The following is a 57,671-nucleotide window of genomic DNA, read 5'->3' as shown; positions in this document are numbered from 1 at the left end:
CTTAGATGACCTCCTCTACGATGTTCTAGAAAAAATGAACCCCCTGATTGCTGAAAATGCATTCGACATCAGTTTAAACATAGGCCCACTCTCAAAAGCTGAAGTCAATGGTGACAAGTCCAAAATGGAAAGTATACTTGTCAATTTGATTCAAAATGCCGCTATGTACGGCAGCAACTCAAAACCCATTGGAATTAGTCAAAATGTCCTTAACGAATCAATAGAGCTTACTATTATAAATCAAGTAGACTTCAAGAAGCAAAGAAATAGCGGCAATAAACTAGGTCTTTGGATTTGTGGAAAACTGGCAGAAAAGCAAGGGTTCAATTTTAAGAGTACAGATGAAGATGGCATCTTCACCGCAACTGTCACTATACCCATCTAGTGCACATAGCTCCCTGCGTTAATATCAATAGTAGTACCGGTGGCATGGTCTGCCAAGCCGCTAGCCAATAACACAACCATAGGTGCTAGGTTCTTAGGTTCTGTCAATTCAGTAAGAGCTATATCATCTAATGCAAAAGACTCACCATATTGATCCATAAAATCTTGGGCCATATCCGTTCGCACAAAACCTGGCGCAATATTGAATGCCTTTATATTCTGTTTTCCACAATGACGTGCTATAGATCTGGTCAATGATGGTATCGCTCCCTTTGAGGCCCCATAGGCCAGATAGTCCATAGTATCTCCCCTAAAGGCAGCACGCGAGGAAATATTTATTATTCTGCCTCCTCCATTGGGGCCGAAGTGTTCTATGGCCTTTTTACACAATAAGCCTGTGGCACGTGTATTCACGGCAAAAGTTTTCTCCCAATCAGCCAACCAATCTGTATCGTCCACTCCAATATCAGATGATATAGCTATTCCCGCATTATTTATCAGCACGTCTATTCTTCCGTAATGATTAATTACTTGTTCAAACAATGATATAGTTGATGAGGCTTGTTCCAAGCTTGCTTGAAACGGCTTAGCTCCATTCCCAAGGCTCTGGCATAAGGCTTCGGCAATTTCTTGACTTGAGTTATAATGAACTGCAACGGTGGCATTGGCTCCTGCCAGGCCCTCACAGATCGCTTTCCCAATTCCTCGAGAGCCTCCAGTAACCAAGACTACTTTTCCTTTTAAAGAAATCTCCATGTTTAAATGCTTTTGGTCGAATAAATTACATCCTTAATCCCGCTTAAAAAACATTGTGGAATCAAATACGATTAATTCCTCAAACGCTACTGATTATGAAAAGACACCATCTATTAATTATCGGCTGTTTCTTGATTGCCCAGCAATCACTGATGGCTCAAATCACTTTTGAAGAATATGATCCGCCATCAACACTAGTAGTTCCTGAAAACCCGATTTCAAACGCCAAATTCCCATTTATAGATGTCCATAGTCATCAGTGGCGTATGGGAGAGCGAGACCTTAATAAACTTGCTTCTGAAATGGATGGCCTCAATATGGGGCTTATGGTCAACCTATCTGGTGGTAGCGGAAAAGCTGTGGTAGATGCCATCAAAAACATTAAAGACAACCAACCTCAACGATTCATCATTTTCGCAAATGCCAATTTCAATAATATTGACGATGACTGGGGGCCGAGAGCTGCCGCTCAGTTAGAAAGAGACTACAATCAGGGCGCTAGAGGACTAAAGATCTTCAAGAGCCTCGGTTTTTCTGTTAAAGATAAAGATGGCAACCGTGTGGCCGTAGATGACGCTCGATTAGATCCATTATGGGCTAAATGTGGGGAACTTGGAATACCCGTTTTAATTCATACAGCCGATCCCAAGCAGTTTTGGGAGCCTTTTGATGCCAACAATGAACGCTGGCTTGAATTAAAGACTCGCCCAAGGCGCAAAAGAGAAAATGACGACCCTGCTCCCTGGACTACCATGATAGAGGAGCAGCATAATGTATTTAAAAAGCACTCCAATACTACCTTTATCGCTGCTCACATGGGCTGGTATGCCAATGATCTTAACCATTTGGCTGAGTTACTAGACGAGATGCCAAATATGATGGTAGAGATCGGTGCAGTAATTGCTGAGCTGGGTAGGCAGCCAAGGTTTGCGAAGGCGTTTTTAGAAAAGTATCAAACACGCGTACTCTTTGGCAAGGACGCATACAACCCTGATGAATACCCGACTTACTTTAGAGTGTTGGAGTCAGAAGACGAGTACTTTCCGTATTACAAGCGATATCATGCTTTCTGGAGAATGTATGGCTTGGGCCTATCGGATGAGGTACTGAAAAGCATATACTATAAGAATGCTTTGCGCATTATCCCTGGAATTGACGCAAGTGCCTTTCCTGATTAACTAAAAACTCAGTCGTTAATTTTCCCGATTCAGAAATATGAAAGCCCTAGTCTGGCCTGATCCGCTTCAAATTAGACAACTCTGCTGCTACGTTTGTAGTATGCAAAAACAGAATCAAATAAGTCAAACCATGATAAGACGGATATTGCTGTTTGTAGGAATAGGCATAGGCTTGTTAATCATTGCCAATGAATCCAAGGCCCAAAAAAATGTAGCCATATATGGTAAAGTAACAACCGTAAGTGGGGATAAATATACCGGAGCAATAAGATGGGGCGGGAGTAATTCGCAAAAGGCGGAGTTATTCTGGGTAGAACTTTTTAACGGTACAAAGACATCTAATGACTTCATGAGCTTCCTCTCGAAGTCAGAAATCAAAGAACTTAGTGGCAGGGAAGAGAGTGATTCATGGTTATCTCTTGATTTAGGTGTGCTCAGTATATGGGAAGACAAATTCTCTAGAACACAACACGAATTCAAAGCCCGGTTCGGAGATATCAAATCTATTGAACCGCTAAGAAGAGACCGGGCCAAGGTTACCTTAAAGAACAATGTGGCTCTCGAAATCACAGGTAGTAATAGTGAAGACTTTGGAGCAACCATCGTAGTAATGGATTTTGAGCTTGGAGAGATTAAGTTGTCTTGGAGCAGGATTGATAAAGTGGAATTTATGGCTGCGCCTGATGGTTTTGACGAAATTTTCGGCAAGCCTATTTATGGCGTTGTCGATGCAGGAAGAAAAGGAACCTTCAAGGGTCTCATCGCTTGGGATAATGATGAGAGGCTTATGACGGATATTCTTGACGGCAAAGATCGCGATGGCGATAAAAAGATACCGTTTCGAAGTATTCAGAAAATTGCAAAAAACAGAAATGGCGTTGACCTAACGCTCCGTTCTGGTAGAACACTTTTCCTAACTGGCAGTAATGACGTGAATCAAGAAAACAGAGGCGTGGTTGTCTACGACCCAGATTATGGCCTAGTAAAAGTGGGCTGGCGTGATTTTGTCGATTTAGAGATAGATGATGACGAAAGCACAAGCATGGACTATAATGATTTTCCTGTTTCAAAAGGAATTAATGCCACCGTGGTCACCATTGACGGAGATGAGTTTAAGGGCCTTGTAGCTTTCGACTTAGACGAAGCCTGGGAGTTCGAAATCCTAGATGCCAATGATGACAGAGTAGAATACCAAATACCGTTCAGAAACATCAAAAGCATCATTCCAAAAAACTCTAACTACTCTATGGTAGAGATGAAAAACGGTGAAAGACTATTACTAGGAGATCATCGTGATGTGAGTAGCGATAATGCCGGGGTGCTTGTCTTTGTTTCCAAATCTGGAGACCCAGAATATATCAGATGGTCAAAGATCGATGAGATCATTTTTGATTAAATTGTAGCAGTGGCACTTTCCAAGAAGTTTAAGATACAACTTACCATAAGCCTCGTATTGGTCGGGGCTGTTTTTTTGACGCTTTATCTGACGAATGCGGACAAAGAGCTTTACCTAACTGCAGGTTGGTTAGTCATCACACTTGCCCTTGTTTGGGTTTCTAATCACTTTTTGACAAGGAGGCTTGATAAGAAATTACCCTGGCTGGAATACGGTAATAGGCGGTTTTATTGGCAATTGGGTATTGGTATATTCCTGTCTCTGCTGATAATCAATATTAGTTACTTGATTCTAAAATTCGGCCTAACTACCGACCCACCTGACGTGACTCAGATTCTTTCCATGAACGTATTGGGTATACTGATTCTATTGCCCACTATTTCGCTCAACTTTGGTATTCAGTTTTTGAGCAACTGGAAAACAGCACAGGTAAATTCTGAAACCTTCCAAAAAGAAACCATTCGAGCGGAGCTCACAACACTCAAAAATCATTTGGACCCGCATTTTCTCTTCAACAACCTGAACATTCTTTCTTCGCTTATTAGTGTGGACACAGAGTTGTCCCAAACCTACCTAGAGAAGTTTGCAGATGTTTATAGAAACATATTGAAAAGCAGTAAGGAAGAGTTAGTCACTTTGAATGAAGAGCTTAGGTTTATTGCATCATACCTATACCTATTGGAAATCCGGTTTGAGGATACGATTCAGACCTTCATTGATATTGAGAGCAAATCGCATACTTTATATCTACCTCCGCTTACCTTACAGATGCTAATAGAAAACGCCATCAAGCATAATATCATTTCGGAAATCAGGCCATTGAAAATCCATATCTCCTGTCAGAATGGATATCTATCGGTCAAAAATGAGCTTCAGGAAAAACGAGTGGAAAAACGCAACAGTGGTAAAACCGGACTTGACAATATTCAAAAAAGATATTCTTATTTTACAGACAGAGAAGTTCAAGTATTTAAAAACCCTGACAACTTTATCGTCAAAATTCCTCTAATCGACTTAGAGAGCGAGTAATATGAAAGTAGTTGTTTTCGAAGATGAAAAATTGGCCTCAGATCGATTGATCCAATTGGTCAAAAGCATCAAACCTGAGGCAGATGTGCTTACTTCTATGAAGTCTGTAGAAGCGGCAGTGCTTTGGCTTCAAAACAATGAACACCCAGACCTCATCATAAGCGATATTCAGCTATTGGATGGATCAAGCTTTGAAATATTTGATCAGGTGGAAATCAAAACACCTGTCATTTTCACCACTGCTTACGATGAATATGCCATTAAGGCATTTGAAGTAAATAGTATTGACTATCTCTTGAAACCCATCCAAAAGGAAAAGCTATCCAATGCACTGGATAAGTTTGAGCAAAAGGCCCAGCAACAAGGCGCTAGTACCCCGATTGACATGGATGAAATCAGAGCGGTGATCAGCGGGGCGACTAAAGAGTATAAATCGAGGTTCTTGGTGAAGCTCGGCCAGCGCATAAGAGCGATTCCTGTTGAAAAGATTGCCTACTTCTACTCACAGGACAAACTATCTTATCTCATGACTTTTGAGGGCCAAAAACTACCTATTGACCCTACTCTAGAGGAGTTAGAATCACTACTAGACCCGAAGCAATTCTATCGGGTAAACCGAAAGTTCTTCGTGCACTTTGATTCTGTCACAGATATCCACCCTTATTTCAAAGGCAGGGTTAAGCTTGGCCTTAACCCTCATATCGATGAGGACATAGTGGTTAGTAGTGAAAAAACGCCTGCTTTTAAAAAGTGGCTAGACCAATAGGCTGAATCAGACAGTCGGATTCGGTATTAGGCCTTCCCGTTTCAGTTCGAAAATCCCCCAGTATAACCCAGACTCATTTCAGGAGTCAGTAGGTCATCACATATTTGTATCATCGAAAAGAAACAACAACTAAAACATAAAAAGGTCATGAACTCAAAATTGAAAACCACTTTGATCGCCACTTTAGCCTTAATCAGCTCTTTCACAGTAAATGCACAAGAAGAAGCTTTGATTTATGGTAAGCTTACTACCATTGATGGCGATTCTTATACGGGCCAAATTCGCTGGGGCAAAGAAGAAGCCATTTGGACGGATATATTCAATGGCAACAAAGAAGACAATGAAAACTATCGCTACCTAAGCCGTGACGAACGTAACGACCTTAGGGATGACAGAAGAAGAGGTAACCGTTGGAACGGATGGAACATCAGTTGGAACAGTGATTACGAAACAACGCATGAGTTTCAAGCACGCTTTGGTGATATCGCCAAGCTGGAGATTCAAAGAAGGTCTGAAGTTAAGCTGACGCTTAGAAACGGTGAGACAGTCTATATAGAAGATGGCTCTAACGATTTTAACACAGAAATCCACATCATGGATGACGAACTAGGAAAAACCTCTTTCAGGTGGAGTAGAGTCGAAATGATCGAATTCATGGAAACTCCTGGCAACCTAAGAGAAAAAATGGGTGATCCACTTTACGGAACTGTTGAATTCTATGGCGGTGAGTACACTGGCTTTATTCAGTGGGACCACGATGAAAGACTTTCTGAAGACATTCTTGATGGTGACACTAGAGATGGTGATGTGAAAATCGAGTTCGGGAAACTTGCTTCAATAGAAAGAGATAGAGGCGGTAGCAACATTGTTACACAGTCTGGAAGAGAAATGTACTTGAGAGGTTCAAATGATGTAAATGGTGAAAATCGCGGCATTATTGTAACCACTGATTTTGGTAGAGTTGATATTCCTTGGAGAGAGTTTAAAAAAGTGACTTTCAAAGACGCGCCTAAAAATGCTATCTCATACGGCAGCTTTTCTAACATGAAAAAATTGTCTGGCACTGTTGAAACTAACGATGGGGAAACTTTAAGTGGAGATATTATCTACGACTTAGACGAAGCGTATACTTTCGAAATGCTTCAGGGTAAAGATGACGATGTAGAATACATTATCGCCATGGGCAATATCAAGTCTATCTCTCCTAAAAATTATGATTACTCTACAGTTGAGCTTAAGAACGGTACAGAACTATTGTTAGGTGATGCTAGAGATGTAAACGAAGATAATGATGGTGTACTAGTGTTCGCTGGTAACGGTGATCCGAAATACATCAGATGGGATGACATAAAGAAAATTACGTTTAACTAATCCAACAAAGGGCCAAGCCCAAAAGTCAAAAACAATTCTTCATAAGTCTATTGCTTGAAGGTCGCGTTTGGTCACGCGGCCTTTTTTTATGCTAAAAGCTAAATAGAAAGTAAAAGAACAGCACGATCCACGCTGCATCAGTAAAATGCCAGAAGTCTGTAAGGATTTTAAACTTGATTTTCTGGTATGGGCTGGTCGCGTAAAGAAGGTGTTTCACGACATCCTTAGATGTTTTATGGCACTCCATCAGCAAGGATACCAAGTAAATCATTACGCCCAGCACGTGAATCACATGCAGGCCGGATATAACGTATAAATACGCACCGGTTCGTTGACCACTAAAAAAAATGCTGTTAGACTGCAGCTCACGCCAACCCGTAATCTGTGCAGCTGAAAACACAAGGCCTAAAAGTAGGGTAACGCCCAACCACTTTTTAACCTCATCTAGATCGTCCTTCTCAAAAGCAGGCAATACCTTAGAAACGCTAAAACTTGAGCACAGCATAACCAATGAGCTTACAATAAAGGACTTCGGAAAGTCAATTTTTAAAAACTCACCGCTCTCCGGTCGAGAAACAGTAAAGGCAACAACCGTAAACAAAAAGATAATTCCACTCCCAATCATGCTTACATAAAGCAAAACCATATGGGGGTGCATCTCTTCAATGCGCTTGAAGGCCTCTTTCTTAAGGTCTAATTTGTTCTTTGCACTTTTCATTAGTCCATCGTAACAACTCTTTAAACGAAAGGGTTATGTGAAGCAACAAAAAAAACTCATAATCGCAAGATTCACTTTGATAAGTGGGTCTTCGAAAAATATTACATTTGCAAGCCATTCCAGACAGATTAATTGAAGGTTAAGGATTTCATAAAGGTTTATAAAGAGGACACGGTCATTCAGGCGATAGCCGAAAGAATAAAACCGAATGAGACCACCTACCTGAGGTTAAAAGGTCTGGTTGGAAGTCTAGATGCCGTAGTCGCAGCAGCTACCTATCAAGTCAATAGGCAGACTAACATTTTCGTCCTCCACGACAAGGAAGAAGCCGCATACTTCCACAATGATCTCCAAAACCTATTGGGAGACAAAGAGGTACTTCTCTTCCCAACATCATATAAGAGGCCTTATCAGTTCGATGAGACGGAAAATGCCAACATCTTAATGCGAGCCGAAATCCTGAACCGTATTAACCATAAAGCCTCTACAGGTGAACTCATTGTGACCTATCCTGAGGCCCTAACGGAAAAGGTTATTAACAAGAAGTCTCTTTCTACAAACACTTTTTCTGCCAAAGTAGGTGAGTCATTAGATGTTGCTTTTCTAACGGAACTACTACAGACTTATGACTTTGAGCAAACTGATTTTGTCTATGAAGCGGGCCAGTTCTCGGTTCGTGGTGGTATACTGGATGTCTTTTCCTATGCTCACGATTTACCCTATAGAATAGAGCTCTTTGGTAACGAAATAGATAGTATCAGAACCTTCGACCCGGTTTCACAGCTAAGCCAGGAAAGTATCAAGGAGATTAACATCATTCCTAATGTTCAAACGAAACTTTTGGAAGAGACAAGGCAGTCATTTTTGAGCTTTATTCCCAATAATTCTAAAATCTGGTTCAAAGATTATCAACAGACCTTAGACACGATTGAAAAGTATTTTCTAAAAGCGACTGAAAACTTTGATGAAATACTCGCTGTCACAGATACCCAAGTCGTTTTAAGTCCTGAACAACTATTCGAAAAACAAGAAACTTTCAAAGCCGATTTAGCCGGTTATACACAACTTGAATTCGGAAGCCGATCATACCTCAAATCAGACTATACTTTTGAATTTGATGTAGAACCACAACAGTCTTTCAACAAAGATTTTGACGTCATCGTTGAAAATTTGGGTCAATGGCAACTAAAGAACACCAGCCTCTGTATTGCAGCTGATTCGCTTAACCAAATCAGTCGGTTGGAAACCATCTTTTTAGAGCTTGACCCCACGCTGAAGGTTCTGCCCATCAACATAAGCCTGAGGCAGGGTTTTATAGATAAAAATCGCGAAATCCTCTGCTACACTGACCATCAGCTGTTTGACCGCTTTCATAAGTACAAAAGCAAGGCGAAGCATTCCAAGTCAAAAGCGCTGACGCTCAAAGAGCTTCGTTCTTTGCACCCTGGAGACTACGTTGCACACATCGATCATGGCATCGGCAGGTTTGCAGGCATGGAAAAGAAAGAGGTAAATGGTAAGCTTCAAGAATCCATCCGGTTAGTTTACCGCGATGATGACTTGCTCTATGTCAGTGTACATTCACTGCACAAGATTTCAAAATACACAGGCAAAGAAGGCGTGGCACCTGCAATGAGCAAATTGGGTAGCCAAGAATGGGAGAATAAGAAAAAACGAGTAAAGGGTAAAGTTAAAGACATTGCTAAAGACCTAATCAGCCTGTATGCCAAGCGAAAGAATGCGCCTGGTTTCGCCTTTGCACAAGATGGCTTTATGCAAGCCGAACTTGAGTCCTCATTTTTATATGAAGACACACCCGATCAGGCAACTGCGACCGAGCATGTAAAAAATGATATGGAGTTGTCACACCCTATGGATCGACTGGTCTGTGGAGATGTGGGTTTTGGTAAGACGGAAGTAGCCATTCGAGCGGCTTTCAAAGCAGCAGTAAACGGAAAACAAGTGGCAGTACTTGTGCCAACAACCATTTTGGCCATGCAGCACTTTAGAACCTTCTCTGAAAGACTCGCAAAATTTCCGCTAAGGGTAGAATACATCAATCGATTCAGGACTACCAAACAGATTAAAGAGACACTCGCGCGTGTCAAAGAAGGAAAAACAGAAATACTGATTGGTACTCACAGAATAGTCAATAAGGATGTAGAGTTTAAAGACCTCGGTCTTCTGGTCATAGACGAAGAGCAAAAGTTTGGGGTTAAGGTTAAGGATAAACTCAAGGAGTTTAGAGTTGATGTTGATGTCTTGACCTTAACAGCCACACCAATTCCACGGACGCTTCACTTTTCATTAATGGGAGCTCGTGACCTGAGCATAATCGCTACGCCTCCTCCTAACCGACAACCTGTAACTACCGAAATTCATACGTTCAATGAAGTGATCATGCGTGATGCCATCAGCTTTGAGCTTCGCAGAGGCGGTCAGGTTTTCGTGGTGCACAACAGAATTAATGATATTGAGCAGATCGGTAATATCATACTAAAGCTAGTCCCGGACGCTCGAATTGGTATTGCCCATGGGCAAATGGAGGGTAGCCTTTTAGAAAAGCGAATGGTCAAGTTTATTGAAGGTGAATATGACGTATTGGTTTCTACCAACATTATTGAGTCTGGTCTCGATATTCCGAATGCCAATACGATCATCATCAATCATGCTCATATGTTTGGGCTTTCAGACCTTCACCAAATGCGTGGCCGTGTTGGGCGTTCGAATAGAAAAGCCTTTTGTTATCTGTTGACTCCCCCAACCATAGGGCTTACATCGGAGGCAAGAAAACGACTCAGTGCATTGGAAGAGTTTTCAGATTTGGGTGATGGCTTCAAAGTGGCCATGCGCGATTTGGACATAAGAGGTGCTGGAAACTTACTGGGTGGTGAGCAGAGTGGTTTCATAACAGACCTTGGCTTTGATATGTATCACAAGATCTTGGACGAAGCGGTACAAGAGCTCAAGGAGAACGACTTCAAAGACCTTTTCGCTAAAGACTTAACAAAAGAAGCTGCTCAAGTGGTCGCACAAGACTGCACCATCGAAACAGACATGGAAATCCTTATTCCAGATAAATATGTTACAAATATCTCCGAGCGACTTGGCCTATATTCTAAGCTGGATAGTATCAAAGATGAGGAGAGGCTTCAGGAGTTTATCATCAATGTGAGTGATCGGTTCGGACCAATGCCAGACGCTGTTAAAGACTTGGTGGAGACTGTCAGGCTAAGGTGGTCTGCAGAACAGCTTGGCTTTGAAAAGGTCGTAATGAAAAATGAAGTCATGAAGTGTTACTTCATGCCATCAGACAATGAAGCATATTTTCAGTCGCCAACATTTGGCAAAATATTAGCTTTTGTACAGCAGCACCCTAGAAAGAGCAAAATGAAGGAGTATAAAACGAGGTTAATACTCACCTTCAGCGAAGTAATGTCAGTAGACGAAGGCAAGGCCTTGCTTAATCAGATGCTGGCATAAGGGCTTCATTTTGCAAAAAGTCCTCGGACTCCACTAGATAAGCTTTTACCGTATTAAATACCACTCCCAAGTGAAAACGAAATCTCAGTACATAAGGCAATAAATCTTCAGGTTTTGAGCTTATAACGCTGCTAGACATATCTCCCATTATTTCAAATGTCTTGGCGCCATGCTCCTGGTAAAAGGCTTGCGTGTCATAGATCTGAGAAATGGCCATATTTCTTTCATTCGAAATAAAGTTCAATGACTGGTTGTTTTGTGCAACATCCATAGCCGCTTTATTAAGAAACGAAAGCGAAAAACCTGCCGAGAAATCTTCTGGCTTCCTTTTCTCCTTCACATCCTCAATCCATTTCTTGATGAAATCTAGGTCTTTGGCTATTCGCGCTGAATCTCTGATAAGCCCCTCTCTATTTTCTCTTATTTCATCTACAATATTTGAAAAAGACTTTTCCGCCAGCTGTCTATTCAGATAATTCTGCCGCATTTCCGTCAAGGACATGGCCAAAATTACGGCTATGACAATTGACAAAAACTCGAAGACAGCTCTCTTGACATTGAACTTCATAAGTCACAGTTTTAGAAACTCATTAACTCTTTGAATTTAAGCGTTTGACGTCTTGAAACATCAATTTCTTCACCCCCTTTAAGGTAAATTCGCAAGCTTCCACTAAACCATGGTTCTATACGCTCGATCCACTTTAGGTTAATGATCTGTTGCCTATTTGCCCTAAAAAAAGTCTTGTCATCAAGTCTAGACTCGAGGTAATTGAGTGTTCTAGTAATCATAGGCTTCGAAGTATCGAAGTAAACGGTAGTATAATTCCCACTTACCTCAAAGAGCCTGATATCCGATAATTGAACAAACCAACAGCGCTCACCATCCTTTACAAACACTTGATCGTTAATTGTCAAAATGCCTTCCTCAGAATTGTTTTGCTCGTTTTCCTTCTTCCTTACCTTATCATAAACTTTGGAAACTGACCCAGCCAGACGCTGTTTCTGTACGGGTTTAACCAGATAGTCCAAGGCGTTATACTCAAAGGCCTTGAGTGCGTGTTCATCATATGCGGTGGAAAAGATTACCTCTGGCAATACTTCCAACTCTTCTAGCAACTCAAACCCATTTTTACCTGGCATTTGAATATCCAAGAAGATTAAATCTGGCTTCAGCTCATTGATCTTTTCTTTTGCCTCATCAGCGCTTGCAGCCTCTCCCACAATTTGAACATTGTCAAACTCTTTTAGCAATCTCTTGAGCTCGTTTCTTGCAAGCCTCGAATCATCAATTATAAGTGTTTTCATAAGGCAAATCTTTCTTTGTCATTCAAAGGTATTTTAACCGTAGCACATACCATATGCTCGTTGAGGTTTTGAACAGTAAGCCCAGAGTTCTCGCCATAGAGAAGTCTTAGGCGCTCACGAGCATTGCTGATGCCAATCCCTCTCCTTTTTTCTCCTGAGACAGGCTTTTCCCCTCTTTTCAGTTGACCAGTATTAGTAATATTAAGAAAAAGAAAATCATTGTTAATGGCCGACTTTATTATGATCTCTCCTCCATTGGGCAGGTTATTGATGCTGTGCTTAATGGCATTTTCGACCAGGGTCTGAACAATCATGGGAGGAATGAGCATCTCTTTCGTTTTCTTATCTATGTCAAAAGTATACTGCAAACGCTCTTCAAGCTGGATAGCCTCTAGTTTCAGGTAATCAAGTACAACTTCAAGCTCTTTCTCTAATGAAACCTTTTCATATTGATCAAACTGAACGGAAAACCTTAGTAAATCAGATAAATGCGTGATAGCATCTCTAGCACGTTCTGAATCCTCAACCACCAACGAACGGATGTTGTTGAGGCTATTGAACATAAAATGAGGATTGATTTGAGCTTTTAGAGTGCTTAATTCAGCATCCTTAATGGATGCAGATAGTTTCCACCCTTCTATTTCCATTTCACGAGCCTTCTGCAAATACTGATAAGCAAAGTACAAGGCTGACCAACAGATAAAATAGATAGCGTAACTGGCTACAAAGCTTAAAAGAAATACCAGCAGTTTACTTCCAGAAAAGTTGGCTATACTGGCTTGCCTAATCTTCTCCATGGTCTCTTCGTCTACCCCTTCCATTTCGGGGATACCCATCACGCCATTTAACGCCTCGGGGTCAGCAGAAGAAACAAGTACGAAAACACCAACCAGGGTTATCAAGGTTAAAATCGACAATAATGCACCTTGCAGTACACTTGCCAAAAACACTTTCGGCCAGAGTTTCGCAATTCTAAGATCTTTCCAGTTCTTACGTTTTACATAACCACGGTATAAATGACTTACAAAGACACCCAAAAATATGGCCATAAGGTTTGTGCCCAATGCGGGCAAAAACGGCATGAACATAACCATTGCTAAAAAGCTCGTTAGCATCAATCCACCCCAGCCGCCAAACTGAAGCATCCAATAGAGCTTATTTTTATTCATGTTTCAAATAAAAGAGATTTCCATAAAGACGATGATTGCCTTTGACTGAAAGGTAATATAGGCTGATCAAGTGACTTATAGTCTGTTCAAGTAATATTGGTGGTTTTTAACCTTTGAATTCTGACCTTGATGCTAAATAGGGCCAATGCATGCACTAACATTTATTCTATTTTCTGAAATATCCCTTCAATAATCTCGTTTTGGACATTGAATCAGAAGGCTGATTTTGTGATAGATTGAGTATAAATGTATATTAGCGAGTTCAATTTTCACCTGAATAAGCTTAAATAGTTAAAAATGAAAAACACAGCGGGTTATTTGAAAGTAGGCGCTCTTAGTGTTATACTTTTGTTCTCCATTAGTGCTTGCTCCAAAAAAACTAGCCAAAGTAGTACCACTGGTGCCACATATGCTACTCAAAAGAGCAACCTAGGCTTTAAGCCATATGACGATCAGGCTCTGCCTAACCCTCCTGGGATGGTATTCGTTCAGGGCGGTAGAACTATTTTGGGCTCTTATGAACAAGATCTTTACGGTGCTCGCGATAATGTTGAGAGAACCGTTACAGTCAACTCTTTCTGGATGGACGAGACAGAGGTTACCAACAAAGACTGGAGAGAGTATGTACACTATCAATACAACCCTCAAAACTTAAGCCTTCCAAAAAATATTGAGATAGAAGATCCTAATGCGAAAGGCAATGAAGATTTGGCTGATCCTATCTTACCATTTATTCCTGATCTACAGGGGCCAACCCATAGCAAGAGTAATCCGAAAATGATGGCCGACATTATTCCAAATGATGCAGTTTGGACCAGTAACTTCTCTTTTAACGATGTTTACGCTGAAAACTATTATAGCAATCCTGGATTCAACAATTACCCTGTGGTTGGAGTCACTTGGAGACAAGTTGTTGATTACTCAAAATGGAGAACCGACTTTGTAAACCTTAGACAAATCTTTGAAATGGATTTTGACGAATTACCGTTAACATTTCAAGAAGAGTTCATAGTGATTAACGAGACTACTGGAGATTATGAGTTGGGAATTGGTGGTCAGATAATAGGTGATAATAACGGTGATAAACAGGTTATCTCAGTTGAAGACTTTGATGATTTTCAGCAAGAAATCATTGAGTTCATGAATGAAGAGGTAAACAAAAGGCAGTTTATTGAAAGAGGTATCTACCTTCCTCAATTTAGACTTCCTAACGAGGCAGAATGGGAATATGCTGCAAAAGCAACCATCGGTACTGTTTACTTAGATGAAAATGAAGAGTATGGCCGGATCTATCCTTGGGATGGAAGAAGTACACGAAACCCATTTGGTAAAAAGAGAGGTGAGCACTTGGCCAACTTCAAAAGAGGTCGTGGTGACTATGCAGGTATTGCCGGTAATGTAAACAATGATGCTTCAGTAATACCTGAAGCAGTTGGAGGAAGAGAACCAAACGATTTTAACCTCTTTAACATGGCAGGAAATGTAAGCGAATGGGTGTTTGATACTTACAGGCCACTGTCATATGGAGATTTTGATGATCTAAACCCTGTTAGAAAAGATGGTACCGGTGATTCTGAGAAAGATTACGGTTGGGAATCTAGTCAAGTAAGAGACAGTGTTTCTTTCAACCCACAACTCGAATATCGTTCTTTAGTGAATGATCGATCAAAAGTATATAAAGGTGGGTCATGGAAGGATGTAGCCTACTGGATGGCTCCTGGTACGAGAAGGTATCTTGATATGGACAGAGCTACTTCTACAATTGGTTTCCGTTGTGCCATGATATCTATAGGCTCTAAGCAGCTAGACCAGTCGAATGGAATCATAAGTAGGGTTTTCGGCCGAAAGTAAACCGAATCCAAATGATATTTAAAGGCTCCAAGTTTTGGAGCCTTTTTTATTTTGCCCCACCAATTGTAGCAATGCCCATAAACTCTGGCTTACATTCTCTTAAAACTTCCAAGCAAGCAACTAATGTGGAACCTGTTGTCATGAGGTCATCGACTAATAAGACACGCTTTTCATAGAAGCTATTGTCCAATACTTTAAACACACCATCAACATTTACAATTCTGCTCAATTTGCTTCTTTTGGTTTGAGAACCTACGTGTTTCACTTTCACTAGTGAGTCAACATTCATCGGTATGCCCAAGGCCTTCGACAAGCCAAGTCCAAAGTGCTCGCTTTGATTGTAGCCTCTTTCTTTAAATCTCTTTTCGTGCAAAGGTACTGGTACAATGAGGTCATAAGCATCGGCATAGCCACTTTCTAATAGTTCTTTTCCATACCTCCTGCCTATCATTTCTCCTATTCCTGGTTGGTTACCATACTTAAGTTGGTGCAAAACCTTCTGAATCAACCCTTTCTTAAAGAAATGGGCATAAACCAATACATCTCTCACGGCAACCACCCCTTCAAATTTTTCTTTGAACTGAGGAACTTCAAGCCTATGAGTATGGGTTTTTGGTAAATTGTAGTGACATTTCGGACACAAGTACTCACTTCCTTTTGGGAGCAATTCATCACAACCTAGACATAGGTTCGGATAGAATAGAGACACGAAGTCTGAGAGGTACGTAGAAAAGGAGCCTTTCATCATTTTATTAAAGAATAAAGTAAGATAAACATGAGTATAGTACAAGAGTTTAATGACTACCGAGCCAAAATGAACGAGAAGATTCTCGAAGAGGATAATAAAGTGCTCAAGAGACTCTTTAATCTTGACACGAATGCCTTCGCTGAAGGTGAGCTTGATATTAAGACAAAGGAAGTTGTTGGCTTAGCCTGTTCAATGGTTCTTCGCTGTGATGACTGCGTCAAGTACCACCTTGGCAAGTGTTATGAAGTAGGCATTAGCACCAAACAGGTATTTGAGGTATTTTCTATTGCCAACCTTATCGGTGGTACCATAGTAATCCCTCATTTAAGAAGAGCTGTCGAATACTGGGAAAGCCTGCAAGAAGAGGCCAAAAATGTATAAAAAAGACCTTGAGTTACAAAGAAAGTGGGTGAAGCTACTCACTCAACTTGCAGAAACAATTGGCAAAAGACCCAAGGACCTAAACAGTACTTTATTTCTCATTGGTGTTCAAGAGTTAGGAAAAGGCAAGCAAAACTTCTCTAAAGAAGAAAAACAAGACCTTATGCACATAGCGATATGCAAAGTTCTAAGTTATTCGGGCTACTATGAACTTGAAGGTCTTGACAAAGATGGTTGGCCACACTGGGTGGCAATGAAGAAACTACCAAGGTTTGATCTATTGGACCAGGAAAAACTGCTCAAAATGCATGTTTTAGAGTACTTTGAAAAAGAATACAACTTGACAATCACACTATGAAAATCATTTCGTACAACGTTAATGGCATTAGGGCCGCACTTAAAAAGGGTTTTGAGACATGGCTGGCTGAAGAAAATCCAGACATTGTCTGTATACAAGAGCTCAAAGCAATGGCCGATCAGATTGAGCCATTTTACAAAGAGTTGGGTTATGAGCTCTATACTGAAACAGCGGAGAAGAAAGGCTATAGCGGTGTAGCTATATTGACCAAACATAAGCCTAAGCATGTCGAATATGGTTGTGGTAATTCGTTATATGATAGTGAAGGCCGGGTGATTAGAGCGGATTTTGAGGACTTTTCTGTCATGTCGGTTTATATGCCGAGTGGTACTAGCGGAGATGTGAGGCAGGACTTCAAATATGAATGGCTCGACTTTTTCTACGACTACGCCCATCGACTGATTAACGACATTCCTAACCTTGTCATTAGCGGTGATTATAATATAGCCCATACACCAATTGACATCCACAACCCTGTTTCAAATAAGAACTCCTCTGGATTTCTTCCTGAAGAACGAGAATGGATGACCAAATTTATCGGTTCCGGCTTTATCGATACTTTCAGGGCTTTCAACGTTGACCCTCACCATTATTCATGGTGGAGTTATAGGGCAAATTCAAGGGCGAATAATAAAGGTTGGCGCATAGATTACCATATGGCCTCCAAGCCTATGGAAGATCGGTTGACCTCAGCATCCATCCTTCCTGGAGCTCATCACTCAGATCACTGCCCAATCGTATTAGAAATTGACTGAATAAGTAGTATATTCTGCTCTTTATCAATCGTTTTACAATCCTTTACGCATGTTTTGCGTAATTAAAGTGTGAAACAAAATTTCATAGAGCATGGGATCTAATGAAGCACTTAAGAATCAACTAAAGGCCTATAAAGCAAAGTACTATAGGAATAAAGCGATTAAAGGTGCTATCATATCTGCCGCCCTGCTCCTCGCTTCATTTCTGTTTATTAACACTGTGGAGTTTTCAGGCCGCCTAGGCTCGATTGGACGGGCCGCCATGTTATATGGGTTCATTGCCATTAATATCACCTTAATCTACTGGTTTGTTGTTCGGCACTTGTTGGTTTTGAAGAATTCAAGCAAGCAGATCAGCAATGAAGAAGCAGCCCTTCAAATCGGAAAGTTTTTTCCAGAAATTTCAGATAAACTTCTGAATATCATTCAGTTAGAAAAGCTGTCCAGTCATGAAAATGAACTGCTACTCGCAAGCATTAGGCAAAAAAGCAGTACTATTCAACAGGTTCCATTCGTAAACGCCATTGACCTCAAAGCCAATAGAAAATATCTCCGGTATGTCTATACTCCGGTAGCCATTATCATAGCACTCTTGATATTTTTGCCTCAGTTCATTACCGAAAGCTCAACCAGAATAATAAACTATAATTCGGAATTTAAGGCAGAGGCGCCATTCAGTTTTTCAATAGATAGAACTCAACTCGAAGGTTTCATTGACGAACCTTTTACGCTGTCCATAGAAACCTCAGGTCAATTAAGCCCAGTTGACGTCTATATCTGGATCAATGAGCGTAAAATCAAAGTATCCAAAATAGACAATGATAAATTCGAATACAGGATTGACCGCTTGCGCGGAGATGTGAGTTTCAGCTTGGAATCTGAAGGAGTGCTTTCAGACCGATATAACATTGAAGCCTTCAATAGACCTGCCGTTGACTTGTTTAGCATGGATATAGAGTACCCTGAGTACACACTAAGAGAAAACGAGAATATCCGCAATTCTGGTAATTTGACGGTACCTGAGGGGACTGAGGTAAGTTGGAAGTTCAACACAAAACACACTGAATCACTTTCTATTCACTTTGAAAATCCGGCAGAAGCATTAGCTGCAGAATTAGTAAATGAAGAAGAGTTTCTTTTAGAAAGAACGATTAGTAAGTCGGGGCCGTATTCTATTCAGCTTAAGAATGAATTCAGCAGTAATAAAGATTCTCTAAAGTTTCAAATTGAAGTGATTAAGGATCGATATCCTGAAATCGTATTAGACCAGTTTCAGGACACCGTTCTTTATAAAAACATAGTTCTGGGTGGAAACATCAAAGATGACTATGGGTTCTCATCCCTCTCTTTCCACTATTCTTATGATGATGAACAAACATTCGAGTCTTTTACAATTCCATTCAATCAGGAACTTTCCGATCAGAGCTATTATCAAGTTTATACACTGGATTCAGCCAAAATTCAAGCTGGGGCAGAATTAAAGTATTACATGCAAGTGGCCGACAACGATGCGGTTAATGGTTCAAAAGCTGTCAAATCAGCTACTTATAGTTTCAAAATTCCTTCATTGGAAGAAATTGAAGCTGAAATTGAGGCTAACGACCGACAGATTCAAAGCGAAATAGACAAGACACTCGAGGATGCTAAAGAGCTGAACAAAATGATCGAAGAAGCCGATGAAAGGCTCAAGACTAAGAAAAAGATAGAGTGGCAGGACGAGAAGCTGATGCAAGAAATTTTGGATCAAAAAGACAAGCTTGCCGAAAAGGTTGACGAGCTCAAAAAGCAAAACAACCAAAACAACCAAAAACTCGAGCAGTTCAAACCTCAAAATGAATCCATTAAGCAAAAGATGGAACAGCTTCAGGAAATCATGGACAATGTATTGGATGATGAGATGAAGAAGCTCTACGATGAGCTAAGAGAGTTGTTAGAGGAACAGTCTGATATAGAGGAGTTTAGAGAAAAAATGGACGATCTCCGGGAAAATAGCGGTAACCTGGAAGAAGACCTCGAAAGAACTTTAGAACTCTTCAAAAAGCTTCAGTTTGATAAAATGCTTGAAGATAATATTGAGAAACTACAGGAGGAGATAGATGATCAAGAGGCTCTGAATGAAGAAACTGAAAAGGGTGAAAAAAGCAACGAAGAGCTTGCCGAAGAGCAGAAAAAAGAGCAGGAAGACTTAGAAAAACTTCAAGAAGAGCTAGACAAGCTTAATGAATTAAATCAAGATCGCAAAAACCCTGATAGCCTGCCAGAAGACTTGGACGAAAGCCTTGAAGAAGCAAAAGATGAACAGCAAAAAGCACAAGATGAACTGAGCGATAAAGGAGAAAATGAGGAGGGAGAGAAAGAAGAAAACTCTTCAGAAGAAGGGCAAGAAAAAAGTGAAAGCCAAGAGTCCGAAAGCCAGCAACAGCGACAGAATGCCTCTCAATCTCAAAAGCGTGCTGCCGAAAAGATGAAAGAGGTAAAACAGAGCCTTCAGTCCATGCAAAGCGGTGCCCAAATGGAGCAGCAGCAAGAAAACCTGGAAAACTTAAGAGATCTTGTCGACAACTTAGTTACTCTTTCCTTTAATCAAGAAGGCTTAATGAACGAGTTTAAGGAGATACGACAAAGCGATCCTAGATATGTTAAGCTATCTCAACGTCAGCTTAAGCTACAAGATGACTCCAAGATCATTCAAGACAGTCTCATTTCATTATCTCAAAGAGTATTTCAAATATCCTCCTTTGTAATGCGTGAATTGGGAGAAATGAATCGCCAAATGGATGGTGCTGTCGAGACACTCAAAGAAAAACGTATTAACCAAGCAGTCGGTAAACAACAGTTTGCTATGACTGCCATAAACAACTTGGCTCTTTTACTTGATGACGTTGTTCAGCAAATGCAGCAGCAAATGGCCAGTCAAATGGGTCAAGGGAAATCAAAAGGAAATCAAAAGAATAAACCACAAATGGGTGGTTTAAGTGAGCTACAACAGCAGCTTAGTGAGCAAATCAAAGAACTAAAAGAGAGCGGCATGTCAGGACGCCAACTCAGTGAGCAGTTAGCCAAACTAGCCTCTCAACAAGAAAGACTCAGAAATGCGCTTGAAAATTTTGAAACGGGCCTTGATGGAAATAAATTGGGCGAGAAAATTGATCAGTTGATCAATCAAATGGAAGAAAATGAATGGGATCTCATCAACAAAAGCATTACTGATGAGACTGTTCAGAGACAGCAAGATATATTAACCCGTTTGTTAGAAGCCGAAAACTCGGTTCAAGAAAGGGGTGAGGACGAGGAAAGAAAAGGAAGAACAGCCTTTGACTACGACCTGTCTATTCCAGAATCTCTTAATGAATACTTAAAAGCCAAAGAAAAGGAAATCGAATTGCTAAAAACTATCCCAGCAAAGCTGAATCCCTATTATAAAAGAGAGACAAATAAGTATTTCAAAAAGATCAAGGAAAAGAATTGAGCCCTTCAATGAAGAACATAAGCATCGAAATACCATCTCTTGTTGAGAACATTCGCATAGTCGAGAGCTTCGTAGACAACGCCAAAGAAGAATACAGCCTAACCGATGATCTTTATGGTAATATTATGATTGCAGTCATTGAATCGGTTAATAATGCCATCATCCATGGTAATAAGGCCGATAAAGCCAAAAATGTCTTGCTTAGTGCCAATTTACAAGACGAGCAGATAGTATTCACAGTCTCCGATCAAGGAGCTGGTTTTGATCATCAGAACCTTCCGGATCCAACAGCACCTGAGAACGTAGAAAAAATTGGCGGTCGCGGAATCTTCCTGATCAAGAACCTTGCTGACGAAGTAAACTTCAAAAGTGACGGCAGTACCTTGGAACTTACTTTCTACCTCAATTAATGTCAAAGATCAACTTCTTCCAAGAAGAGATCTCCTTCCCGCTATCCCATAAGCGCATACTTAAGTCATGGATCAGTCAAGTTGTTGAGCAGCATGACCAGATAATTGATTCAATCAATTTCATTTATTGTTCAGACAACTATTTACTCAAAGTTAACCAGCAGTACCTTGATCATGACTATTACACTGACATCATCACCTTTGACAATCGCGAAGATGACAGTGCTCCAATCGATTCCGATATTTTCATATCCATCGACAGAGTTAAGGACAATGCTAAACGACTCAAGATTCCTTACAAGCACGAACTTCATCGCGTAATGATTCATGGCATTCTCCACCTTCTTGGAAAACAGGATAAAACCGAAGCTCAAAAAACAGAGATGAGAAAAAGCGAAGAAGCTTCTTTATCTTTGCTGCACATTTGAAGAAACACAAAGTGTTCCACGTGAAACTTTTTCGACTAGCGCAACTGTTTCACGTGGAACTATTGATTTAAGGATATGTATCCAGCATACGATGTTATAGTAGTAGGGGCCGGTCATGCCGGGTGTGAAGCCGCAAATGCTGCTGCACGAATGGGTTCAAAAGTTCTACTGATCACAATGAACATGAACACCATTGCCCAGATGTCATGTAATCCTGCGATGGGGGGTGTGGCCAAAGGGCAGATAGTTCGTGAGATTGACGCACTCGGTGGAATGTCAGGTATCATTTCTGACAAGTCCATGATCCAGTTTCGCATGCTCAACAAATCAAAAGGCCCAGCGATGTGGAGTCCAAGAACTCAAAACGACCGCATGCGTTTTGCAGAAGAATGGCGTTTAGCATTGGAGGCTAATCCCAACATTGATTTCTGGCAAGAAATGGTCACAGGCATTCTGGTGAAAGACAATGTTGTCACCGGTGTCACAACTGGCATGGGCATTGAATTCAAAGCCAAGTCCGTCATACTTACATCAGGCACCTTCCTAAATGGTATCATACACATTGGTGAAAAACAATTTGGAGGGGGAAGAACAGGGGAAGGAGCTTCAACGGGAATAACAGAACAATTGGTAAGCATCGGTTTCGAAGCTGGCAGGATGAAGACTGGCACCCCTCCTCGCGTTGATGGCCGCTCTTTAGACTACAGTAAAATGGAGGAGCAAGCTGGAGATGAACAACCGGAGAAATTCTCGTTCAGTCATTCAACTCGTCCACTCAAAGAACAAAGGAGCTGTTATATAACATATACCAATCCTGAAGTGCATCAAACATTAGAGAAAGGTTTCGACAAGTCTCCCATGTTCAATGGAAGAATACAGGGAATAGGTCCTCGGTATTGCCCCTCTATAGAGGACAAAATCAATCGTTTTGCGGAACGAAACAGGCACCAAATTTTCGTTGAGCCAGAGGGTTGGAATACTGTTGAAATATATGTCAATGGTTTTTCTACTTCCCTTCCGGAAGACATTCAGTACGAAGCAATCAAAAAGATTAGTGGCTTCGAGAATGTCAAAATGTTTAGGCCTGGGTATGCCATTGAATACGATTACTTTCCACCAACACAACTGAATCATACGCTTGAAACGAAGTTAGTTTCCAACCTTTACTTTGCTGGCCAAATCAACGGCACGACAGGTTATGAAGAGGCAGCTTGTCAAGGCCTAATGGCCGGAATCAATGCTCACCTAAAGAGCACTAAAAAAGAAGAGTTCACCTTATCACGTTCGGAAGCATACATTGGCGTTCTCATTGATGACCTCATCAATAAAGGCACAGATGAACCTTATCGTATGTTTACGTCAAGAGCCGAGCACAGAATACTTCTTAGACAAGACAATGCAGACCTAAGACTAACACAAAAGGGATATGATCTTGGCCTAGCAACTCAAGAGCGATATGACACTATGAAAGCCAGATCAGGTCAGATTCACAAACTTCTCAACGACCTAGAACAGAAAAAGGTAGATCCTTCTGAAGTAAATCCCACACTTGAATCACTTTCAAGTGCAGCAATTCAGCATAGAACGAACCTGGCTAAGTTGGTCAAGAGGCCACAAGTTCATATTAGTGACCTTAAACAAGTAAACGATTCCCTTGAAGAATACTTTGATAAGTATGAGCAAGACATTCTTGACGGTGCTGATATACATATCAAGTATGCGGATTATATCGATAAAGAAACGAAGCTAGCAGAACGTGTATCGGAACTAGAGGGACTCCGAATAAAAGAAACATTTGACTTTAAGAGTATACCGGCTTTATCATCGGAAGCAAAAGAGAAACTAGAAAAGATCAGGCCTAAAACCATTGGCCAGGCTTCAAGAATCAGCGGTGTCTCGCCTGCCGACATTTCAGTACTAATGGTATACATGGGCCGATGATCAACGAAACGCTTACATGCTGTCCAATATGTCATAGTAGAGAGTTACAAGAACACATCGATGTTATAGATCATTTCGGTGATAAAGAAAACTTCAAGCTCTGTCTTTGCAAGCAATGTCAGACTCTCATTACAAATCCTCGACCATCCATTGATAACATTGTAACCTACTATAAATCAAATAGTTACGTGTCTCATGGAGACAAAAAGGGTGGTTTTTTCAATATAATATACAGCAAGGTTCAAAAGATCAATTTCAAACGAAAACATAGCATTCTTAAAAAATACACTCTTGACAAACAACACCTCGACTTTGGCTGTGGGACAGGAGCGTTCCTCAAATTTTTGAAAACCAAAGAATGGAGCGTTACTGGTATTGAACCAGACCAAAAAGCCTACAATATTGCAACCAAGAACATTTCTTCTGTCTACCAAAAACTAGATCAATTACCTTCTGATCAAACCTTCTCTTCAATCAGTCTTTTCCATGTACTTGAGCATGTACATGATTTAGAGCATACTCTTAAAACACTGATATCACACCTTGATAAAAACGGGATCATTATACTCGCTCTCCCTAACTACAAATCTGAGGATGCACAGCGCTACGGCAATCACTGGGCTGGCTATGATGTACCACGTCACCTCTATCATTTCTCACAAAAAAGCGTCCACCAGCTGGCCAAAACTTTTGGTCTGAATATTGTTGCTACGCATCCCATGAAATTTGATAGCTATTATGTTAGTTTACTTTCCGATGAGTACCTCAACAAAAAGAAGAGCTACTACAAGGCATTCATTAATGGATACCTCTCTAATAGAAAAGCCGTTAAAACTAATGAGTATAGCAGCCTCATTTATGTACTAAGCAGATGACACCTATTAGAACCCGTACAGCTTTATCTCTAATCCTTCTGCTATTCATTGGTTCATGTGCCAGAGTAGGAGCACCAACAGGTGGTCCAGAAGATGAAACCCCACCCGTACTCATAAGTTCAACACCAGAAGCAGGCACCACTAATTTTGAGGGTCAAACAATTCAACTGTCCTTTGATGAAAGAATAATTACTAGGTCAATCGAAACCGATCTCATCATTACACCAAAACCAGCTGGTACCTATAGAGCCAGAGTTAACAAGAATGTCCTCTCCCTGAGTTTCACTGAGCCCTTTCAAGAAAATACTACCTATAACTTGAGCTTTGGAAGTACAATCCAGGACATTACAAATAACAACCCAGCCGAAGGCATTAATCTGAGCTTTTCAACAGGAGAATACATCGACTCGTTGACAATAGCGGGAAAGGTTCTAAACCTCTATACTCAAGACCCTATAGAAAACCTCTTAGTTTCACTTTATTCAGAAAGCGATTCATTAGACATTCTAACAGGGCCAGCATCCTATTACAGCCGTACAGACTCAGCCGGCAACTACAACTTCAGAAACTTGCCTAGTGGTCAGTTTCGAGTTTATGCTGTTAGAGACAAAAACAATAACAGCCAAGCCGATAGTGAAAGTGAGCTATATGGATTCTATCCAGACACTCTCTCACTCAGTAGTTCACTTACCAACATTGACTTCACTATTCAGAGTTTAAATACAGAAAGAATTCGCACTGTTTCTGCCCGAAACTTTGGAATTTATTATGACATCTCATTTAATAAATCAGTTAGTAATTTCGAGATAGTCGAAGGAGAAGATCTAATATACAGCATACCTGAAGCTTCTAAAGTACGCTTCTATCCCATGGATAGGCCTACCTCCGATACTACACAACTCATTTTTAGTGTGAAAGACTCTCTCAATAGTGTCTTTTTAGATACTGTACAAGTCTCTTTCAATGAATCTAGGTTAGATCCTGCAGCCTTTAGCTTCGAAGTGAGCCCAAGTACTAATCAACTTCCTCCAAAAGACACTATTTCAATTTCTTTTAATAAACCTGTCCTTCAATTTAACGCTGATAGCCTCTATTATCAGCTTGACAGTACAACCACACACCAGATAGACCCAACCCTCATTAGTTGGGATAAACTCAATACTCAGGCCTCATTTCCAATAGATATAGTAGAACTACTAAATCGAGTATCAAGCCCTAACATCTTTCTAGTGTTTAAAACTGGTGCTTTTATCTCAGCCGATAATGACACTTCTATTCAGCAAGACAAAAGCATTTCCCTTTTGACAACCGATGACTCAGCTGTTATTGGTGGCTCGGTCGTATCTGACCATGAACAAATCATCGTTCAATTACTTGATTCACGGACACATGATGTAGTCCGCACATCTAATTCAAAAGAGTTTCTATTCACTTATCTCTCTGCTGGCCGCTACATGATAAGGGTTATTAAAGACATCAATGGAAATGGAAAATGGGACATTGGAAACCTCTTGAATTGGGAAAGCCCCGAGCCAGCTAAGTTCTACTTTGACGACTTTTACAAAACCAAATTCATAGAAGTTAGGAAGAATTGGGAGCAGACTGATGTCAATGTCTTCTTCTAACCGCAAGTATAACTTGTGTATAAGTCATTATATCCCATCAACTTCTCCACAGAAATCATAGTAGAATTTTTCTCAGCTCGCTAAACATGGATAACCCATACATTCCAAACAATGTATCACCACATCATCCACACATTTTATCAAGAAGACCACTTATCCACCGAAACAATCACTTATCAATATCTGACCAATAACTACTTAATAAGCAAGAGATTAACAAGTGCATAAATTGTGAAGAATAACTGTATTGCAAACATTTCGTAAACAAATGTCTTAGATTAGTGTGAATCGAAAAAGATTTCCACATATCCACAGCCCTAATAGAAACAACTTAAGTTTATATAAAGAATAATATACTAATATGAGTGTGTTGAAACTGTTGATAAAGTCTTGCCTTACTGCTGTAGCTTGCATCATCATTAATTCAAATTATGCACATGCCCAAACAAATGATCCCGTTGAAATTGCCAAAGAATACTACAACCAGGGTGAATTTGAAAAAGCCAAGGAGGAATTTCAGAAGCTTGCGAGAAACAGACGAAATATTTCGAGAATTCACGATACGTATTTCAAATTACTTCTTACAATGGAGGAATTCGATGAAGCAGAGAAGTACCTCAAAAATGTGGTTAAGAATAATCCCACAAATTTCATCTATGAAGTGGATTTAGGAGTGCTTTACCGGACTCAAAATGAAGAGGATAAAGCAAACGAATTGCTCGAAAATGTCATTAAAAAGATTACCGACAAGGCTGCTGTAGAAAAGAAATCCAATGAGACCCGATTTCTAGCACAAGTATTTTTTGAAAGGAATTTTAGGGATAAGGCACTTGATACCTATATCAAAGGAAGAAATGCCTTAGGACAGGAAGACTTATTTGCTCTCGATTTAGCCAATGTTTATCGACTGATGAACAAAAAGCAGCCAATGATTTCTGAGTATCTCAATTTTTCTAAGAATCAGCCCCAAAACTTGAATTATGTAAAAAATTCACTTCAACGATATTTACAAGAACCTGCGGACTTGGATACTCTCGAAATGTCATTGTACAACGTCATTCAAAAGGAAGCGGGTAATAGTACTTACAATAACCTTTTAGTATGGACCCATCTTCAACAGAAGAATTTTTCAGCGGCACTCAGACAAGCAAGAGCACTTGATAGAAGACTAGCTAATAATGGCGATAATATAATGAACGTGGCAATGATTTCATTTAGAAATTCGGACTACAAAACTTCAAAGAAGGCATTTGGTTACATAATTGAAGATTTTCCAGAGAGTCCGAGCCGAAGACTTGCCTCACGTTATGTTTTACTCTCAGAAGAAGAGGTTCTTAAAAAGTCTTATCCAGTAGATACCACAGCGATTCGAGATCTTATTAAAAGGTACGAAGTCTATATTTCTGAATCGAGAGATGTGTTTTCAGTGATGGAATCTCAGAGGCGCATAGCTTTGTTACAGGCATTTCAACTTAACGAAATTGACAATGCCATAGAAACCCTCACAAGCATGCTAGAACAACAGGTAGGTAGACATAATGTTGTAGCGGAAGCCAAAATGGACCTAGCAGATATATACCTACTTAACAAAGAACCTTGGGAATCTATTTTGCTCTATGGTCAAGTTGAAAGGATGTTTAAGGACGAACCTTTGGGCTATACCGCCAAACTCAAAAGCGCAAAGCTATCATACTTCAAAGGTGATTTCGAGCTTGCTCAGAGCAACTTAGATATTTTAAAACTCGCTACGTCAAGAGAGATTGCCAACGATGCGTTAGACCTCAGTATTCTTATAAAGAACAATACGGTATTTGATAGTACGGATGTGGTGATGCAAGAATATGCGAGTATTGAATTATTACTATTTCAAAATCAGAAGTTAGAGGCCTTACAGGCCATGGACTCGATGTTGGTTAAGTACAATTACCACTCTATTGTAGATGAGTTACTTTATCTGCGAGCTCAAACAGAAAGAGAGTTAGGGAATTTTGATAGCGCACTGTTATCGCTAAATAAGATTAACGAAGCCCATTATTTCGAAATACTAGGAGATGATGCTTTATTTCTGACAGGAATTATCCACCAAGATGACCTTGGGAACACTGAATCAGCAATGACAGTTTATAATGATCTACTCACAAAGTTTCCTGGGAGTATATTCGTTGCCGAAGCTCGCACAAGGTTCAGGGAGCTTCGCGGTGATTTCAACAACGAGAATTAGGTATATTTAATGGCAAATTCCTTTAACAATTTAAGGGTAGGTAAGAAATTCCGGCTTCTCAATTTCGGAGAATCCTTTGACTTCGAAGTGTTGGAGATAATGTCTGATGGTGACTGCCAACTCAAGGACATCTATACATTAGAGAACTACTCTCTTTATGATCTTATTCGCTACGGGAAAGGTCCTGATTTTGATGTTAATGATCTGTGACCCACGTGTCATGTTTCTGCCAACAATTTGTCAACAAAACTCAAATAGTATATTGTAAACCAGAATTTTACTATTTTTGATTCCCCAAAAATGTAAGCTGGTGAATTTTTTTGGGAATAAGGAATGATAGGCACTAAACTAAAATACCTAGCAGTAAGTAGTATCTTTTTATACTTATTGTTGCTTGCACCGTTAATGGCCCTTGGTCAATCGGAACAACAAGTTAAGCAGGAACTTGAAAAAAGAGGGATTGATACCCTTGAAGAAATTCAGGCTGAACTTCGTAAAAGAGGGATGTCAGAGGCAGATGCAAGAAGACAAGCCAAACTCTATGGTTTAGATTATGATCAATACCTTCAAAAATATGTTCTCAATAAAGAAGCAACAACTACCTCAGCTGAACCTATAAACAGTATTGAACCCGACTTAGTAGATTATACAACTGAGATAAAGGATGACCGAAGTCAAATTGCCCCAACTGTGGATGTCACGAAAAAGCCAGACGACTCGGATGGACTGAAATATTTTGGATATGATGTTTTCAATAATAACCCATATGCAAATCAACAGGCACTTGTTGGTAATATAGACCCTGGATACATTGTTGGCCCCGGAGATGAATTACGTGTTTACCTATGGGGAGAAGCAGAGTTTCAGTTTGAAGGAATCGTTGACATCAATGGAAACCTCTTTATGCCGAATGTTGGCCAGGTGTTCGTCTCAGGTACTACTTATCAAAACTTGAACCAGAGGCTTAAGCAGTATTTATCTCGTTTTTATTCAGGTTTGACTAAGAACAAAATCTTCTTAGATGTTTCGTTAACCAAACTTAGACCGATCAGAATTATGGTTATGGGAGAGTCAAATAACCCCGGCTCCCATCTTATCAATGCTTTTGCCACAACATTAAACTCGCTTTACGCTTCTGGAGGAATAAAAACTTCAGGATCACTTCGTGACATAAAAGTTTTTCGAAACAACAAATTTGTTTCGACAGTCGATCTATATGACTACTTGATCAAAGGGTCAATTTCTGAAGACTTGAGACTAATGAGTAATGATGTCATTTTCATTCAAAGTAGACTGAATAGTATATCCTTGAAGGGAGAAGTGAATCGACAGGGAATTTACGAATTGAAATCAGGAGAAGGCTTAGTTGATCTTTTGGGTTTCGCTGGTGGCCTAAAACCTTCAGCTCATACTGGTGGAGTTACTATCAAGAGAATCAAGCCTCTTATTGGTAGAAATGACGATTCTGCTTTTGACCGAGAAATTATCACTATTGATTATGATCAACTTTTGCAGGATGGTGTGAATTTTCGTATTCAAGACGGAGATGAGATCACCTTTAGTAAGGTGCTAGATAAGTTCGACAACCTTGTGACAATTGCCGGTTCTGTGTTTAGACCAGGTGAGTATGAGCTGTTAGAGGACATGACTATCCGTTCTTTAATTGAAAATGCAGGAGGCTTAAGACCAAACACTTACTTTGAAAAAATTGACCTCTTCAGAAAAGATCGAAATGGCGATTTGAAGTTTAGATCTCTTTCTTTGTCCGATATTATTGGTGGCCAAATTAATTCTGACTTGAGCCTTCAACCCGATGACTCAGTAAAAATTTATAATGATCAGGAATTAGGGGCCCTACAAACAGTTTCCATCGAGGGCTTTCTTTCTGAGCCAAAGACTGTTTTGTGGAGAGAGAACTTTACGCTCTATGATTTAATCTTTATGTCTGCGAACATAGAGGACCTAGAATATCAAAATAGAATTTTGACTAGCAGGGCTGACCTGTTGAGGTATCAAGAGGGCAGAACAGACTATCAAGTAGTTCCATTCAATTTGGATAACGTCTTGGATAAGAGGTTTAATGCTGTTTTAAGGCCTAAAGACAAGGTGATTCTTTATAGCCGTGATATCAATGAGATACTGGATAAATATGTCACAATTCGTGGTGCAGTTAAGAATGAGGGTCGCTTTCTGTTAACGGATAGCATGACAGTAGAAGACTTGATATTGCAAGCAGGGGGCTTTGTACGAACTTCCTTCAAAGATTCAGTCACAGTTTCTAGAGAGAAGTTCGATTTTACAGGAAACCAAATAGCCGAGTTGAAGAGGGTTAAAACAGACATGAGCTATTTGGTGGGTATAAATACTAAATCCACTTCAAGTTATTTCCTAGAACATAACGACAATGTCTCTGTAGACAATATTCCAGGCTCCTCAGAACAAAGAAGGGTAAGTGTTGGAGGCGAAGTCAAATTTCCCGGTACATACAATCTCGAGAGCAAAGGGGAGACTCTCTCTCAATTAATCAACAAGGTAGGTGGTCTATCACCCAATGCATATCTTCCTGGGGCGACTTTCACTCGAAACGGTCAACGCTTAGCTTTTTCTTTTGATGACCTATTTAATAAAGGAAATACCAAGTTTGATATCGTTCTGCAACCTAATGATGAGATTTATTTCCCTGAGTCTGTTTATACCATTAGTGTGCAAGGTGAAGTGGTTAACCCGTCACTTCAGAAGTTTACAGAGAACCTAGGTGTAAGAGCGTATCTGAGAAACTCTGGAGGGAAGACGAAAAACGCTAAGAAGATATTCTTGACTCAACCAAACGGATTCACAAGAAAAGTAGGCTGGTTTTCGAACCCGAAAGTCTTGGATGGGGCAACAATTACTGTTTCTGCCAAACCAGCAAAAAGAGAAAGAGAGCCGGGCAAATTCCTTGAGAATTTTGGCACCATAGCAGCCATTGTCAGCTCCACACTCACCACTATATTCCTAGTACAGAGATTAGACAATAACTAAATAGCAGTTATCGACTGATCAACATCTATTTTTCAAAAAAATAGTATGCATGCATAACAAATTTTTTCTAAATTCGTAAGACCTCAAAGCCTTATGAAGAGAGAAGAAACCGTAGATCACCAAATTAAAATGTGCTGGCATGCCATTTACCGAATGTATAATCAACAGGCGGTTCAACATGAAAGCACAACTTCAATGGCCTTTGTGGTCTTGAATATAGACCCAACTGAAGGCACTCCTGCAACTAAGATTGCTCCTTTGATGGGGCTCGAATCCAGAAGTTTGACACGAATGCTCAAGAGCATGGAAGAGAAAGGCTTTATCTACCGTGAGAAAGACCCTCACGATGGTCGTTCAGTCAGAATCTTTCTTACAGAAACAGGCCAGGAAAAGCGAAGAGTATCAAGGGAAACAGTCATTCGATTTAATGAAGCCATTAGGCAATCGATTGCTGTCGAAAAACTAGATACATTCTTCGAAGTAATAACCAAGATTAATCAATTGATAGATTCAAAATCAATATTCTAAACACATGAGTCGAAGTATAAAGAAAGTAGCAGTATTAGGTTCCGGAGTAATGGGCTCTAGAATAGCTTGTCATTTCGCTAACATCGGTGTGGAAGTATTGCTGTTGGATATTGTTCCTAGAGATTTGGCTGATGACCAAAAAGCCAACCCGGCAGCACGAAATAAAATTGTAAACGATGCACTTCAGTTTGCGCTAAAATCTAAGCCTTCACCTATCTATGACAAGTCGTTTGCGAAGAGAGTGAAGACCGGAAACTTTGAAGATGATATGGCTAAAATAGCCGATGTCGATTGGATCATTGAAGTTGTCGTAGAAAGGCTTGATATCAAAAAGATTATTTTTGATCAAGTCGAGCAGCACCGTAAACCGGGGACATTAATCACATCAAACACTTCAGGTATTCCTATGCACCTAATGTGTGAAGGAAGAAGCGAAGACTTTCAGAAGCATTTTTGTGGTACACATTTCTTTAACCCTCCCCGTTATTTGAGGTTGTTAGAGATAATTCCAGGGCCGAAGACTGATCCAGAAATCATCGATTATCTAATGCACTATGGTGACCTATATCTAGGTAAGGAAACTGTTTTGTGTAAAGACACTCCTGCATTTATTGCTAACCGTATCGGGATTTACGCCATCATGTCGGCAATGCATACCATTGAGGAAATGGGGCTCACTGTTGGTGAAGTCGACCGAATGACTGGACCAATCATTGGTCGAGCTAAGTCGGCCACTTTCCGTACAATGGATGTTGTTGGTTTAGATACAACAGTGAATGTTGCTAACAACCTATATGCTGGCCTTCCTAATGATGAGTCCAAGGAAGCTTTTGTACTACCGGGCATCGTCAAGGAAGTTCACGAGCGTGGTTGGTTTGGTGATAAGTCTCGTCAGGGCTATTTCAAAAAGTCCAAAGACGCGAATGGAAAAAGAGTTATCCAAGAATTGGATCTTAAGACATTCGAATATGGTGATCGCACAAGAGCAAAATTCAAAGCGCTAGAGGCGGTCAAAGATGAGGAAAACCTCAAGGCTCGAATCAAGACACTCGTCAACTTTGATGACAAAGCAGGAGAGTTTTACAGAAAGACCTTCTACGATACATTCAAATATGTAACCTACCGTATTCCTGAGATCTCGGACGAACTATTCAGAATAGACCAGGCCGTTTGCGCAGGTTTCGCATGGCAGATGGGCCCATTTGATACTTGGGACTTACTAGGCGTCAGGTCGGTGGTCGAACAAATGGAAGGCATGGATATGAAGCCAGCCGAATGGGTTTACGAAATGTTGGACGCAGGCCACGAGTCATTCTACAAAATTGAAGGTGGCATTAAGAAGTATTATGACATTCCATCTAAGTCTTACAAGACAATTCCGGGAACGGAGGACTTAGTAATTCTCGAAAACATCAGAGAAACTAATAAGGTGTGGGGCAATGCAGGGTCAACTATCTTCGATATTGGAGATGGAGTACTTTGCTTAGAGTTCCATACAAAAATGAATGCTATTGGCCAAGAAGTGATCGAAGGCATCGAGACGGCTATTTCTTTGGCAGAGAAAGATTATAAAGGCTTGGTGATTGGTAACGAAGGAGAGAATTTCTCAGCAGGAGCCAACTTGGCAATGTTGTTCATGTTTGCGGGCGACCAAGAGTTCGATGAAGTGAACCTAATGGTAGCACAATTCCAGAATACGATGAAACGCGCTAAGTTCTCTTCGATTCCGGTTGTATCCGCGCCAGCAGGCTTGGCTCTCGGGGGTGGTTGTGAATTGTCACTTCACTGTGACGCCATTCAAGCACATGCCGAAACATATATAGGTCTAGTAGAAGTTGGTGTTGGTTTGATCCCGGGTGGTGGCGGAACCAAAGAGTTGACAATGAGAGTTGCGGACTCTATTGAAGGTGGAGACCCAGAGTTAAACCGCTTGCAAGAGGCCTTTATGAACATCGCCACTGCGAAAGTTGCGACTTCGGCAGAAGAGGCTAGGGCTATGCATATTTTGAGACCTCAAGATGGGATTACCCTGAACCGCAAGCGTCTATTGACGGATGCTAAGGCCAAAGTGCTTGAACTTCACGAAGCAGGTTATACCCAACCGATGGAGAGAAAGAATATCAAAGTGCAGGGACGAACAGGTTTGGCGCTTTTCGAAGCAGGAATCAATGGCATGTTGCTTGGAAATTATATTTCTGAACATGATGCGAAGATTGCTCGCAAGCTAGGTTGGATTATGTGTGGCGGTGATTTGACATTCCCACAAGAAGTATCGGAACAGTATTTACTGGATTTAGAGCGACAAATGTTTGTCGAGTTAACAGCTGAGCCTAAAACACTCGAAAGGATTCACAGCATTCTTTTCAAGGGTAAACCTTTAAGAAACTAGATATCAGATTTTAGACATTAGACTCATGCACAACTTTAAAGAATTGAAGGTATGGCAAAAGGCGAGAATAATGGTCAAGGAAGTTTATGTGGTAACCGCCAAACTTCCTAAGAGTGAGAAATTCAACTTGATATCACAGATGCAATCATGCGCAGTATCTGTGATGTCTAATATAGCAGAAGGTGCCGGAAGAGGGACAGATACTGATTTTGCCCGTTTTCTGGATATGGCACTAGGCTCATCTTATGAGCTAGAAAGCCAGTTAATTGTATCGGCAGACTTGAGTTATTTAGAGAGTTCTGCATTTAACGAGATGACGACCAAATTATCTGAAGTACAAAGAATGATAATTGGTTTAATGAATAAACTAAGAGGTCAGTAGTCTAATATCTGATCTCTATAATCTATAATCTAATGAATGCATATATAGTAGCAGGATATAGAACGGCAGTAGGTAGGGGAAAAAGAAGTGTTTTGAAAACAGTTCGCCCTGATGATATGGCTGCCGATGTAATCAAGCATTTGGTAAGCCAAGTCGATGGCTTTGACGCGAAACGCGTGGACGATTTGATCGTGGGTAACGCGGTCCCCGAGGCAGAGCAAGGCATGCAAATGGCCAGAATGATTTCACTCTTGTCTTTGCCGATCGAGGTGCCTGGTGTCACGGTCAACAGGTATTGTGGTTCAGGCCTTGAAGCAATTGCTTTGGCTTCGGCCCGAGTACATGCAGGGACGGCAGATTGCATAATAGCTGGTGGAACAGAGTCCATGTCAATGGTTCCTGTAATGGGATACAAAACGGCATTGAATTACAAGCTAGCGACTGAACATAATGACTATTACCTCAGCATGGGCCTAACGGCTGAGCAAGTAGCCAAAGAGTTTGATATCAATAGAGAAGAAGCCGATCAATTTGCTCTGGAATCTCATACCAAAGCTGTTGCAGCACAGGCAGCCGGTAAGTTTGATGATGAAATTGTACCGATCAAGGTGACTGACAAAGTAGTTGGTCCTGATGGAAAAATTCACGAGAAGTCATACACGGTTGATAAGGACGAAGGACCTCGGGGAGATACATCGATGGACGTACTCGGTGGTTTGAGACCGGTGTTCGCGCAAGGCGGACAGGTGACAGCTGGTAACTCTTCACCTGTTTCAGATGGCGCCTCATTTGTGATGGTGATGTCCGAGAAGATGGTGAAAGAATTGAAGTTAGAACCAATTGCTAGAATGGTGACTTACACAGCGATCGGGGTACACCCAAGAATAATGGGTATCGGTCCAGTGGAGGCAGTGCCAAAAGCCTTGAAGCAAGCAGGTTTGAAACAGTCCGACTTGGACTTAATTGAACTGAATGAAGCTTTTGCAGCGCAGTCATTAGCAGTAATCAAAGAGCTCGACCTAGATCGTTCTAGATTAAATGTGAATGGAGGGGCAATTGCATTAGGCCATCCACTAGGTTGTTCTGGTGCTAAGCTGTCGGTTCAGCTTTTCAACGAAATGAGGAGAATGGGTAATGCCAAATATGGTATGGTCACAGCATGTGTTGGTGGTGGCCAGGGAGTAGCAGGAATCTACGAGTTCCTGAAATAGTAGGGCGTATGGCGTAGTACGTAATACGATGTTCGATACGCGTACATCAATTTTATAAATATGCACAACTATAAAGAATTGAAAGTTTGGAAGCGTGCAATTGATTTTGCTCAGTTGATTTATCAGACGACTAAAGATTTTCCAGCAGAGGAGAAGTTTGGTTTGATAAGTCAGCTAAGAAGAGCAGCCGTTTCCGTACCATCAAATATCGCGGAAGGTGCTGGTCGAAACACAAAAGGAGAGTTTGGTCAGTTTTTGGGAATTGCCAGTGGTTCGCTTTGTGAAATAGAAACACAAACGATCATAGCAAAAAACTTAGAGTTAATAGGAAAAGAAGCATTTGAATCAATAAGTGAGGAGATAGATCACTTGCAAAGAATGCTTTTCAATTTGAAAAAGAGCTTGCGTTAGGTCGTGCTACGAATGACGCAATACTAATTACGAATCACATGACTACAGTTACTAAACATTCAATTAAAGGAGGCGAGTTTCTTGTCAGAGAAACAGATGCCCAGGAAGTCTTCATTCCAGAAGAGTTTTCCGAAGAGCAAAAAATGATGGCGCAAGCCTGTCAAGACTTTATCGATACCGAAATCACCCCAAAGGCGGATGAGATCGATAGTATGAAGGATCCGGAGTTGGTTCCGCAAATTTTCAAGAAGGCGGGCGAACTGGGCTTGTTAGGGATTTCCGTTCCGGAAAACTATGGTGGACTCGGCATGAGTTTCAATACGGGTATGCTGATCGCGGATATTATTGGTGCGGCAGGATCTTTCTCTACGACATATGGCGCCCATACGGGTATTGGTACGCTTCCGATTCTATACTATGGTAACGAAGAGCAAAAACAGAAATACCTTCCATTACTGGCTACAGGTCAGTGGGCGGCATGTTACTGTCTGACGGAGCCAGATGCGGGTTCAGATGCTAATTCAGGTAAGACCAAAGCGGTCCTTTCTGATGACGGTAGCCACTACAAAATCACAGGTCAGAAAATGTGGATCTCTAATGCCGGGTTCGCTGACCTCTTTATCGTTTTCGCCAAGATCGAAGATGATAAAAACCTTACTGCATTCATTGTGGAGAAAACCTTCAATGGTATTACCATGAATGACGAAGAGAAGAAACTCGGAATCAAGGGATCTTCTACACGTCAGGTATTCTTCAACGACACAGAAGTGCCTGTTGAGAATATGCTTTCCGAAAGACAAAATGGATTTAAGATTGCGGTGAACATTCTCAACATTGGCCGAATTAAACTCGGAGCCGGTGTTTTGGGTGGATGTAGAACAGTCATCTCTCAGGCGACACAGTATGCGAATGAGCGTAAGCAGTTTGATGTATCTATTTCGAGTTTCGGTGCGATCAAACACAAACTAGCCGAAATGGCTACGCGTGTTTATGTGACAGAGTCTCTGGACTATCGTGCCGGACAAAATATTGAAGATAAAATGGATGACTTGGTAGCGTCTGGAATGGATGATGCCCAAGCGAAGCTGAAAGGTGTGGAGCAATTTGCGATCGAATGTGCCATCGGAAAGATCCACAGTTCGGAAGTGCTTGATTATGTAGTAGACCAAGGCCTTCAGGTTTATGGAGGAATGGGCTACTCAGCAGATGCTCCAATGGAGCGTGCTTATAGAGATGCGCGTATCGCGAGAATTTACGAAGGGACCAACGAGATCAACCGCATGTTAATGATTGGTATGATCCTTAAGCGTGCGATGAAAGGTGAACTCAATATGTTTGAGCCAGCTATGGCCGTATCCAAAGAATTGACTGCTGTACCAACTTTCTCAACCATCGACAAGTCAGTACTTTTCAATGCCGAGAAAGAGGTGATCAAAAACTTGAAGAAGGTCTTCTTAATGGTAGGTGGAAAGGCCGCGATGGCTTTGCAAGACCGTATCGAAGACGAGCAAGAGGTGATGATGAACCTAGCCGATATCTTAATCGAGATTTACGCGGTAGAGTCGGCTATGCTTAGAACAGAGAAGCTGATCAGCATGAGAGGTGAAGAAGCCTGTGCAGATTACATCGCGATGACACAAATCTATATGGCGCAAGCCGTAGACAGAGTGAATGCCGCGGCTAAAGAAGCCATTGCTTCATTCACCAAAGGCGATGAGCAAAAGGTAATGTTAATGGGCTTAAAACGATTCACTAAAATGGATTTGGTGAACACCAAAGAGCTCAGAAGACAAGTAGCGGATACCATGATTAAAGAAGGTAAGTTCCCTTACTTCTTCGCATAATCTGTCCTATTCCTCCCCTGTAAGGGGGAGGTGGCCGTAGGTCGGAGGGGGTATTCCTACTTAAAAATAATCGTCCATTGGACACACGGGCTCAGCCCTCTAAACAAAGAAAAGCGAATCGCAAGGTTCGCTTTTTTTATTAGTTAAACCCTTCCCTGTCAGGGCGAGCCTACGAATTACCTTAAAGAAAACTAAATCCTCCCCTTTTTAGGGGGAGCCTGCCTGTCGGCAGACAGGGTGACCGAAGGTCGGAGTGGGTATTATCTCACCATGGGGGAGCCTGCCTATCGGCAGACAAGGTGCTCGAACGCTTACGCTGAAGCTTTACCGCGTTCGCATTAGCTTTTAGCGGTTGTGAAGCGAAGGCGCAAGGTCGGAGGGGGACAAACCAGAGACGAAAGCATCTTAAAACACGAAAAGGACCTCGGTACTGATATGGGTGCATATAGTATCGAGAGCCCTTTGTCGCCTTACACAAAACACAACAATTTGGATAACCAAACACGATCAAAACCTTAAGGCCTCAACCACCACACCATCTGTGAAGTGGTACAAGCTCCGTAAAGAGGCAGCAAGGCTATGATCAGTTGATGTTTGCTTCTTCCCTATCGCATCTGGGTACAGAGAAATCTAGTAGTCAATTGAATCATATGATATAGTTGTTTTAAACATCTATATAATAGCTTCAATATATTTTAAATAATATTATAAAACAAACTAAGTATAATTAAAACAAACTAAAGTGTAGTTAAAAGCAATTGTCTGACAAGAAATAGATGCGATGAATTCGGTAATTTGGGGTAAACAAGCTCCACATGCCAAAAAGACTCAATCGGATCAAGGCCGTACTGGCCGAGACCGGCCGAACCAACCTCTGGTTAGCCGAACAGCTAGATGTCAATAAAACCACTGTCTCTAAGTGGTGTACCAACGAAATGCAACCCCGCATAGATATGCTCTCTCGCATTGCTGAACAACTTGATGTAGATATCCGAGAGTTGTTGGTGGGGACTAAGAGTTAGGTTTCTTAAAGTAAATTGATGGTATCCATGTGCCATCTTGCGGTTTGGATTTATTATATTTCTTTTTTGATCATTATGTCAAATTATTACAAAAACCCCGAAGTACTCACAGTTTTTGGATACGAAGTTTACTTCACACGTTTTGCAGACTCAATTATTAAGGATCATTTTCAGGATGCTCTATCAGATTTAGAGAAGGTACTTGAAGAGTTCCAAATTACTGAGACACAACTAATTTCTGCTGGTGGAGGGTTAAGCTCAATAACACAAAACCTTAGAGACAAACTTTATGAGCACAACTGGGAAAAGATCAATATTGAGAGTGAGCATAAGGTACGAGAAAAAGTGCTTACCTCTGAAAGCCATGAGATTGATCATTACAAGGAGTTTGGCAAAGGAAATATTGGCTTAGAAATCGAGTGGAACAATAAGGACCCATTCTTTGATAGAGATTTAGAAAACTTTAGAAAGCTACATCAACTAGGAGAACTTACGCTTGGTATAATAATCACCCGTGGCGAAAGCCTTCAGCAGGAGTTGATAGAAGTATATAAAAGATTTCTGAACGATATATACCCTTATAGTATTGAGCAATTGTCAGAAAAGTTAAGTTTATCCCAGAAGGCAAGTGCAAGAATATCAAATATGGTAAGTTTTGATCGAGAAGAGTCAGTCGCTGCCATTGCACGTTTATTATGCTCATCCAAGTATGGAACCTCAACTACACACATGCAGAAACTGACTACTAGAATGGACAGAGGCGTAGGTGATCCTTGCCCATGTGTCTTGATTGGAATAGGGAAGGAAAGAATCTCTGCTTAATGAATTTTGAGATTTTCAGCTATAGGTTTGCGAGAGAAATAATTGAACATCCTACCTACGCTGCAGCAATTCATGAGATTTCAGCAGTCATAAGAGAATGTCCTTTATTTATTTGGCCAGGAAAGTCGCGTAAGAATGCTGGCTTAGAGGTAGTTCAACAGCTATTGAATGCATATTTTGATGTAGGCTTTTCATCAACTCACAGGTGGCAGTTTCACCCTGATGCTACAGGAATAAAGGGCTCCAATTTAAAGGCTGACTTCAAAAAGGATTTTAATGGCCTTACTATACAATCTGAAGTACAATTTGGAAATATGTCTAGATGGTACTCAGATATATTTAAATTTCAAACTGCGTATTCAAAGAATTTGATAAACATGGGGTTGTGCATCGTACCGATGAATAGTCTTGCAAGACGGATTGATTCTAACATTACCAATTTTGAGAGATGCATAAGGGAGCTACCCTCTGCCGATTTGTCGATTACCCTCCCTATTCTCATGGTTGGAATTTATTCCGACAATGAAACGCCCATAATCGATGTTTCTCAATCTCAATTCGATGGAATAAAGGATATAACTAGAAAAGGAAGGTCGGCTAATTTGTACAGAATAATAAATGCATATCTAAATGATCAACCAGTTGAAGATGTTTCTAGTTTATCGGAAATAGGACCAAGGCCTGCTTAGAACTTTGAAGCTGAGCCTCATATTTCGTGATGTATTGATAAATTTTGTATTGATAAATTTTGTCAAGATAAAATTTATCAATAAAATTATGTCATGAAATCCTTTGGCCAACAGATAAAGGAACTGAGAGAAAAAGAGCAATGGACACAAAGACGGCTTGCGAATGCACTTGATGTTGACGTAGCAGTTCTTAGTAGAATTGAGAATGAAAATAGGTTTCCAAAGAAGAGAGTTGGAGATATTATAAGGGTTGTATCCGACTTGTTTGATACGCCTGAGTCGTACCTCAAGTTAACATACTTAAGTGATGAGATAGCCTCAATTTTGGAAACAGAAGAAGATTACCAAGAAATCTTGAAAGTAACAGAAGCTAAGGTCCACTACGGGCGTGAAAAGAAATCTGTTCAGTCTAAACTAAATTTTGAAAATGAAAGCGATTGATTTATACAGTGGGATAGGCGGCTGGACCCTTGGCTTCAAGATGGCTGGAATAGAAGTGGTTTCCTCTTTTGAATGGTGGAAGGATGCCAATGAGACCCACAACGCTAATTTTGGAACTAAGCATAAGGAAAAAAACATTAGGGAATTAGATGTCCATAGTGATTTGCCTCCAAAAGATGAAATCGATTTTGTGGTTGGAAGCCCGCCTTGCACGCAATTTTCATTTGCCAATAGAGGTGGAAATGGTGATTTGGTAGATGGGTTAGTTGATGTAGCAAAATTTCTTGAAGTAGTGGATTACATAAAGCCGAAATACTGGGCGATGGAGAATGTTCCTAGAGTGGCTGGTATAATAGAGAAAAGTATTGAAAAGGGTGGGCCCCTGGAACGATACTCACACCTTTTTGACGATCAGTTCAGAGTCATTAAAGTCTACAACTCCGCGGACTACGGAGTTCCTCAAAACCGGAAAAGAATGATTGCGGGAAGATTTCCTTTTGGGCTTTTCGAATCATATCAGGAAGTTACTCCAAGAAGAACCCTTGGAGAAGTAGTCATGGGCCTAAAGCGAGAAAACCTCTTGGACCCGATTTATGGCCACTCACTAAAGACACTAACAGATAATATTCATGAGGCGCCATTAACGGACGAGGAAAAACGTATCAACTCTGATTCAAAAACCCATCACCCTGTTTACAATAAAATGTCCTTCCCGGATATTCTTGATAGACCTTCGAGAACTATAACGGCCCTCTGTACAAGGGTATCACGAGAGAGCATAATAATTGAAGATGACCCTGAGAAGTACAGAAGGCTGACCGTTCGAGAGCGAGGGTGTGTTCAAACCTTTCCTGCTGATTATCAGTTCCACAGCAACTCCTATGGTGGCAAACTGAAAATGATAGGCAACGCGGTTCCGCCATTGTTGACTTATTATATTGCTCAAAGTATGCTCGAAACGAGCCTAGATGAAGTAGCTGTCCCAGTAAGTGAGGGAAGGATAAATTTGTCCACGGAAAACGCACCTAAGTTTTTTAGTCCTGAAAGCAAGGGGAGTAAATTCTCTTGGAAAAGGTCTTTTTGGCTCGCAGTACCAGGCTTAAGGCTTGGTAGCGGAGTCAGGTTTGAGCTAAGAAATGTAAGTAATAAGGAAATTGAGAAAACGTTTTGGTGGGTCAATTTTTGCTACGGAAATTCCAAGAACTTGATGCAATTTCCCTTGGATAAAAGAAGCTTTGAGACAGTCTGGGAGTCCTTACAAATTATGGCCTTAGATTGCGAAATTGGTGATATCTTAATGAACTTTCAGAATTTTGTAGCTTCTGTTGACGCTCCAGGGCTGCAAGAAAACTGGACGAATAAAGACCGCTCTAAAAACAACCCGATTGAGTTGATTGATGATATCGGTAGATTCGCTTCGGAGTTAGTAGAGAGGTTAAACAGGTCAGATGCTATGACACTTGACAAGTTAAGAGAGCTTGTAGGATTCATAGGCTTGGGAGAACAAAGAAAACTAATGGAGAATGCCAATATCATAATATCCGGAATCCTTTTAGGGTCGATTTTCAATACCGTGATTACTGGCGATAGGTTCGTTTTGGATTTGGAACTTCAAGACTAACTTACTCATATCCCCCTCCCAAACGGAGCAAAAGCTAGGCCGGCTAATTTAAAGTGCTGCGCACCGAAAGGAATACCGATAATGGTAATGGTAAAGAGCAGGCCCCAGATCAGGTGAGTGAGAAATACCCAGAAGCCTCCAAAAACCAACCAGATAATATTTAAAGGAAGCGAGAGGCAACCGCTTAGTGTTCGGCCGGGCTCTATCTGCTGTCCGAAAGGGGCAAAACCTAGTATGGCCAATTTAAAGCACTGAATACCGAAGGGAATCCCCACAATGGTCAGGCATAGGGCAATGCCCCCAATGATGTATTCGAGCGCGATCATCCAGCCGCCAAATACAATCCATATAATGTTACCAATAAGGTTCATAGCTTGTTAACGATGTAGGTTCCGGATATTTTTTTCCCTCTTGAATTTAGGAATAAAAATTCCGGAATGACGCCCTAATAAGAGTTTCTAGAACTGAGATTATACACGGCCCTAATTCCCCGACTCTCTGATTACCGATTCCTGTTTACTTTTCACCTAATTCCCCAACACCTACTCATACCTTAAGGTATTCGATGGATTCATCCTTGCACTTTTAATGGTTTGGTAGCTGACCGTTAATAAGGCCACTAACAAAACAACCACTGCAGAAATGGCAAAGACCAGAGGACCAATATCTGTACGATAAGCAAAGTTATTTAGCCATCCATCCATGACGAAATAGGTCAATGGTGTTCCAATAACCACGGCAAGTAGTATCAGCAAGAAGTACTCTCGAGAAAGCAGCAGCAGAATATTCGACACCGAAGCGCCCAAGACTTTGCGTACGCCAATTTCCTTAGTACGCTGCAATGCACTAAAAGCAGATAGGCCAAAGAGCCCCAAACATGAAACGATAATCGCAAGAATGGAGAAGATGCTGAACACTGTTCCGAACTGATCTTCTTTTGCGTACTGCCTATTGAAAAAGTTGTCTAAGAAGAAATAATCCATGGGGTTTCCAGGGAAGAATTTGTCCCATGAAGCCTTCACTTGCTCCGTTAGACGAGATGTATTATTCGTTTGAAGCCTCAAAGCATAGAAAGAGTTTCCATTAGGCTGAAGGTGATAAAGTATTGGGGCAATGGTACTCTTCAATGACATTTGGTTATAGTTGTCAAGTACCGCAACCACCTCTTTGTCTTGGCCGCTATCAGTAACTTTTTGGCCGATCGCGTCCTCAGGGTTTTCGAAGCCTAGAAACCTGGTAGCCGCTTCATTGAGCATTATGCTGTTTTCATCCGTAGCAAATTCCCGGCTGTAGTTTCTACCATGAAGTATTTCTATATCGAAGTTGGGGATGTACTCATAGTCGATACCGACATGGTAAATGGTTTTAAAGTCTGAATTAGGTGCCTCTGCCCTTTTCGCTCCATTGGTCCAGAAGATCTCATCTCCAGGCACATTGGTAGCCGTACTTAAACCAGATATCGCTGCAAGGCTTGTCACCTCATTTTTAAACCCTTCTAGGTAATTGGCATAAAGAGAGTCGACTTGTAGCACACTTGGGCCCTTAAGCACCAAGGTAGATTCCATCTGAAAACCAAGGTCTCGGTTTTTCAAGAACTCCATTTGTTGATAGACAATGATAGTTCCCGCAATCAAAAAGACTGAAGAAAGAAACTGAAAAGTGACGAGTGACTTTCTCAACACCACTCCTTTTCCAGAAGTACTCAACTTGCCTTTTAACACTACAATTGGGCGGAAAGAGGAAAGCACAAATGCAGGGTAAAGCCCTGATAGGAAAGCACCGCCTAAGAATACAGACAATACGATCAGCCATGTACCTGAATTGAATATCAAAGCCAATGATAGCGGTGAACCCGTAAGATTATTGAAGTAGGGCAGTACCAAGGCCACAATCCCAACGGATACAATGGCGGCAAGGAAGTTGACCACAATGGACTCAACAATAAACTGACGAATCAACTGACCTTTATAAGCGCCCAGCACTTTTCTGACACCTACCTCGCGGGCACGCTCCATCGACTTAGCCGAAGCCAGGTTGATATAGTTAACCCAAGCAATGACTAGAATGAATATGGCGAGAATACCGAGGAAATAAACGGACTGTGCATCGCCATTTTCCTCCGGTTCGGACTCTTGAAGCAGGTTAGATTTTAAGTGAATATCATTGATGGGTTGAAGAACGAACTCCTGAAGCCTTCCGTTTCTCTCAAACTCCTCTCCCTTCAAATCATATAGGTATGCAGCAAATCGCTTGTCAAAATCTTTTGGATCAACCCCTGGACTCAGCGAGACATAGGTGTTGTGATCATACCAGCCCCATGAAGTTTCAGACTCACCTTGAGAGATATCTCTGAGTGTTGAGTGAGAAGCGAGAATGCTAAACTTAATGTGCGAGTTATTAGGAACGTCTTTTACTACACCTGTTATCAGATAGTCTTCCGTAAACCAGCTATTGCTCCATTTGAGGTATTTGCCCACGGGGTCTTCCGTGCCGAAATATTTTCGAGCGGTGCTTTCTGTAAGCACCATTTTCTTAGGACCATCTAAGGCCGTTTCAATGTCGCCCTGAATCAGTTGCCAGTCGAACATGGTCAACCAGGAAGGAGTAGCTAATTGTATCCTTTCTTCTCTAAAGTTTACATCACCATAAGAGACCACACCATCGGCAGGAAAGGCAATAGCATAGTCTTCTATCTCTGGAAAATTCTCTTTCATCGCCTTACCCACAGCAGGCACAGCGGCAGCACACTCGAAAATGGTTACACCGTCTTTATAGCTGTTATACTGAACGCGATAAAGATTATCACCATTGGAGTGGAACTTATCGTAGCTCTTTTCAAAAGTCACATACTGAAAAATGACCATACAACAGGCCATGCCGAGGGCTAAGCCGATAATATTGAGAAAAGAGAAAGCTTTGTTTTTGAGCAGGCTGCGGAAGGCAGTGCGGAAATAAGAATAGAGCATAGCTGTTAAGTTTTGAGTTGACCCGCCTATTGACGGGTTTGACCAAGTCTAATATCCTGAAATTAAACTCTTTATCAAAGACGCAAAGTCTTAACCAAAGGATGCATTGCCTTTTGATAAGCCCCAAGAGGGATCGATTTATATCATGAACGCGGGTTTTAAAGAGACAGAAAGCTTCTTACCATTGCGCATGATTTCCAAAGTCACGGAACCCTTTACACTAGATAAATAAGCTTGGCATTCATCATGTGTCATCCCTTTCTTTCCATCCACAGACAGAATGCGATCCCCGCTTTTTATGGCTGCTTTTTCCGCAGCGGAAGAGGCGATAACGTTTTCAACCTCTAGGTATCCTTGACGTTTTTTCAGCTTTAACCCACTCTTATTTTCCCTATAGGGAGCATTGAAGAGGCTATTCTTCTTAGTATACATGACCTGTTTCTTATAGTCATAGATCGTATTAAAGCGTTTGAGAATTTCAAGCCCGAGAATTCCGTTCACATTGCTCATGCTACTGACTCCGGTGGTAACGCTGGCCATCCTAATAGGTACTCCTTCAAAAGATTCTCCGAGCACCGTAAAGCTTTTCAGTCTTCCTACTTTATCTATTGAGGAATTGTTAAGAGCTCTTCCAGAATGCTCATAGTTAGGAGTTACCTTCTCTACTAATTCGTTTTCATTGACGGTTGGCGTATTAATGCGCAAGGCCAAGGCAGCACCAGTATCGACTAAGTAGGGACCGGTAACAGTCTCATCGTCTGATACGATAAGGCTACCCTCAATAATAGGGATGTTGAAAGGGGCTAGTGAAATGCTATGCGCTTCATAACCCTCGGGTGCAGTAAATCCATTGCGCGGAAAAAGGTTGATAAGCCCTTTTTCAAAATCCATTTCTACCGTATATCGGTTGAGAATGTTTGCGCCAATAATCGCATCAAGTGGGTAGTCCGGATCACCCAGGTGATCTAAGTTCATCACCAAGAAACGTTGATTTTTAAGTTCTAATTCCTCCCCTAACATCAGAAGGTTGTTAGTTGAAGCCTTGATAGAGACAGGACCCGATGCGCCCATTACCGTCTGCGTACCAGCAGTGGTAATCCCGATTTCATCTGCCACTTCTTCACTGGCTAGGTTGGCTGCAGCGCCCGTATCAAATACGATATTGATGGGCCTTCCATCATTGATTTGTCCCTTGATATAAATATGTCCCAGATGGATTTCGAAGGGTAATGAAACAATAGGCTCATTGGCCTTTGCCACACTACCGACCAACAGAAGTGCTACTACAATAAGATTTCTCATAATGACCGTTTCCCTAATATACAGAGAGCCTACTAGAGAAGTTGCAAAATGATGTGAGCGTTAACACACGTTAAGAATAACATTGGCCTTTGACCGAAGGCGCTCTCAATGCTTAAGCATACTGGCTGGGATGGTTTGCTTTTCCATGTTAGGCCCCTCGATCAGTATGCGCAATGTTTCCCCACCACCAGCTTCGAAATAGCGTACTTCAAAAGGATGAAAACCTGCTTTTAGTGCAATTTGCCCTTGTACCTCCTGGGGACCGTGTGGGCCATCATTGTCTACTACCATTTGGTTATGTATCCAAAGTGCGCTGCCATCGTCTGAACGCGTATGGAATGTGTAAATGCCATCTGTTGGCACTTGGATCATTCCTTGAAATTGCATACCAAAGGTGAGAGGCATGTTTTTCGGCAGGTCGATGGAGGTCACAACTTCAGAGCTACTAGCCGCCTGGCCTTCGAGTTGTGTAACACTGTTGAAGGTGCCTTTAAATAATGATGCTCTCAAGCCATCATCGGCTTTGAGCGGTTGGATATCACTGACTAACTGAGCTTTTTTATAGTGAGCAGTACGGACTACACTTGAGTTTCCATTTGCACCAATGACTACGGCTTTAACAGTAATTGGTCCTGCGGACAAATCGACTGTAAAAGAACCTGTATAGAGGTTGGCCTTATCGTCTGGGTCGGTTCCATCTAAAGTATAGAAGATTTTTGCCTTTTTTAAGCCTGTCTTTAAGCTAATGGTTTGTTCATCGGCTAAAGATAGGCCATCCATTAAGCCTTCCGGCACATCAATAAAATAGTTGACGTCTCGGGCATCTAGCAAGCTGTATTGATGGCCCAATTTCTTTTGAAAACCCTCCCAGTCTTTGTTTTCAGGCTGGGTCCAAACAGTTTCGGATAAGGCTAAGGCCCTTGGGTATACCATATACTCTACATAGTCAGAGGTCTTCATGTACTCGGTCCAAACGTTAGCTTGGGCCCCTAGCACATGCCGGTGATGTTTTTCTTCTAGACCTGCAGGAATTGGTTCATAGTGATAGACACTTTCTAGGGTTGTAAACCCGCCAATAGCTAGAGGCTGAGTTGCAGGGTCAGCTTGGTAGTGGTCAAAGTACATGTCGGCATTTGGAGACATTACTACATCGTGGCCGGCTTCTGCCGCTTCAATACCTCCGGCTACACCGCGCCAAGACATTACGGTAGCCTCAGGTGCTAGTCCGCCTTCTAGGATCTCGTCCCAGCCGATCAACTTTTTGCCTTTATTGACCAAAAATTTCTCCATGCGTTTGATAAAATAGCTCTGAAGCTCGAACTCGTCTTTAAGCCCCTCACGCTTGATTACCTGTTGGGCCAATTTGCTCTTTTTCCAAACCGCTTTCGGTGCCTCATCTCCTCCTATGTGGATATACTCTCCTGGAAACAAATCGATCACTTCGGTTAATACATCCTCCAGAAACTCAAAGGTCTTTTCACTAGGGCAATAGATGTCATCATAGACTCCCCATCTGGTGCCTACTTCATAGGGACCCGGTCCGCAGCCCAGTTCAGGGTAGGCAGCTAAAGCACCAAGGCTATGACCGGGCATTTCTATTTCAGGAACAACGGTAATTTGTCTTTCTGCTGCATAAGCAACCACTTCTCTGATTTCATCTTGGGTGTAGAACCCGCCATAAGGCTTTCCGTCACCCACATATGGGTCGAAGTTCTTGGCCACCATCGTCTGCTTGCGCTGGCTTCCGATTTCCGTCAATTTTGGATATTTCTTGATTTCAATTCTCCATCCCTGATCCTCTGTCAAGTGCCAGTGAAAGGTATTGAGCTTGTAGAATGCCATCAGGTCGATATACTTTTTCACAAACTCAACAGGAAAGAAATGACGACCAACATCAAGGTGGAGCCCTCTCCACGCAAAGCGAGGTTCATCATTGATGGTCATAAACGGGAGTACCGCAATGTGCTTGTCTGCGGGAAGCATTTGAATGAGAGACTGCGTACCATAGAAGAAGCCCTTGGAAGTGGAGGCTTCAATGGTCACACCTTCATGATTTACTGTAAGCGCGTAGGCCTCTTCGGCCAACTCTGAATTTTCTTTGAAATGGATTTGAGCATTTCCAGACTCATGCAGCTCAGAAGCCCAACCCACAGACTTGAAATAGTCATGTAGAAAAAGCATCACTTCATTAGCCTTTTCCGATTCAGAGAGAAGAATTGGTCGGCTATTCAGGTTGAAATGCTTGTTAAGGTCGTACGTTATGCTTTGAGGTTGGGGAACAATTTGTGGGGTGATTACTTCAGGTGACTTTGATTGACAACCGGCTAAAAATACAAGGGCGATTGCCAGCACTAAAAATTTTTTCATGGCGGAAGTTATCCAGTTTGAGGGAAAAATGAAATGCATTGATCAACGGTTAAGCAGAAGCCGTATGATTTCAATATCTTGATCAAAATTCTGAAAATGGCAAACCGAAGAAAATTTCTCAAATCATCGATCTATAGTGGCTTAGCAGTAACCACAGCTAGTTTAAGCAGCATGGCCTGCGAGGCGCCAAAAGACCCTAAAAAGCCGATAGTGATTTCTACTTGGAATCATGGAATGGAAGCCAATGCTGGAGCCTGGGAAGTGCTTTCAAAGAAAGGACGTGCCGTTGACGCAGTTGAAAAGGGCGTTCGGATTACCGAAGATGATCCCAATAACGCTACGGTGGGTATTGGTGGTTTTCCTGATAGAGACGGTGTCGTCACCTTAGACGCTTGCATCATGGATGAGTTCGAGAACTGTGGATCAGTAGCTTTTCTTCAGAATATCAAAAACCCAATTTCGGTAGCCAGAAAGGTAATGGATGACACACCCCATGTTATGCTGGTGGGTGAAGGCGCAAGACGTTTTGCTGTGGAGAAGGGGTTTAAGGAGGAAAATCTCTTGACCGAAAAGTCAGAGAAAGCCTGGAAGAACTGGTTGAAGAATCAGGACTACAAGCCTAAAATTAATGTTGAGAACCACGATACCATCGGTATGGTAGCCTTGGATGATATGGGCAATTTATCAGGAGCTTGTACCACGAGTGGTGCAGCATGGAAAATGCATGGGCGCGTGGGTGATTCTCCAATCATAGGCGCTGGCCTCTATGTAGACAATGAAGTAGGAGCCTGCACTGCAACGGGTTTGGGAGAGTTTGTCATTAAAATTTGTGGTGCCCATATGATTGTCGAACTAATGCGACAAGGCCTGTCCCCGAGTGAGGCTTGTAAACAAGCCGTTGAACGTATAGTTCGCAAATATCCTAACGACTACAAAGACCTTCAGGTGGGCTTCTTGGCATTGAGCAAAAGCGGAGAGTACGGGGCCTACTCCATACATAAGGGCTTCAACTTTGCGGTAAAATCAAATGATCAGGAAGAGTTGATTGACGCACCGTATTACGGTAGCTAATCGTTTTTGCTCATGGATTGCACTTTGCCATAGGTCAGCGAACGCCAAAGCCACTCAAACGGGCCGTATTTAAAGCTTTTGAGCCAGATGCTGGCGAAGGCTATATTGAATACCCATATGGCCAGCACAACAACCAACTGGAAAGACCGATCGAGATCTCCAAATAGGGCCAACCCATGGCCATAAAACAAGAAGCTGCAAATAATGGTCTGCATTAAATAGGTGCTCAGTGCCATTCTACCTACATCAGCCATCCTTCTGGAGATAAAACCTCTTGCCGAGTCCTTGGTGAGGATCATTACAACACCGACATAACCAAGTGCGACTAAAACAGAACCCCAATAGTTAAGTTGGGAAAAGAAAAAGAAACTTAATCGGAAATCCCATTCATAATTAAAATCAAGTATGGTACCCATAACTACGAGGGGAAGACCAAGTCCAAGGCCGTAGCCAATCATTTTGCTGTAGTATTTGGTGCTCTGTTTCCCTTTAAAAACACGTCTTTTATACAGGGCCATTCCAATAAGCATTAGGCCCGCTACCTTCCAGAAAGTCTCAAAGACAAAAATGGTAGTTTGCATTTGAAAAGCCTGTGGCGCTCGGTAGAGAATTTGGCGTTCCCATGTCCCTCGATAATATTCTATCTCTTCAGAAATAGCACTGGCTTCTGGCGTCCAGATTTCTGTTTCCGTGGCGTCATATTCGCCTGGTTCCCATACTGGCGTTGTATAGCCAATGATCAAACTGAGAGCCGACCCTATTATCAATAGAATTACACCAGCCTTCATCTGTACCCCCGACTTCTTACTTCGGAACATAAACATGAAAAAGGCACAAATGGCGTAGATAAATAAAATATCGCCATACCAAAGTAAGTAGGCGTGCACTAGTCCGAAAAGAGCCAAAAAGACAAAGCGTCTGTTTTGTAAATCTGTCGATCGCATGTGCTCTTTTCTCGCCTTCTGAGAAAGCATCACAATACTCGCACCGAACATCATAGAGAAGATCGCCATGAATTTTTGATCGGCAAAGACATGACTCATTAGCCAAACCCAAAGGTCATTGCCAGAAAGATTTTCGTAAGCTGTAGGATTACTATAGGCCACGGAAGGCATAGCAAAACTCTGAATGTTCATGACCAAAATGCCTAATACGGCCACACCTCTCAATATATCCATCGAGACGATCCGAGCATTAGGGTCGACAGGGTTTAGAATGTACGTAGCTTTGGTCACTAAGCTGGAAAATTATGCATTATCGGGGAATATTAAAACCTAATAGACCTTGATGAAGATACCCTCATCATTTATCTCAAGAGGAAATGTCTTGAGAGCTTGACATAGCCTGTTGGCTTCTTCACCTGTTTTTAGGTTGAATCGATAGAAGTGTAATGGACAAATAACTTCACTGAAGGCGTTCAAACTACCTTCTGATAAGGGTTGTTTTTGATGAGGGCATAAAGCCTCAAAGGCGAAATACCCCTTTTTCGTTTTTGCCAGACAGAGCTTTTGCTCACCAATTCTAAGTACCCTAATGTCTTTTTCCACGAACACTTTGTCCATGGCTGTTTGGTTTTCGAAAACTTTGACTCTCCTATACGTTGAATCCATTGCCATTAATATAAACAAGAACTTTGTTTCGCGATCGAATCTCCGATATTAGTGCGAATTTTATGTCGAAAACAACCCTTATACTCAGGTCTGCCTCAGTAGCCATCATGCTTTGGCTCTGTTCATCACTTTCTGCGCAGGAGGTGATTATCAAAAACGAGTCCTTTGAGCCCTTGCCAGGAGCCACCCTGGTTATGCTACCCGATTCGGTAGTCTATGTTGCAGACCCCGAGGGAAGGATCACACTTAACATTCAGGAACCTAGGTCAGCCACTATTTCATATGTCGGCTATACCACTCAAAACCTTTTGATACGTCAGGGAGACAATCGAGTCATCATACTTAACCGATCTAACAAGGTGCTGAGTGAACTTGTAGTAGAAGGGTTTTCGGGCAAACAACCCTTGAATCGACAATCGGGTGGTTTGGCTTACATAACTCCCGGCACTTTCAATCGATTCGATGAATCAAGTCTTGTAAATGCTGTGAACACCGTGCCCGGTGTCAGATTTGAGCAAAGGGCTGGAGGAAGCTATCGGGTTTCTATCCGAGGCAGTTCTATTCGTTCGCCCTTTGGTGTTAGAAACGTGAAGGTCTATTGGAATGGAATACCCTTTACCGAACCCGGAGGCAATACCTTCTTGAATCTTCTGGACCTGAACAATACCGCCAAGCTCGAGATAATGAAAGGCCCATCAGCAAGTGCCTTTGGGGCCGGAAATGGTGGTGTTATGAAAATTCAAAGCACGGATTTGTCCATGTTGTCTAATGCCTCCCTATTGAGCACATCGTTCGGATCTTTTGGAGCACAGAAATTTAGTGGGGTGCATAATGTACTCAATGAAAACAGTAGTCTGACTTTAAAGTGGTCGAGCCAAACATCAGATGGATATAGAGAGCACAACCGATTGGATAGACAGACCATCGAGCTCGATGGTCTCTTCTTTCCAAGTGATAAAAGGACTATTTCGGCTTCCATACTTTACTCAGACTTGTTTTATCAAATCCCAGGAGGCCTAAACCCAGACCAACGTGCGGCAAACCCTCGCCAATCAAGGCCAAACAGTATCGAAAGAAACTCGTCAGTGGGCAATGAATACTTTTTGTTTACCGTGGGTCAAGAGTACCAAATCAGTGACTCTTGGTCTAATAAAACCAATGTAGGTCTAAGCACGAGTAAATTCGAGAACCCATTTATTCTCGATTATAAAAGAGACAACCAGCAGATATTCAGTTTGCGTTCGGAATTTACCAATGAACTAAGCCTAGGTGGTAAGGATTTGAACATGACCTATGGCATAGAGTATCAAAAATCCTTTTTCGATGGTAAGAACTTTGGGAATGTGGACGGCCAGGCAGACACGATCCGCTTTGCGGATGAAGTAGATATTGATCAACAGCTGTTGTTTGCCAACTTTGACTATCAGCTGAGCGAAAGCCTAGGACTAACCTTCGGCATTAGCCTCAACAGCCTGTCTTACCGTATAGACCGTACAATCGACAAGATCAATGACAATCCTCAAGCTTTTAGAAAAGAGTTCAATGAGGTTTGGTCTCCAAGACTGGCACTGTCACAAACGATTAATGATAATTACTCCGTTCATTTTAGTGTAATGAGCGGGTTCTCTCCACCCACCACCACAGAGGTAAGAACGAATGAAGGAAGTATTAACCTAGGACTTCAGGCCGAGAAAGGCACGAACTATGAAGTCAATTTTCGGGGAGCTGCAGCCGATAAGAAACTATCTTTTGACCTGGCTCTTTTCTACTTTCAGTTGAGTGATGCCATCACCACGTTCGCGGATGGGCAAGGGGTAGTATTGTTTAGAAATGCCGGAGAGACCAGCCAAAAAGGCCTAGAACTCTCGACAAGAATGGACTGGTTGACTGATGCAAGCGGCCTAGTTAGAAGCCTGAGTACATCCCTTGCCTATACCTATCACGACTTTCAATTCGAGAACTACATTGACGATGGTGACGATTTTTCAGGCATGGCCTTACCAGGAACCTCACCGCATGTAGTCAATATTCAAACGGATCTGGTTTTCCGCAATGGAATCTATATGAACCTTACCTATCACTACTCAGACCCAATTCCATTGAACGATGCAAATACCTTTTTCTCCCGAGCCTATAACCTTGTGAACCTAAGGGCTGGCTATCATGGAAGACTATTCAATCAGGATATCGAACTCTATGGAGGTGTGGATAACCTTTTTGATGTTTCCTACAGTTTGGGGAATGACCTGAATGCATTTGGAAGAAGATATTTTCAGCCTGCGGCAACAATTAACTACTACTTCGGATTAAAAGTAAAACTGAATCATTGATATGCCTGATTTTAACTCAGAGTTGGTTAACCAATTGCTTAAAGAAAGACGATCGATATACCCAGCCCAATATACCGGAGAACCTGTTGATGAGAAAGTCATCAAAGACATGATCGAGAACGCCAATTGGGCGCCTACCCATCGTTATACAGAGCCTTGGCGCTTTATGGTATTCAGTGGTGATGGACTAAAAAAGCTAGCAGATTTTCAGTCTAACCTTTACAAGGAGGCGAGCACCAGGGCGGGTAACTTTGATGAAAGCAAGTTTCAAAAGCTGGCCACAAAACCACTTCTCTCTTCACATATTATCGCCATTGGTATGGTAAGGGACCCCAAAGAGTCTGTTCCTGAAGTGGAGGAGGTATCTTCAGTAGCTATGGCCGTTCAGAACATGTATTTGACAGCAACGGGACATGGGGTCGGTTGTTATTGGGGAACTGGAGGGGTCACTTTTTATGAAGAAGCAAAGCCCTTTTTTAAGCTTGGGGCGAAGGACCGGCTTTTGGGCTTCCTATATGTAGGGAGTATCAATAAGGAGAAATGGCCCAAGGGTAAGAGAAGGCCTATTGACGACAAAGTAGAATGGGTGTATTAAAAGATTAACTGCCAGCGAAAAGCCCACATCCACCTGAGAGAAAAAGCCTTGATTTCGGCCGACTTCATAATTTTTAGTAGTTCATCTCTGCGAAAAGCTCGCCTTACTGAAAGCGGAGCATCGTATTTAACCATTGGTGATTTCGAAAATAGTTGTGTAAGCAACTTAATGGAATGATAGGCAAACCAATGTCTGTGTAAATCATTAATGACCACCCCAATTTTGGCTTGTGTCTTGAACTGGTGAAAGATTGAGATCAGTTGGTCATCTTTGAAATGATGGGTAAACAGGGTACAGATTACAATGTCGAATCGATTCTTCTTAAAATCTTCGGAAAAGATGTCCTCAGTGTAAAATGATGTTTCTGGATATTCGGCACAGTTCTTTTGAGCATAGGCCACAATGTTTGGGTTAGCATCATAACCCTTTAGTTCAACCTTGTAGCCTTTTCTCCTTGCCCATTTGGCCACGAGAATCATAATATCTCCACCCCCACATCCCAGGTCTGCGATCACGATCGGCTCACTGCCGGAATGCTTTCGAAGAAGTTGCTGAAGACCCTTGATGGTTACCTGATTGCCCCCGAGTAAGCGATTGATGGTTTCCAACTCTCGCAGGGTTTGGTCAATGATCTCCCCTCCAGAGTCTAAGTCATCCATTAACTCTTCTTCATAAGCTCTTTTCTCAAACATGCCTTAGACCAAACTGTTAATATTAAACTTAATGATTAAATTAAAGGATAATGAGCGTTACGAGGCTATTCTTTTCACTCTTAATATCCAGTACTTTGGTAAGCGCTGTTTGTGCTCAAGAGGAGTCCCAAAACCAAAAGGCTGAGTCTCACATCTTGAAGGTGATGAGTGAATACAAGAATCCATGGGCTTACTATCCATTAAGGAGAGATATATTTCTGCCTTCTGAAGAGGAGGTAATGAAAACGGAGTTGAAGAACAGTTACCCCGATAACTCTTTTGTTGTAGGACCATTCATTTTTATGAAACCCGGTGCTGAAGTTGACCGAGAGCCTTTTGTTGATGCTTCGGGCAGGCCTATGTTTCAAAACTTTTTTAGGGCGAAGAAACCAGCATCACTGAGCAGTAGTTCATCTTTCTTTTTAAGCAAACAGAAAAGATTATTGAGTGCGCACCCCACTCTCGGTAAATTCCTCCTTTATAACGAGGGCTTTCTTAAGCTTAAGTAACTTCTAGGATCATAGACTCTACGGTAAGGCCCGGGCCAAAGGCCAGAGAAAGAATTTTGTCTCCTTTGTTACTGCCGTTGAGTGAATCAAAGAGCTTCTTTAGCACAAACACCACTGTGGGTGAAGACATATTGCCATAGCTTCGCAACACCTCTCTGCCAGCCCAATCCTGATCTTTTTCGAGTTTCAACTCTTGTTCTATGACTTCTAATATCCGTTTTCCCCCAGGGTGTAGGGCGTAGTGATGGATTTCTTCTATGGATAATTTGTCTTTAAGCTGTTGCACTAGGTTCTTAATGCCTTTCTCTATCAGCACAGGAACGTAAGCACTCAGTTTCATTTCAAAGCCGAAATCACCAATATTCCAAGCCATCTCCTGCTCACCACCGGAGAAAATTTCATTGTGAAAAGCGACTGGCTTCAACTGAATTTCTGAGCTCACCGAAGTATCTGCTGAGATGAGGAGTGCTGCTGAACCATCACCAAAAATCGCGTTCGAAATGAGGTTGTCGTCATCGGTCTTATTCTGGAAATGCAAAGTGCATAGCTCGGTGGCGACCACAAGAACTTTGGCCTTTGGGTTGGTGGCACAAAATGCATTGGCGGCCTTAATACCAACAAATGCCGCATAACAACCCATAAAATTGATACAAGTACGTTCGACACTCTTACTCAAGCCTAGGCGATTGACAAGGTCAATATCCAAGCCCGGGGCATACATACCAGTACAGCTTATTGTAATTAAGTGTGTGATCTCTTTTACATCAACAGCCGTTTGGACTAAACAATTATTCACACTCTTAATGGACAACTCAATGGCTTCCTTTCGATAGTAATCAGACCGGAACTTTGTAGTTGGAAATGGATCGAGACCCTCACTTGGCGGATAAAAAGCCCGACCTTCCAATTGATCAGAAGCATAATCTGGAATGGTAGAGTAGCGGTTCTCAATACCCGAAGCTCTATAAAGTGCTCTAAGACGACCCTGTTCGGCACCTTTCATACCATGCGCCTTGGCCATGAACTCCACTACCTGAGTTTGAGGGATTTTGTGTTTTGGTACGGCAATGCCAATTGAAAGAATGGAACTAGTCACATCCTATATTAGTGGTTTTTAACCTAAATTGTTTGTCGAAAGATCGGATTATGTTCAAAAGGTCAAACTGGCTCCATTTACGCATTCATTTCTCATATTTTTTACTCCCTATTTACCTTTTTTCGCTATCGATCA

Annotated in this window: 50 protein-coding genes (2 of these 50 cut by a window edge); 36 read left to right on the top strand and 14 right to left on the bottom strand. The window is 41.6% G+C overall.

Features of this window, described 5'->3' with window-relative positions; all coding sequences use genetic code 11:
• Positions 1 to 385, top strand: partial view of a HAMP domain-containing sensor histidine kinase gene (locus J4E76_RS09970; protein WP_208503707.1) — the 3' end only. 929 nt of this gene lie to the left of the window's left edge; only the last 385 of its 1,314 coding nucleotides appear in the window; its start codon lies off the left edge, out of view; its stop codon occupies positions 383 to 385.
• Here the strand turns inward: J4E76_RS09970 and J4E76_RS09965 are convergent.
• The gene (locus tag J4E76_RS09965) at positions 382 to 1,140 is read right to left on the bottom strand and encodes an SDR family NAD(P)-dependent oxidoreductase (RefSeq protein ID WP_208503705.1); all 759 of its coding nucleotides are present in this window, start codon (positions 1,138 to 1,140) and stop codon (positions 382 to 384) included. The genes J4E76_RS09970 and J4E76_RS09965 overlap by 4 nt on opposite strands.
• Positions 1,141 to 1,292: 152 nt before the next feature.
• Here J4E76_RS09965 and J4E76_RS09960 point away from each other — a divergent pair, with 152 nt between their 5' ends.
• From J4E76_RS09960 to J4E76_RS09940, 5 genes are all read left to right on the top strand, one after another.
• Positions 1,293 to 2,318 (top strand): amidohydrolase family protein, encoded by a 1,026-nt coding sequence (locus J4E76_RS09960; protein ID WP_236017397.1) that lies wholly within the window; start codon positions 1,293 to 1,295, stop codon positions 2,316 to 2,318.
• Positions 2,319 to 2,448: 130 nt separating this feature from the next.
• On the top strand, positions 2,449 to 3,714 hold the full coding sequence (locus tag J4E76_RS09955; RefSeq protein ID WP_208503701.1) for a hypothetical protein: 1,266 nt from the start codon (positions 2,449 to 2,451) through the stop codon (positions 3,712 to 3,714).
• Between the two features lie 9 nt (positions 3,715 to 3,723).
• Positions 3,724 to 4,743 (top strand): histidine kinase, encoded by a 1,020-nt coding sequence (locus tag J4E76_RS09950; protein WP_208503700.1) that lies wholly within the window; start codon positions 3,724 to 3,726, stop codon positions 4,741 to 4,743.
• A gap of 1 nt (position 4,744) precedes the next feature.
• Complete coding sequence (locus J4E76_RS09945; RefSeq protein ID WP_208503695.1) at positions 4,745 to 5,509, top strand: LytTR family DNA-binding domain-containing protein; 765 nt, start codon at positions 4,745 to 4,747, stop codon at positions 5,507 to 5,509.
• A gap of 147 nt (positions 5,510 to 5,656) precedes the next feature.
• The gene (locus J4E76_RS09940; protein WP_208503694.1) at positions 5,657 to 6,880 is read left to right on the top strand and encodes a hypothetical protein; all 1,224 of its coding nucleotides are present in this window, start codon (positions 5,657 to 5,659) and stop codon (positions 6,878 to 6,880) included.
• A 91-nt stretch (positions 6,881 to 6,971) separates the two neighbouring features.
• Here the strand turns inward: J4E76_RS09940 and J4E76_RS09935 are convergent, their stop codons facing one another.
• Positions 6,972 to 7,598 (bottom strand): cytochrome c oxidase subunit 3, encoded by a 627-nt coding sequence (locus J4E76_RS09935; RefSeq protein WP_208503691.1) that lies wholly within the window; start codon positions 7,596 to 7,598, stop codon positions 6,972 to 6,974.
• A 132-nt stretch (positions 7,599 to 7,730) separates the two neighbouring features.
• Here J4E76_RS09935 and mfd point away from each other — a divergent pair, with 132 nt between their 5' ends.
• Entirely contained in the window at positions 7,731 to 11,081 is a 3,351-nt protein-coding gene (gene mfd, locus J4E76_RS09930) for a transcription-repair coupling factor (protein WP_208503690.1), read from the top strand.
• Here the strand turns inward: mfd and J4E76_RS09925 are convergent.
• Genes J4E76_RS09925 through J4E76_RS09915 form a run of 3 tightly spaced genes read right to left on the bottom strand, consistent with a single transcriptional unit; the run spans position 11,062 to position 13,555 of the window.
• Positions 11,062 to 11,649 carry a hypothetical protein gene (locus J4E76_RS09925; protein ID WP_208503688.1) on the bottom strand — a complete coding sequence of 196 codons (588 nt, stop codon included), beginning with the start codon at positions 11,647 to 11,649 and terminating at the stop codon, positions 11,062 to 11,064. The genes mfd and J4E76_RS09925 overlap by 20 nt on opposite strands.
• Positions 11,650 to 11,660: 11 nt before the next feature.
• Positions 11,661 to 12,386 (bottom strand): LytTR family DNA-binding domain-containing protein, encoded by a 726-nt coding sequence (locus J4E76_RS09920; protein WP_208503685.1) that lies wholly within the window; start codon positions 12,384 to 12,386, stop codon positions 11,661 to 11,663.
• Entirely contained in the window at positions 12,383 to 13,555 is a 1,173-nt protein-coding gene (locus tag J4E76_RS09915) for a sensor histidine kinase (protein ID WP_208503683.1), read from the bottom strand. The genes J4E76_RS09920 and J4E76_RS09915 overlap by 4 nt, the downstream gene beginning before the upstream one ends.
• A 297-nt stretch (positions 13,556 to 13,852) precedes the next feature.
• Between J4E76_RS09915 and J4E76_RS09910 the strand changes: the two genes are divergently transcribed.
• On the top strand, positions 13,853 to 15,406 hold the full coding sequence (locus tag J4E76_RS09910; protein WP_208503681.1) for an SUMF1/EgtB/PvdO family nonheme iron enzyme: 1,554 nt from the start codon (positions 13,853 to 13,855) through the stop codon (positions 15,404 to 15,406).
• 46 nt (positions 15,407 to 15,452) lie between these two features.
• Here the strand turns inward: J4E76_RS09910 and J4E76_RS09905 are convergent, their stop codons facing one another.
• Complete coding sequence (locus J4E76_RS09905) at positions 15,453 to 16,151, bottom strand: ComF family protein (protein WP_208503674.1); 699 nt, start codon at positions 16,149 to 16,151, stop codon at positions 15,453 to 15,455.
• 30 nt (positions 16,152 to 16,181) lie between these two features.
• Here J4E76_RS09905 and J4E76_RS09900 point away from each other — a divergent pair, with 30 nt between their 5' ends.
• The 23 genes from J4E76_RS09900 to J4E76_RS09790 all read left to right on the top strand — a co-directional run bounded on the left by J4E76_RS09900 (position 16,182) and on the right by J4E76_RS09790 (position 42,998).
• Positions 16,182 to 16,535, top strand: a complete 354-nt coding sequence (locus tag J4E76_RS09900; protein WP_208503671.1) for a carboxymuconolactone decarboxylase family protein — start codon at positions 16,182 to 16,184, stop codon at positions 16,533 to 16,535.
• Complete coding sequence (locus tag J4E76_RS09895) at positions 16,528 to 16,893, top strand: hypothetical protein (RefSeq protein ID WP_208503669.1); 366 nt, start codon at positions 16,528 to 16,530, stop codon at positions 16,891 to 16,893. Before J4E76_RS09900 ends, J4E76_RS09895 begins: the two co-directional genes overlap by 8 nt.
• Positions 16,890 to 17,648, top strand: a complete 759-nt coding sequence (locus tag J4E76_RS09890; RefSeq protein ID WP_208503666.1) for an exodeoxyribonuclease III — start codon at positions 16,890 to 16,892, stop codon at positions 17,646 to 17,648. Before J4E76_RS09895 ends, J4E76_RS09890 begins: the two co-directional genes overlap by 4 nt.
• Positions 17,649 to 17,739: 91 nt before the next feature.
• A complete protein-coding gene (locus tag J4E76_RS09885) occupies positions 17,740 to 21,117 on the top strand; it encodes a DUF4175 family protein (RefSeq protein WP_208503664.1) in 3,378 nt (1,125 codons plus the stop codon).
• A gap of 8 nt (positions 21,118 to 21,125) precedes the next feature.
• Positions 21,126 to 21,527, top strand: a complete 402-nt coding sequence (locus tag J4E76_RS09880; protein ID WP_208503662.1) for an ATP-binding protein — start codon at positions 21,126 to 21,128, stop codon at positions 21,525 to 21,527.
• Positions 21,527 to 21,955: an rRNA maturation RNase YbeY gene (gene ybeY / locus J4E76_RS09875; protein WP_208503661.1), complete on the top strand. Its 429-nt coding sequence runs from the start codon at positions 21,527 to 21,529 to the stop codon at positions 21,953 to 21,955. Before J4E76_RS09880 ends, ybeY begins: the two co-directional genes overlap by 1 nt.
• Positions 21,956 to 22,030: 75 nt before the next feature.
• Positions 22,031 to 23,896 (top strand): tRNA uridine-5-carboxymethylaminomethyl(34) synthesis enzyme MnmG, encoded by a 1,866-nt coding sequence (gene mnmG, locus J4E76_RS09870; RefSeq protein WP_208503659.1) that lies wholly within the window; start codon positions 22,031 to 22,033, stop codon positions 23,894 to 23,896.
• On the top strand, positions 23,893 to 24,771 hold the full coding sequence (locus tag J4E76_RS09865; RefSeq protein ID WP_208503657.1) for a class I SAM-dependent methyltransferase: 879 nt from the start codon (positions 23,893 to 23,895) through the stop codon (positions 24,769 to 24,771). Before mnmG ends, J4E76_RS09865 begins: the two co-directional genes overlap by 4 nt.
• Complete coding sequence (locus J4E76_RS09860) at positions 24,768 to 26,396, top strand: Ig-like domain-containing protein (RefSeq protein WP_208503655.1); 1,629 nt, start codon at positions 24,768 to 24,770, stop codon at positions 26,394 to 26,396. Before J4E76_RS09865 ends, J4E76_RS09860 begins: the two co-directional genes overlap by 4 nt.
• Positions 26,397 to 26,766: 370 nt before the next feature.
• Positions 26,767 to 28,617, top strand: coding sequence for a tetratricopeptide repeat protein (locus J4E76_RS09855; RefSeq protein WP_208503652.1), 1,851 nt, complete (start codon positions 26,767 to 26,769; stop codon positions 28,615 to 28,617).
• A 9-nt stretch (positions 28,618 to 28,626) separates the two neighbouring features.
• On the top strand, positions 28,627 to 28,827 hold the full coding sequence (locus tag J4E76_RS09850) for a hypothetical protein (protein WP_208503650.1): 201 nt from the start codon (positions 28,627 to 28,629) through the stop codon (positions 28,825 to 28,827).
• 123 nt (positions 28,828 to 28,950) lie between these two features.
• Positions 28,951 to 31,638 carry an SLBB domain-containing protein gene (locus J4E76_RS09845; RefSeq protein WP_208503648.1) on the top strand — a complete coding sequence of 896 codons (2,688 nt, stop codon included), beginning with the start codon at positions 28,951 to 28,953 and terminating at the stop codon, positions 31,636 to 31,638.
• A gap of 93 nt (positions 31,639 to 31,731) precedes the next feature.
• Entirely contained in the window at positions 31,732 to 32,166 is a 435-nt protein-coding gene (locus J4E76_RS09840) for a MarR family winged helix-turn-helix transcriptional regulator (protein ID WP_208503646.1), read from the top strand.
• 4 nt (positions 32,167 to 32,170) lie between these two features.
• Positions 32,171 to 34,555, top strand: coding sequence for a 3-hydroxyacyl-CoA dehydrogenase/enoyl-CoA hydratase family protein (locus tag J4E76_RS09835; RefSeq protein ID WP_208503644.1), 2,385 nt, complete (start codon positions 32,171 to 32,173; stop codon positions 34,553 to 34,555).
• 25 nt (positions 34,556 to 34,580) lie between these two features.
• Positions 34,581 to 34,937 carry a four helix bundle protein gene (locus J4E76_RS09830; RefSeq protein ID WP_208503643.1) on the top strand — a complete coding sequence of 119 codons (357 nt, stop codon included), beginning with the start codon at positions 34,581 to 34,583 and terminating at the stop codon, positions 34,935 to 34,937.
• Between the two features lie 32 nt (positions 34,938 to 34,969).
• Positions 34,970 to 36,148, top strand: a complete 1,179-nt coding sequence (locus J4E76_RS09825) for an acetyl-CoA C-acyltransferase (protein WP_208503640.1) — start codon at positions 34,970 to 34,972, stop codon at positions 36,146 to 36,148.
• 60 nt (positions 36,149 to 36,208) lie between these two features.
• Positions 36,209 to 36,559 (top strand): four helix bundle protein, encoded by a 351-nt coding sequence (locus J4E76_RS09820; protein ID WP_208503638.1) that lies wholly within the window; start codon positions 36,209 to 36,211, stop codon positions 36,557 to 36,559.
• A 38-nt stretch (positions 36,560 to 36,597) separates the two neighbouring features.
• Positions 36,598 to 38,403, top strand: a complete 1,806-nt coding sequence (locus J4E76_RS09815) for an acyl-CoA dehydrogenase family protein (RefSeq protein ID WP_208503636.1) — start codon at positions 36,598 to 36,600, stop codon at positions 38,401 to 38,403.
• Between the two features lie 815 nt (positions 38,404 to 39,218).
• Complete coding sequence (locus J4E76_RS09810; protein WP_208503635.1) at positions 39,219 to 39,425, top strand: helix-turn-helix transcriptional regulator; 207 nt, start codon at positions 39,219 to 39,221, stop codon at positions 39,423 to 39,425.
• Positions 39,426 to 39,500: 75 nt separating this feature from the next.
• Positions 39,501 to 40,247, top strand: coding sequence for a BglII/BstYI family type II restriction endonuclease (locus tag J4E76_RS09805; protein WP_208503634.1), 747 nt, complete (start codon positions 39,501 to 39,503; stop codon positions 40,245 to 40,247).
• Positions 40,247 to 40,936, top strand: coding sequence for a BglII/BstYI family type II restriction endonuclease (locus tag J4E76_RS09800; RefSeq protein WP_208503633.1), 690 nt, complete (start codon positions 40,247 to 40,249; stop codon positions 40,934 to 40,936). Before J4E76_RS09805 ends, J4E76_RS09800 begins: the two co-directional genes overlap by 1 nt.
• A gap of 93 nt (positions 40,937 to 41,029) precedes the next feature.
• Positions 41,030 to 41,377 carry a helix-turn-helix domain-containing protein gene (locus tag J4E76_RS09795; protein ID WP_208503631.1) on the top strand — a complete coding sequence of 116 codons (348 nt, stop codon included), beginning with the start codon at positions 41,030 to 41,032 and terminating at the stop codon, positions 41,375 to 41,377.
• Complete coding sequence (locus tag J4E76_RS09790) at positions 41,364 to 42,998, top strand: DNA cytosine methyltransferase (protein ID WP_208503629.1); 1,635 nt, start codon at positions 41,364 to 41,366, stop codon at positions 42,996 to 42,998. Before J4E76_RS09795 ends, J4E76_RS09790 begins: the two co-directional genes overlap by 14 nt.
• A gap of 5 nt (positions 42,999 to 43,003) precedes the next feature.
• Here J4E76_RS09790 and J4E76_RS09785 read toward each other — a convergent pair whose 3' ends face one another.
• The 4 genes from J4E76_RS09785 to J4E76_RS09770 form a co-directional block, all read right to left on the bottom strand.
• Positions 43,004 to 43,369 carry a YccF domain-containing protein gene (locus tag J4E76_RS09785; protein ID WP_208503627.1) on the bottom strand — a complete coding sequence of 122 codons (366 nt, stop codon included), beginning with the start codon at positions 43,367 to 43,369 and terminating at the stop codon, positions 43,004 to 43,006.
• Between the two features lie 171 nt (positions 43,370 to 43,540).
• On the bottom strand, positions 43,541 to 45,964 hold the full coding sequence (locus tag J4E76_RS09780; protein ID WP_208503625.1) for an ABC transporter permease: 2,424 nt from the start codon (positions 45,962 to 45,964) through the stop codon (positions 43,541 to 43,543).
• Between the two features lie 138 nt (positions 45,965 to 46,102).
• Entirely contained in the window at positions 46,103 to 47,266 is a 1,164-nt protein-coding gene (locus J4E76_RS09775) for an aspartyl protease family protein (RefSeq protein ID WP_208503623.1), read from the bottom strand.
• A gap of 105 nt (positions 47,267 to 47,371) precedes the next feature.
• On the bottom strand, positions 47,372 to 49,633 hold the full coding sequence (locus J4E76_RS09770; RefSeq protein WP_208503621.1) for a family 20 glycosylhydrolase: 2,262 nt from the start codon (positions 49,631 to 49,633) through the stop codon (positions 47,372 to 47,374).
• 96 nt (positions 49,634 to 49,729) lie between these two features.
• On the opposite strand from J4E76_RS09770, the gene J4E76_RS09765 reads away from it, so the two are divergent.
• Positions 49,730 to 50,704, top strand: a complete 975-nt coding sequence (locus J4E76_RS09765; protein WP_208503620.1) for an isoaspartyl peptidase/L-asparaginase family protein — start codon at positions 49,730 to 49,732, stop codon at positions 50,702 to 50,704.
• Here J4E76_RS09765 and J4E76_RS21180 read toward each other — a convergent pair.
• Both J4E76_RS21180 and J4E76_RS09755 read right to left on the bottom strand, forming a co-directional pair.
• Entirely contained in the window at positions 50,701 to 51,939 is a 1,239-nt protein-coding gene (locus J4E76_RS21180) for a DUF418 domain-containing protein (protein ID WP_208503618.1), read from the bottom strand. The genes J4E76_RS09765 and J4E76_RS21180 overlap by 4 nt on opposite strands.
• Positions 51,940 to 51,978: 39 nt before the next feature.
• Positions 51,979 to 52,314, bottom strand: coding sequence for a Rieske 2Fe-2S domain-containing protein (locus J4E76_RS09755; protein WP_208503616.1), 336 nt, complete (start codon positions 52,312 to 52,314; stop codon positions 51,979 to 51,981).
• Positions 52,315 to 52,376: 62 nt separating this feature from the next.
• Here J4E76_RS09755 and J4E76_RS09750 point away from each other — a divergent pair, with 62 nt between their 5' ends.
• Both J4E76_RS09750 and J4E76_RS09745 read left to right on the top strand, forming a co-directional pair.
• Positions 52,377 to 54,644: a TonB-dependent receptor plug domain-containing protein gene (locus J4E76_RS09750; RefSeq protein WP_208503614.1), complete on the top strand. Its 2,268-nt coding sequence runs from the start codon at positions 52,377 to 52,379 to the stop codon at positions 54,642 to 54,644.
• 1 nt (position 54,645) lies between these two features.
• Positions 54,646 to 55,239, top strand: a complete 594-nt coding sequence (locus J4E76_RS09745) for a nitroreductase (protein WP_208503612.1) — start codon at positions 54,646 to 54,648, stop codon at positions 55,237 to 55,239.
• On the opposite strand, the gene J4E76_RS09740 is transcribed toward J4E76_RS09745, so the two are convergent.
• On the bottom strand, positions 55,236 to 55,931 hold the full coding sequence (locus J4E76_RS09740; protein ID WP_208503610.1) for a methyltransferase domain-containing protein: 696 nt from the start codon (positions 55,929 to 55,931) through the stop codon (positions 55,236 to 55,238). The genes J4E76_RS09745 and J4E76_RS09740 overlap by 4 nt on opposite strands.
• Positions 55,932 to 55,981: 50 nt before the next feature.
• Here J4E76_RS09740 and J4E76_RS09735 point away from each other — a divergent pair, with 50 nt between their 5' ends.
• The gene (locus J4E76_RS09735; protein ID WP_208503608.1) at positions 55,982 to 56,440 is read left to right on the top strand and encodes a hypothetical protein; all 459 of its coding nucleotides are present in this window, start codon (positions 55,982 to 55,984) and stop codon (positions 56,438 to 56,440) included.
• Here the strand turns inward: J4E76_RS09735 and J4E76_RS21175 are convergent.
• Positions 56,433 to 57,536: a type III polyketide synthase gene (locus tag J4E76_RS21175; RefSeq protein WP_208503606.1), complete on the bottom strand. Its 1,104-nt coding sequence runs from the start codon at positions 57,534 to 57,536 to the stop codon at positions 56,433 to 56,435. The two genes, J4E76_RS09735 and J4E76_RS21175, sit on opposite strands and share 8 nt — an antisense overlap.
• Before the next feature lie 50 nt (positions 57,537 to 57,586).
• Between J4E76_RS21175 and J4E76_RS09725 the strand changes: the two genes are divergently transcribed.
• On the top strand, positions 57,587 to 57,671 hold the start of the coding sequence (locus tag J4E76_RS09725; protein WP_208503604.1) for a UbiA family prenyltransferase. It continues 821 nt past the right edge of the window; 85 of the gene's 906 nt are visible here — the first part of the coding sequence; its start codon is at positions 57,587 to 57,589; its stop codon lies beyond the right edge, outside the window.

The sequence above is a fragment of the Roseivirga sp. E12 genome (genome assembly GCF_017592825.1).
Taxonomy (GTDB): Bacteria; Bacteroidota; Bacteroidia; order Cytophagales; family Cyclobacteriaceae; genus Roseivirga.
The sequence above is the reverse complement of the archived record's forward strand: the minus strand, read 5'-3'. Positions and strand labels throughout refer to the sequence as shown.

Bases quoted from the DNA above. Each gene is read 5' to 3' on its own strand.
- J4E76_RS09965 (WP_208503705.1), bottom strand. From the start codon at position 1,140: ATGGAGATTTCTTTAAAAGGAAAAGTAGTCTTGGTTACTGGAGGCTCT.
- J4E76_RS09960 (WP_236017397.1), top strand. From the start codon at position 1,293: ATGGCTCAAATCACTTTTGAAGAATATGATCCGCCATCAACACTAGTA.
- J4E76_RS09955 (WP_208503701.1), top strand. From the start codon at position 2,449: ATGATAAGACGGATATTGCTGTTTGTAGGAATAGGCATAGGCTTGTTA.
- J4E76_RS09945 (WP_208503695.1), top strand. From the start codon at position 4,745: ATGAAAGTAGTTGTTTTCGAAGATGAAAAATTGGCCTCAGATCGATTG.
- J4E76_RS09940 (WP_208503694.1), top strand. From the start codon at position 5,657: ATGAACTCAAAATTGAAAACCACTTTGATCGCCACTTTAGCCTTAATC.
- J4E76_RS09935 (WP_208503691.1), bottom strand. From the start codon at position 7,598: ATGAAAAGTGCAAAGAACAAATTAGACCTTAAGAAAGAGGCCTTCAAG.
- J4E76_RS09925 (WP_208503688.1), bottom strand. From the start codon at position 11,649: ATGAAGTTCAATGTCAAGAGAGCTGTCTTCGAGTTTTTGTCAATTGTC.
- J4E76_RS09920 (WP_208503685.1), bottom strand. From the start codon at position 12,386: ATGAAAACACTTATAATTGATGATTCGAGGCTTGCAAGAAACGAGCTC.
- J4E76_RS09915 (WP_208503683.1), bottom strand. From the start codon at position 13,555: ATGAATAAAAATAAGCTCTATTGGATGCTTCAGTTTGGCGGCTGGGGT.
- J4E76_RS09910 (WP_208503681.1), top strand. From the start codon at position 13,853: ATGAAAAACACAGCGGGTTATTTGAAAGTAGGCGCTCTTAGTGTTATA.
- J4E76_RS09905 (WP_208503674.1), bottom strand. From the start codon at position 16,151: ATGAAAGGCTCCTTTTCTACGTACCTCTCAGACTTCGTGTCTCTATTC.
- J4E76_RS09900 (WP_208503671.1), top strand. From the start codon at position 16,182: ATGAGTATAGTACAAGAGTTTAATGACTACCGAGCCAAAATGAACGAG.
- J4E76_RS09895 (WP_208503669.1), top strand. From the start codon at position 16,528: ATGTATAAAAAAGACCTTGAGTTACAAAGAAAGTGGGTGAAGCTACTC.
- J4E76_RS09890 (WP_208503666.1), top strand. From the start codon at position 16,890: ATGAAAATCATTTCGTACAACGTTAATGGCATTAGGGCCGCACTTAAA.
- J4E76_RS09885 (WP_208503664.1), top strand. From the start codon at position 17,740: ATGGGATCTAATGAAGCACTTAAGAATCAACTAAAGGCCTATAAAGCA.
- J4E76_RS09880 (WP_208503662.1), top strand. From the start codon at position 21,126: ATGAAGAACATAAGCATCGAAATACCATCTCTTGTTGAGAACATTCGC.
- ybeY (WP_208503661.1), top strand. From the start codon at position 21,527: ATGTCAAAGATCAACTTCTTCCAAGAAGAGATCTCCTTCCCGCTATCC.
- mnmG (WP_208503659.1), top strand. From the start codon at position 22,031: ATGTATCCAGCATACGATGTTATAGTAGTAGGGGCCGGTCATGCCGGG.
- J4E76_RS09865 (WP_208503657.1), top strand. From the start codon at position 23,893: ATGATCAACGAAACGCTTACATGCTGTCCAATATGTCATAGTAGAGAG.
- J4E76_RS09860 (WP_208503655.1), top strand. From the start codon at position 24,768: ATGACACCTATTAGAACCCGTACAGCTTTATCTCTAATCCTTCTGCTA.
- J4E76_RS09850 (WP_208503650.1), top strand. From the start codon at position 28,627: ATGGCAAATTCCTTTAACAATTTAAGGGTAGGTAAGAAATTCCGGCTT.
- J4E76_RS09845 (WP_208503648.1), top strand. From the start codon at position 28,951: ATGATAGGCACTAAACTAAAATACCTAGCAGTAAGTAGTATCTTTTTA.
- J4E76_RS09840 (WP_208503646.1), top strand. From the start codon at position 31,732: ATGAAGAGAGAAGAAACCGTAGATCACCAAATTAAAATGTGCTGGCAT.
- J4E76_RS09835 (WP_208503644.1), top strand. From the start codon at position 32,171: ATGAGTCGAAGTATAAAGAAAGTAGCAGTATTAGGTTCCGGAGTAATG.
- J4E76_RS09830 (WP_208503643.1), top strand. From the start codon at position 34,581: ATGCACAACTTTAAAGAATTGAAGGTATGGCAAAAGGCGAGAATAATG.
- J4E76_RS09825 (WP_208503640.1), top strand. From the start codon at position 34,970: ATGAATGCATATATAGTAGCAGGATATAGAACGGCAGTAGGTAGGGGA.
- J4E76_RS09820 (WP_208503638.1), top strand. From the start codon at position 36,209: ATGCACAACTATAAAGAATTGAAAGTTTGGAAGCGTGCAATTGATTTT.
- J4E76_RS09815 (WP_208503636.1), top strand. From the start codon at position 36,598: ATGACTACAGTTACTAAACATTCAATTAAAGGAGGCGAGTTTCTTGTC.
- J4E76_RS09810 (WP_208503635.1), top strand. From the start codon at position 39,219: ATGCCAAAAAGACTCAATCGGATCAAGGCCGTACTGGCCGAGACCGGC.
- J4E76_RS09805 (WP_208503634.1), top strand. From the start codon at position 39,501: ATGTCAAATTATTACAAAAACCCCGAAGTACTCACAGTTTTTGGATAC.
- J4E76_RS09800 (WP_208503633.1), top strand. From the start codon at position 40,247: ATGAATTTTGAGATTTTCAGCTATAGGTTTGCGAGAGAAATAATTGAA.
- J4E76_RS09795 (WP_208503631.1), top strand. From the start codon at position 41,030: ATGAAATCCTTTGGCCAACAGATAAAGGAACTGAGAGAAAAAGAGCAA.
- J4E76_RS09790 (WP_208503629.1), top strand. From the start codon at position 41,364: ATGAAAGCGATTGATTTATACAGTGGGATAGGCGGCTGGACCCTTGGC.
- J4E76_RS09785 (WP_208503627.1), bottom strand. From the start codon at position 43,369: ATGAACCTTATTGGTAACATTATATGGATTGTATTTGGCGGCTGGATG.
- J4E76_RS09780 (WP_208503625.1), bottom strand. From the start codon at position 45,964: ATGCTCTATTCTTATTTCCGCACTGCCTTCCGCAGCCTGCTCAAAAAC.
- J4E76_RS09775 (WP_208503623.1), bottom strand. From the start codon at position 47,266: ATGAGAAATCTTATTGTAGTAGCACTTCTGTTGGTCGGTAGTGTGGCA.
- J4E76_RS09770 (WP_208503621.1), bottom strand. From the start codon at position 49,633: ATGAAAAAATTTTTAGTGCTGGCAATCGCCCTTGTATTTTTAGCCGGT.
- J4E76_RS09765 (WP_208503620.1), top strand. From the start codon at position 49,730: ATGGCAAACCGAAGAAAATTTCTCAAATCATCGATCTATAGTGGCTTA.
- J4E76_RS09755 (WP_208503616.1), bottom strand. From the start codon at position 52,314: ATGGATTCAACGTATAGGAGAGTCAAAGTTTTCGAAAACCAAACAGCC.
- J4E76_RS09750 (WP_208503614.1), top strand. From the start codon at position 52,377: ATGTCGAAAACAACCCTTATACTCAGGTCTGCCTCAGTAGCCATCATG.
- J4E76_RS09745 (WP_208503612.1), top strand. From the start codon at position 54,646: ATGCCTGATTTTAACTCAGAGTTGGTTAACCAATTGCTTAAAGAAAGA.
- J4E76_RS09740 (WP_208503610.1), bottom strand. From the start codon at position 55,931: ATGTTTGAGAAAAGAGCTTATGAAGAAGAGTTAATGGATGACTTAGAC.
- J4E76_RS09735 (WP_208503608.1), top strand. From the start codon at position 55,982: ATGAGCGTTACGAGGCTATTCTTTTCACTCTTAATATCCAGTACTTTG.